The sequence below is a fragment of the Mesorhizobium sp. B264B1B genome, from assembly GCF_020165765.1.
GTDB lineage: Bacteria > Pseudomonadota > Alphaproteobacteria > Rhizobiales > Rhizobiaceae > Mesorhizobium.
In genome coordinates, this window is the sequence record NZ_JAIUIS010000006.1 from 227760 (window position 1) to 285430 (window position 57671).

Here is a 57671-nt window from a genome sequence, read left to right on the forward strand (position 1 = left end):
TCCTGTCGATCGTCGCCACCTCGGCGGCCCTGACCCTGTCGGGCGTGCCCTTCATGGGCCCGATCGGCGGCGCCCGCGTCGGCTACATCAACGGCGAATACGTGCTCAACCCGCATGTCGACGAGATGCAGGAATCCAAGCTCGACCTGATCGTCGCCGGCACCGCCGACGCCGTACTGATGGTCGAGTCCGAAGCCAAGGAGCTCGGCGAAGACCTGATGCTCGGCGCGGTCATGTTCGGCCATCGCGGTTTCCAGCCGGTGATCGACGCGATCATCAAGCTGGCCGAAGTCGCCGCCAAGGACCCGCGCGACTTCACCGCGCCGGACTATTCCGCTCTCGAAGCCGAGATGCTGAAGATCGTCGGCGACGAGCTTCGCGACGCCTACAAGATCACCGACAAGCAGAAGCGCTATGCCGCCGTCGACGCCGTCAAGGCCAAGGTCAAGGCGGCCTTCGCTCCGGCCGAAGGCGAAGAGCCGAAATATTCCTCCGAGCAGATCGGCAGCGTGTTCAAGGAGCTCCAGGCCAAGGTCGTGCGCTGGAACATTCTCGACACCGGTTCGCGCATTGACGGCCGTGACCTGAAGACCGTGCGCAAGATCGTGTCCGAGGTCGGCGTCCTGCCGCGCACCCACGGTTCGGCGCTGTTCACCCGCGGCGAGACCCAGGCGCTGGTCGTCGCCACGCTGGGCACCGGCGAGGACGAGCAGTATGTCGATTCGCTGACCGGCATGTACAAGGAGAAGTTCCTCCTCCACTACAACTTCCCTCCCTATTCCGTCGGCGAGACCGGCCGCATGGGCTCGCCCGGCCGCCGCGAGATCGGCCACGGCAAGCTCGCCTGGCGCGCCATCCGCCCGATGCTGCCGACCGCCGACCAGTTCCCCTACACGCTGCGCGTCGTCTCGGAGATCACCGAGTCCAACGGCTCATCGTCGATGGCAACCGTCTGCGGCACCTCGCTGGCGCTGATGGACGCCGGCGTGCCGCTGGCCAAGCCGGTCGCCGGTATCGCCATGGGCCTGATCAAGGAAGGTGAGCGCTTCGCCGTGCTCTCCGACATCCTGGGCGACGAGGATCACCTCGGCGACATGGATTTCAAGGTCGCCGGCACCGCCAACGGTATCACCTCCTTGCAGATGGATATCAAGATCGAGGGCATCACCGAGGAGATCATGAAGATCGCTCTCGACCAGGCCAAGGACGGTCGCCAGCATATTCTCGGCGAAATGGGCCACGCGCTGTCCGGCGCGCGCGCCGAGCTCGGCGAGTTCGCACCGCGCATCGAGGTCATGCACATCCCGACCGACAAGATCCGCGACGTGATCGGTTCCGGTGGCAAGGTCATCCGCGAGATCGTCGAGAAGACCGGCGCCAAGATCAACATCGAGGATGACGGCACGGTCAAGATCGCTTCGGCGAACGCCAAGGAGATCGAGGCGGCGAAGAAGTGGATCCACACCATCGTCGCCGAGCCGGAAGTCGGCGAAATCTACGAAGGCACGGTCGTCAAGACCGCCGACTTCGGCGCTTTCGTCAACTTCTTCGGCCCGCGTGACGGCCTCGTCCACATCTCGCAGCTTGCCAACGACCGGGTCGCCAAGACTTCGGACGTCGTCAAGGAAGGCGACAAGGTTTGGGTCAAGCTGATGGGCTTCGATGAGCGCGGCAAGGTCCGCCTGTCGATGAAGGTCGTCGACCAGACCACCGGCAAGGAAATCGTTCGCGACAAGAAGGCTGAGAGCGAAGAAAACGCCGCCTGAACGGCCTGACCGAAAAATCGAAGCGGGCGCGGCTCATGTCGCCCCCGCTTTCGTTTATGGAGCAAAGGCATGTCTGCCGAACCGCTGAAGACACTTTTCCATCCATTCGAGGCCGAGGCGGTCGCTTTGCCAGGCAAGGGCGAACGGGTGCTTTTTCTAGGGGCCGAATCCGGCTTGCGGACACCGCAGGACTTCGACGCCGAGCTGCACGTGGTGCAAGGCTTTCGGCCGCATTTTCGCGCGCTGCAAGCCGCGGGCTTCACTGTCACCCCGCAAACGCAGGGCGATGGCTTTGACGCCGCGCTGGTGCTCGCGGGCCGCCATCGCGGCCAGAACGAGCTGCGCATCGCGGATGCGCTGGAGCGCGTCGCTGAGGGCGGATTGATCGTCATTGCCGGCGGCAAGGATGATGGCATCGCCAGCCTGCGCAAGCGCATGGACGAGCTTGTGCCGCTCGAAGGCCATCTGCCCAAATATCACGGCATCGCCTTCTGGCTTCGCCGGCCGGCCGGGACGGAGACGGCAGCAGCGCTGCGTGCCGCCAATCCCGCCGGGCTGGTCGACGGCCGCTTCAGCACGGCGCCCGGCATGTTTTCCTTCGATCGTGTCGATGCCGGTTCGAAGTTGCTGGCGGACCATCTTCCGGCCGACCTGCGCGGCCATGTCGCCGATTTCTGCGCCGGCTGGGGCTATCTGGCGGCGGAGATGGAAGCGCGTTCGCCCGGCATCTCGGCACTTGATCTCTATGAGGCGGATTTCGCTTCTCTCGAAGCCGCCAAAGCCAATCTTGCCACGGCCAGCCAGTCGGTCGCGAAAGGTTTCTTTTGGACGGACCTGCAGGGGGAGCCGGTCGAGCGTCGCTACGACGCGGTCGTCATGAACCCGCCTTTTCATCGCAGCCGCGCGGCCGAACCGGAGATCGGCGCCGGCCTGATCCGGGCAGCGGCAAAGGCGCTGAAGCCGGGAGCGCGGCTGTACATGGTGGCGAACCGCCAGCTGCCCTACGAGCCGGTACTGGCCGCCGCCTTCTCCAGCCATGCCGAGCTCGCCCGTGACGGCATGTTCAAGGTTCTTTCCGCGCGTCGCTGACACGCAACGGCGTGACACTCAGTGCAGATTGGCGACGCGCCTCGAATCCTCGATGACATGTCCCTCGCCGGCCATGACCGCAAGCGGCGCCGGCCGGCCGAACAGATAACCTTGCACCACCTCGCAACCGGCTGCCCTGAGCAGTGTCGCCTGGTCCTCTGTCTCGACACCCTCGGCAATGATACTGACGCCGAGTGCTCGCGAGAGGCCGACAATGGTCGATACGACGGCGCCGGAGCTCGAATCCGTATCGATGCGGCTGACGAAGGAGCGGTCGATCTTCAGCTTGTCGAATGAAAAATCGATCAGGTAGCTGAGATTGGAATAGCCGGTGCCGAAATCGTCGACGGCAACCGAGATGCCCATATCGGCAAGCTCTTTCAGGATGGCGGCGGCGCGGTCGCGGTCCTGCATCATGGCCGTCTCGGTGACTTCCAGCTCCAGCCGCGAGGGCTTGATGCCGGTGGTCCGCATCGTGTCGCGCACGAGGCCGATGAAGTCCTTGGTCATGAACTGGACCGGCGAGATGTTGACGGCGACGAAGCAGTCGTCGGGTAAATGGCGGGCGTCGCTGCATGCCTTGCGCAGAACCCATTCGCCGATCGGATTGATCATGCCGGTTTCCTCGGCGATCTGGATGAACTCCAGAGGTGGGATCATGCCGCGTTCTGGATGGTTCCAGCGGATCAGCGCTTCATAGCCGACGATGCGGCCGCTCGGCAGGTCCAGCTGCGGCTGATAGTGAAGGTCGAAATCACCGCGCTCGAATGCGATGTGCAGCTCGGATTCGACCCATTGGCGATGATCGGCGACCCGCCCCATCTCGGTATCGAAGACCGACCAGTTGCCGACTCCCCTGGCGCGCGCATTTTGCAGCGCCAGGTTGGAGCGGCGCAGGATGAGGACCGGGTCGACGCCGTCCTTGGGCATCGCCACGATGCCCACCGACAGGCTCACCGATTGCTGGTGGCTGCTGAGCTCATAGGGCTCCATCATCTCGTCGATGAGCCTCTCCACCATAGCTTCCATCGTTCCCTGAATCTGATGATCGGGAAGCAGCACCGCGAACTCGCCGGCGCCGATGCGCCCGATCTGCACGCGCTCGGGCACGCAGGCCTGCAGCCGCTTGGTGAAGGCGCGGATCAGTTCGTCGCCCTGGCTGTAGCCGATCGCGTCGTTGATCTGCTTGAACCGGTCGATGTCGATGTCGATGAGGAACATCGGGGCCCCGGTGCGGCTCGTCGCGCAGGCTGCCTCGGCGATCTTGCCGACCATCGCCGGACGCGCCAGCAATCCGGTCAGCTTGTCGAACTGGGTTTCGTTGAAGACAAAATCAGCCGATTCGTCGACGCCGGCGAAGAAAGACATCGCGGCTCCCGCCGCCGCCAGCGCGCAAAGGGCAGCCATGATCGCCACCATCACATCCGCCGGCATGCCGGCAAAGCCGTCGCCAAGCGCGTGCTTCAGGCCCCAGATGCCGAGGATGAAACTGCCAATGCCCGAACTGGCTATGGTGATCAGCCGGAACACCGGTGTGCGGTTCGGGTTGCTGACGGCAGGCATTGAAAGTCCCCAAATTGCGGGACTTTGTAGCGGATAGGCCCTTAAAATGAGTTTCCGCGAATGCATCCAATTTTATTGGAAGGGAATTATTTCTTCACAGGAGAAAAGACTATTTCGCGAAATGGCCTATTCGCTCGCGCGATCCGTCTGCTTCAGCTCCTCGAGCGTCGGCATGGAAACGATATGATAGCCGGAATCGACATAGTGGATTTCGCCGGTGACGCCGGAAGCGAGGTCGGACAGGAGGTAGAGTGCCGAGCCGCCGACCTCGTCGATGGTCACGGTGCGGCGCAGCGGAGAATTGCGCTGCTGGTAGGAGAACATGTGGCGCGCATCGGAAATCCCGGCGCCGGCAAGCGTTCGCACCGGTCCGGCCGATATGCCGTTCACCCTGATGCCGCGCGGGCCGTAATCGTTGGCGAGATAGCGCACGCTGGCCTCGAGGCCGGCCTTGGCGACGCCCATGACGTTATAGTTCGGCATGACGCGCACCGAACCGGCATAGGTCAGGGTGATCATCGATCCGCCATCCTGCATCAGGGCCGCGGCGTGGCGCGCGACCTCGGTGAAGGAGTAGCAGGAGATGACCATGGTGCGGACGAAATTGTCGCGGCTGGTGTCGGCGTAGAGGCCCTTGAGCTCATTCTTGTCTGAAAAGCCGATGGCATGGACCACGAAATCGAGCCCGCCCCAGGCCTTGCCCAAGGTCTCGAAGGTGGCGCGGACCGAGGCGCTGTCCTCGACGTCGCAGGGAACCACCAGCGCCGCGCCGAGCTTGTCGGCGAGCGGCTTGACCCGGCGGCCGAAGGCGTCACCCTGGTAGGTGAAGGCAAGTTCGGCCCCATGTTCGGACAGTTTCCGGGCTATGCCCCAGGCGATCGAATGATCGTTGGCGACGCCCATGACAAGCCCGCGCTTGCCCTTCATCAATCCGTCCATGATCGCCAATCCTCGTGGAAAAAACGTGGCCTTATGCGGAATAGCGCTGGAAAACCAGCGTTGCGTTGGTGCCACCAAAGCCGAAGGAATTGGACAAAACGGTGTCGATCCTGGCGTTGTCGATGCGCTTCCGCACCACCGGCATGCCCTCGAATTCGGGGTCGAGAGTCTCGATATGGGCGCTTTCGCCGATGAAACCGCCTTGCATCATCAGGATCGAATAGATGGATTCCTGCACGCCGGCCGCGCCCAGCGAATGGCCCGTCAGCGATTTGGTCGAGGTGATGAAGGGCATCTTCTCGCCGAACACCTCGCGGATCGCGCCCATTTCGCGGGAATCCCCCACCGGCGTCGAGGTGCCATGGGTGTTGATGTAGTCGACCGGGGTCGTGACGGTCGCCAGCGCCTGCCGCATGCAGCGGACCGCGCCTTCGCCCGAGGGCGCAACCATGTCGAAGCCGTCCGAGGTGGCGCCGTAGCCGACGATCTCTGCATAGATCTTGGCGCCGCGCGCCTTGGCATGCTCCAGTTCCTCGAGCACCAGCACGCCGGCGCCGCCGGCGATGACGAAGCCGTCGCGATCGAGGTCATAGGCGCGGGAAGCGGCAGATGCCCTGTCATTGTACTTCGACGACATGGCGCCCATGGCATCGAACAGGTCCGACATCGTCCAGTCGAGATCTTCGTGGCCGCCGGCGAACACCATGTCCTGCTTGCCCCACTGGATCAGTTCGTAGCCATTGCCGATGCAATGCGCCGAGGTCGAACAGGCCGACGAGATCGAATAGTTGACGCCGTGGATCTTGAACCAGGTGGCCAGCGTCGCCGACGCGGTCGACGACATCGCCTTCGGCACCGCAAATGGGCCGATGCGCTTGGGGCTGCCATTCTTGAGCGTGGTTTCGGCCGCCTCGACGATGGTGCGGGTGGAAGGCCCGCCCGAGCCCATGACGATGCCGGTGCGCTCACTGGTGATGTCGCTCTCGCCAAGGCCGGCATCGGCGATCGCCTGGTCCATGGCGACATGGTTCCAGGCCGCTCCCTGGCTCAGGAAGCGCATTGCGCGGCGATCGATCATGGCGCTGGGATCGAGCGTCGGCGCGCCCCAGACCTGGCAGCGGAAGCCGTGCTCGGCGAAGGAGTCGGAGAAGCTGATGCCGGATTTGGCGTCATGCAGCGAGGCTTGCACCTCGTTGGCATTGTTGCCGATCGACGACACGATGCCGAGGCCTGTGACTACGACACGTCTCATTCGCAACTCCTTCCAGGAATGCTGGCCACGAGGTCGGCCAGGGCGACGGTCAAGCGACCGCCGACTGCTTGGACAGACCGACTTTCAGGTCCGTTGCCGCGTATATGGGTTCGCCGTCCGCCTTTAGCCAACCATCGGCGATGCCCAGCACCAGCCGGCCACGCATCACACGTTTGAATTCCACGCCATACTCGACCTTTTTAACCGAGGGCGTGACCATTCCCTTGAACTTGACCTCGCCGGTCGACAGCGCCATGCCTTTGCCGGGTTCGCCCAGCCAACCGAGATAGAAACCCGTCAGCTGCCACAGGGCATCGAGGCCCAGGCATCCAGGCATGATGGGATTGCCGATGAAATGGCAGGCAAAGAACCACAGGTCCGGCTTGATGTCGAATTCGGCGCGGATGAAGCCCTTGTCGAAAGCCCCGCCCGTTTCGCTGATCTCGGTGATGCGGTCAAACATCAGCATCGGCGGGTAAGGCAACTGGGCATTGCCCGGTCCGAACAGCTCGCCGCGGGCGCAGGCCAGCAATTCTTCGTAGTCGTAGCTGGATTTCGAACCCGCCATCAATCTCGTTCCCATATGTCCCGGGCGCTGGCGCGCCCTTGTCGTTGGTGTCCTAACACAATCTGTTTCAGGCCGGAAACCGGCGTTTGCGCTTAACCCGCCAGTCTTGCCGGGTCAATGCGCGCTATTGATCGCATCCGGACGACAGAATATATGTCGAAAGGGGTCCGGTTTCGGCAGACATCCATTTTTTTGCCATTCTGGACGTGTCTTGAGGCGGAACTGTGAGCTTGGACGACCAGATGGACCGGGGCTGCCGGAAGGAAAATGTCGCTGTGGACAAGCGGGTTCGTGAAGCCGGCCTGAGGCCGACACGGCAGCGCATTGCGCTTGCCGACCTGCTTTTCGCCAAGGGCGACCGCCATCTGTCGGCCGAGGAACTGCACGAGGAGGCCGTCGCCGCCGGCGTGCCGGTGTCGCTGGCCACCGTCTACAACGCCCTTCACCAATTCACCCAGGCGGGACTCCTGCGCATTCTGGCTGTCGAGGGCGCCAAAACCTATTTCGACACCAACACCTCCGATCATCACCATTTCTATATCGAAGGCGAAAACCGGATTTTCGACATCGCCAATGGTCCGGTCACCGTCACCAACCTACCGGAACCACCCGAGGGGATGGAGATCGCCAATGTCGACATCGTGGTGAGGCTGCGCCCCAAACGCGCCGAATGACCGAGGGCCAAGCACGTATGCACGGCCGGGCACGCATGAACGGCCAGGCACGTATGAACGGCCGGGAATGAAACCCCTCGATCTGGCTGTCCGACTGGAATGGGCCGCTGTCGCGGTGTCCGCTATCGTCTTTTATGCACTCGCCGGTGCGTCCTGGTGGTTGTTCGCCTTGTTGATCCTGGCGCCTGATCTGTCCATGTTCGGCTATCTCGCCGGGCCGCGCGTCGGCACCGCCTGCTACAATGCCTTCCACATCTTGGTCCCACCGGTGTTTTTGGTGCTTGCCGGCAGCCTGTTCGGCAATGCAGCCGCTATAGCGGTTGCATTGATCTGGATCGCCCACATCGCTATCGATCGCGCGCTGGGTTACGGCTTGAAGCTGTCGAGCAGCTTTCAGGATACCCATCTCGGCCGCATCGGCCGCTAAACGGTCCGGCCTGCGGTTCAAACGAATCGGGCAAGGCCAAAAATCAGTCCTTGACCCGCTCGCCGGGATAGGCGCCCCAGACGACGGATTGGGCGAGCCAGCCGGTATGGCCATCGAGCGTCATTTCGCACCACTGGCCGTCGCAGGATTTGATCGTGCCCATGACGCCCGGCTCGACGATCGCCACCACGCTGGCGTCCTTTTCGGGGCTCCTGAGGAGATTGATCTGGGCGCCCTTGCCGCGCTGCCACGGCGCCACGATCGCCGTGCGCCGGCCCGAAAGCAGCGACTGGTTGATCCAACCTTCCGAACCGTCGGCGTCGCGCACGCGGCGCCATGTGTCGAACTCCTGGATGATCTCCATCGGCAGGCCGGCCTTCAGATACATCCAGTCGACCGAGTAGTTGGCGCCCGGCCCGACACGCGAATTGACGCGGCCGGATTTCAGGCTGACGAATCGTGGCAGCGGCAGGCCGCTCGGCCCGAGCGTGACGACGCTCTGGGCGGGAGCCGCTGCACCTTGCGCGCACAGTTGGGGTGAATAGAGCAGAGCGCCGAGAAATGCTGCGCTGAGGGTCAGGCGAAGCGACGCGAAACCAGACACTTTCGTTCCTTTCGGCGCTGGCCTGCCGGCCCCGGCGCCCCTTTTTCTTTGTCTTCGGCGGCACCGCTTGGTACATGGGTAAATCGGCTACCGCGACCGGCTTCCAGTTTCGCCGGTCTTGGTTAAAGAGGTCTCAACGAGGGAAGCAATGGCAGGCAAAAAGAAGCCTCTCGTGGTCATCACGCGAAAACTGCCCGACCCTGTCGAGACCCGCATGCGCGAGCTGTTCGACGCAAGGCTGAATGTCGAGGACAGGCCGATGACGCAGCCGGAACTGGTCGCGGCGGTCAAGGAGGCCGACGTGCTGGTGCCGACGGTGACCGACCGCATCGACGCGGCATTGATCGCCCAGGCCGGCGAAAACCTCAAGCTGATCGCCAATTTCGGCAATGGCGTCGACAAGATCGACGTGGCGGCCGCGGCCAAGAAAGGCATCACCGTAACCAACACGCCCAACGTGCTGACCGAGGATACGGCCGACATGACGATGGCGCTGATGCTGGCGGTGCCGCGCCGGCTGGCGGAGGGCGCCAATGTACTCACCGGCGACAAGAAATGGGCCGGCTGGTCGCCGACATGGATGCTTGGCCGGCGCATCTGGGGCAAACGGCTCGGCATTGTCGGCATGGGGCGTATCGGCACCGCCGTTGCCAGGCGTGCCAAGGCTTTCGGCCTCTCCATCCACTATCACAACCGCCATCGCGTGCTGCAGGCGGTCGAGGACGGGCTGGAGGCGACCTATTGGGAAAGCCTCGATCAGATGCTGGCCCGCATGGACATCATCTCGGTCAACTGCCCCTCGACGCCGGCGACCTTCCATCTGCTTTCGGCGCGGCGGCTGGCGCTGCTCCAGCCCACCGCCTATATCGTCAACACCGCGCGCGGTGACATCATCGACGAGGAGGCGCTGGTCAAGCTGATTCAGGATGGCAGGATCGCCGGCGCCGGACTCGACGTCTACGAGCACGAGCCCGCATTGAACGGAAAACTGCTCAAGCTCGCGACCAAGGGCAAGGTCGTGCTTTTGCCGCATATGGGGTCGGCGACGCTCGAGGGCCGCATCGACATGGGCGAGAAGGTGATCATCAACATCCGCGCCTTCGTCGACGGCCACCGCCCGCCGGATCGCGTGCTGCCGCTCAGGACCTGAGCGGCTTCGCAACATAATGTAAGTGGAAACTTACGAAACAGTCTTGCGCATGGTGACCGAAGTCGGTCGCGCATAACCTTCATGCGCCGTTCTCACGGTCTCGCGAAAACCGAGCCGGGCAAAGGCTGCCTGGTTCCCAGCCAGCTCGATTCGCGTCTGCAGCTCGATTGCGGCCTTGCCGCGGCTGCGGGCAAAATCCTGGACGGCTTGCATCAACAACCTGCCGATGCCCTGGCCCTGACAGTCCGGCGTGACGGCGAGCTTGCCGACATAGAGGTGGTCGGTTCGTTCCAGGGCGAAGATGCAGCCGACGATCCTGTTGCCGCTGAGCGCCAGCATGCCGGTCTCGCGGCGGGCTTTGTCGCGCAAGGTTTCCGCGGTGAGCAGGTGCGCCGAGGACGGCGGGTCGATGATGCCGTCCATGAAGGCGAAAGCGCGCAGGATCAGGGCGAGCACTTCGTTCCAGCGGTCGAAATCGGCCGGAATCCGGGTGATGACGATATTGGCAGTGCGCGTCAACGTCAGTTTCGTCTCTTGTAGCGGATGGTCTCGAAACGCGCGGCCAGCGCGTCATAGAGCAGCAGTCGTCCGATCAGCGGCTCGCCAATGCCGGTGATCAGCTTGATGGCTTCCATCGCCTGCAACGTGCCGATGACCCCAGTCAGCACGCCAAGCACCCCGGCCTCGGCACAGGACGGCACCAGACCCGGCGGTGGGGCCTCCGGGAAGAGGTCGCGGTAGCCGGGGTTGGAGGTGCCGTCCCTATCGGCTTGGAACGGCATCAGCACGGTCACGGAGCCATCGAAACGGCCCACGGCGGCGTGCACCAGCGGTTTTCCCTCCGCCGCGCAGGCATCGGCCACGACATAGCGCGTCTCGAAATTGTCGGACCCGTCGACGACCACGTCGTAACGGGCGACGAGGGCTTGGGCATTGTCCGCGGTCAGGCGCAATGTGTGGATTTCGACAGCGGTGTTGGGATTGATGCGGGCGATTGCCGCCTTGGCGCTGTGGGTTTTCAGCATGCCGACAGTGTTCGTGCCGTGAATCACCTGCCGCTGCAGGTTGGAGAGCGAAACCGTGTCGTCGTCGATCACGCCGAGCGTGCCGACGCCGGCTGCGGCAAGATATTCAAGCACTGGTGCGCCCAATCCGCCGGCGCCGATGACCAGCACCCGCGCTCGCTTCAGGCGCTGCTGGCCGGCGCCGCCAATTTCGGGCAGCACGATGTGGCGGGCATAGCGTTCGAGTTCTTCGTCGGTGAGGGCGGTGGCGATCATGGCTCGATCATATAGCGGGAGAAAAACCTTGTCAGGTGCTCACACAGCCATCGGCGCGACCGTGCCGTGATCCACGATCAGGAACTGCGCCCGGCCCGCCAGGCTGGAAAACAGCGCCGCATCGGTTCCCGTCATGAAAGCCTGGCAGTTCAATTCCTCCAGGATCGAGAACAGCGCCGCACGCCGGCCACCATCGAGATGTGCCGCGATCTCGTCGAGCAGCAGGATTGGCGTCAAGCCGGACATCTCGCCGGTCAATCTGGCATGTGACAGGACAATGCCGACAAGCAACGCTTTCTGTTCGCCGGTCGAACACAGCGCCGCCGGCATCGCCTTGGGTCGGTGCCGGACCACGAGATCGGAGCGGTGCGGGCCCTCGAGCGTGCGCCCGGCGGCGCGGTCGCGGTCGCGGCCCCCGGCGAGCGTGCGGCGGAACCGCTCCTCGACGTCGACAGCCGGCATGGTGGCGATCTCGGCTTCCAGATCGCCCGACAGGCCGATATCGGCCTGCGGAAACGGGCCGCTGTCGGGCAGCCTGTCGATCATGGCGGCCAGAAGGCGCACCATTTCGGCGCGCGCCGCGGCGATCGCCACGCCTGTCTCGGCCATCTGCGTCTCGATCGCCTCGAACCAGCTCAAATCCCGCGAACCTTCCGTCAGCAACCGGTTCCGGCCGCGCATCGCCTTTTCATAGTCGAGGGCGCGCTGTCCGTGGCCAGGATCGATCGCCAGTACCAGCCGGTCGAGAAAGCGCCGGCGGTCCGCGGCCGGTCCGGTGAACAGAGCGTCCATGGACGGCGTCAGCCACACGACGCGCAGCCATTCCAGCATGTCCTCGGCCGATCGCGCCGTGGCGCCGTTGATGCGCACCCGCCTGCCGCCCTCGCCAAGACTGTCGCCACTCGAAATGCCCGTCCCTATCTCGACTTGGCCGTCAGGTCCGTCGAGCCGTGCGTGCAGCGCAAAGCCGCCATCACCGCCCTCACGCGCGACGTCCGCGTAAGGCGCACGGCGCAGGCCGCGGCCCGGCGTCAACAGGGAAATCGCTTCCAGCAGATTGGTTTTGCCGGCGCCATTGTCACCGGAAAACACCACCGCGCCCGGCTCAAGCTCGACCGACAGCGCCGCATAGTTGCGGAAATTGGTAAGTGTAAGCTTACTTATGTGGGTTTGTGCCGGCAACCGCTACTGCTCTACACCCGCATCGGCATCAGCACATAAAGCGCGGTTTCATCGGCCATGTCGTGGATCAGCGTTGGCGAACCGGCGTCGGCCAACATGAATCGGGCCTCTGAACCGGTCAATTGTGCGGCAACGTCGAGCAGGTACTTGGCGTTGAAGCCGATCTCGATCGGGTCGGCTGAATAGTCGGCGGCCAACTCCTCGGTGGCGCTGCCCGAATCCGGATTGTTGACCGCAAGCGTCACCTGGCCCTCACTGATCGAAAGCTTCACCGCGCGGCCGCGTTCGGAGGAGATGGTCGAGACGCGGTCGACGGCGGCCGCGAAGCTCTGGCGGTCGATGATCAGCTTCTTGTCGTTGCCGGTGGGAATGACCCGCTGATAATCGGGGAAGGTGCCGTCGATCAGCTTGGAAGTCAGGATGACGCTGCCGATGGTGAAGCGGATCTTGGTGTCCGACAGTTCGGTGGTGACCGCCACGTCGGGATCATCGACCAGCTTCTGCAATTCGCTGACCGTCTTGCGCGGTATGATGATGCCCGGCATGCCTTCGGAACCCGCCGGCGCGTCGATCTCGGCGCGCGCCAGGCGATGGCCGTCGGTCGCTACCGAGCGCAGCTTCAGCTTGCCGCCGACCTCATGTGTGTGAAGATAGATGCCGTTGAGATAATAGCGCGTCTCCTCAGTGGAGATGGCGAACTGGGTCTTCTCGATCAGCCCCTTGAGCGCGACCGAGTCGAGCCGGAAGATATGCGAGAAGGATCCGGCCGAAAGCTCGGGGAAGTCCGATTGCGGCAGGCATTGCAGTCGGAAGCTCGAGCGGCCGGAGGTCACCGTCATGGCGTTGCCGTCCTCGTCCGTCTTCAGCATCACCTCGGCACCGTCGGAAAGCTTGCGCACGATGTCGTAGAGCAGATGCGCCGGAACCGTCGTCGCGCCACCCCGCTCGACCTTGGCCGGCGTCGCTTCCGTCACCTCCAGGTCGAGGTCGGTGGCCTTCATTTCCAGGCTGGCGCCTTCGGCGCTGAGCAGCACGTTGGACAGGATCGGTATGGTGTTGCGCCGTTCGACCACGCGGTGGACGTGGTTGAGCGACTTCAGGAGATTTGACCGTTCCAGGATAACACGCATGACGAACCAGGCTCGCTTGAATGAATGAGCGGGTCTCCGGCTGGCGGCGTCCCGCGAAAGGTCTGAACAGGCTTCAGAATCTGCGTAAACTGACAGGAAAAAACCAGCAAACGCAAGCCCGCGCGACCGGTTCGGGCCGGCTACGCGGGCTTTCTGGGGATAAAGGCGGCGAAGCACGCCGCCAGGCGTTTTCGAACGGCTCAGGCCTGGTCGTTGATCAACCGTCTCAACAGTTCCAGTTCCTGCGCCAGCGTGTTGTCGCCGCCGGAAAGATCCTCGATCTTGCGCACTGCGTGCAGCACCGTTGTGTGGTCGCGGCCGCCGAAGCGCCGCCCGATCTCGGGCAGCGAGCGCGGCGTCATCACCTTGGACAGATACATGGCGACCTGCCTCGGCTTGACGATGGTGCGCGTGCGCCTGTTGGACAGCAACTCGGTCTTCGACACATTGTAGTGCCGCGCGACGATGCGCTGAATATCCTCGATACGGACCCGCTTCGGCTCGCCGGTGCGGTAGATATGGCCGAGGATCTCGTCGATGCGATCGATGGTGATCTGCGGCTCGAACGACTGGCGGAACAGGAGTTGATTGAAGGCGCCTTCCAGTTCGCGGCCGCTGCCGGTCACCGTGCGGGCGACGTGATTGAGGATCTCGTCGGAGATGTCGAGGGAAGCGTCGTCGTGCCTGGCGGTGGCGAGGCGCAGCTTGAGCATGCCCAGGCGCATGGCGAAATCGGGGGCCGACATTTCGAGCGCGACGCCGCCATTGAGGCGCGAGCGGACCCGCGGTTCGAGGGATTCCAGTTCCGACGGGGGCCGGTCGGCGGCGACGACGACCTGCTTGGCGCTGTCGAGCAGCATGTTGATCAGATGGCAGAATTCGTGCTGGATCGACTTGCCCTGCAGGAATTGCATGTCGTCGATGATGAGCAGGTCGATATCGCGAAGCTGTTCCTTGAGCGTCAAGGCATTGTTGTCGCGGATCGCGGTGGCGAAGCGCCACATGAAATATTCCGCCGTCAGGTAGACGACGCGCGATTTCGGGTTCTGCTTCAGCGATTCCGCGGCGATAGCCTGCAACAAATGGGTCTTGCCGAGGCCGACCGTCGCATGAAGGAAGAGCGGGTTGAAGCGCACCGCGCTCGACTGCGATTCCGCCACGGCCTTGGCCGCGGCGAAGGCCACCCGGTTCGACGGCCCTTCGATGAAAGAGGCGAACGTGTAACGCGGATCGAGCGGCGATCCCAGCACATTGTGGCGGAACTCGCTCTCGGCCGGCATGCCCGGGCGCGGCGCCGGAGCCCGCTCCAGCCTGCCGGGGCTTACGGTGCCGGCGGCCAGCGCCGTCTGCGTTTGTCGCGTCATCTTGCGCGCCGGCGCCAATTCCGGTTCGGCATGGCTGCGCCCCTGGCGGGTGGCTGTGCGCACGATGATCTCGATCTTGAGGATCTCCGGATCCTCGTGCTTCCAAAGCTCGCAGATAAGGTCGAGATAGTGGCCGTTGATCCACGAGCGCAGGAAGGCAGTGGGCACCGAAATGCGAACGATGCCCTTTGAAGCCTCCGCGACCTTCATGCGCCCGAACCAGCTCGAATAGACTTCGGTTCCCAAGCGCGCCTTCAACTGGGCCTTGACCCGGTCGAACTTCTGTTCCGCGTCGCTGGAAGCCGCCATCTCATCAGCTCCGATCAGATTTCCTGAAAATGGGATGTCATTGGTAAGCTCCCTTTCGACGCCGCTCTGCATGATCGAGTTCCTTGTCTCTGTACCTGTTTTTCCGCCGGGGATGCGCCTCCTGCATCCGTGTTCCAGCGACTGCGCTTTGCTGCGACGCCCGCTGCCGCCGCCGGCAGATGAACGTCGCCCATTATCCAGGGAACCGGTGCCGGCCCATGGAAGCCAGTCCGTGTTGGGTATGTCAGGGCAATGCAACACCGTCCGGCGAAAATCGCCGGCGCTGTCGACCTGCCATGTATAGTTACGCCAGTCCCCTACCGTATCGAAAAAGAGCAAACCAACCCTGTCCGCGGACTTGATCCGCGCCACAAACCCCGCCAATTTAAGCTGGCCCATTCAGGCTGGGTCAGGGCCACCCGGCCCATCCCTTTCGATGGACCGACATTACCGAAATCGCTGTGGATAGGGCAAGGCCACGTCTAACGGATTTTTAAGGAATCTGGTTAGGTCCGGCGCGCCGAAGCGCCATGCGGCAGCACTATACTTTGACAAAGCCATTGTGATTCAAACCCTTTTCCGGCGAATATGAAAAAGCCGGGCTGGCGCGAAATTTTGTGAAATAAATCGCTTGACAGCCAGTTGTTCTCCTGGCGCTTCGCCGCGCTGTGGACAACGTGTGGATGACTATCTGTAACTAGCTGGGAAATATTGATTATTTCTGCGGAGGGAGAATTTTTTAGCCGACACTTTTCAAGTATCTGGACCATCAGCCGGCACGCATATGCCGGCAAAGCATTTCGGACCGCAAACTCCGCTTTCGACGCCGTTTCCGAGTATTCTTTTTAAGTGCTTGCCGGCAAACGAAAAAACCCGGCACTATCGGCCGGGTTCTCAGAAGATCAGTCCGGAAAGGGACGTCAGGCCGACAGCACCTTGAGGCGCTGGGCCAGCCGTGAAACCTTGCGGGCCGCGGTGTTCTTGTGGATCACGCCCTTTGTCGCGGCACGCATCAATTCCGGCTCGGCGGCCTTGAACGCCGCCTGCGCGGCGGCCTTGTCGCCGGAGGCGAGCGCCTCCTCGACCTGGCGCACATAAGTGCGGACGCGCGAGCGGCGGTTTTTATTGATCGCCGCGCGGCGGACGATCTTGCGCGTTGCCTTTTTGGCCGAGGATGTATTGGCCATGATGCCTCTCTTCTGATCTGGTCGGCGCATGCGGCATGCCGCAGGGCACAAAAAACAAACGGGCAGCCACAGGGCCGCCTCGGTTGGTGCGGCTTATAGTTCAGCTTTCCCGGCGCGTCAACGCTGGCTGGCGTTCTTTTTGGCTGTCGTCGCGCCGGAGCATTTTTTCAGCCACGCCGAAGCATTTCGCGCCCCGGAGGTGCGCTGTCAGCGATTGGTGAAATTCGGCTTGCGCTTCTCGGCGAAGGCCGCCATGCCTTCCTTCTGGTCGTCGAGCGCAAACAGCGAATGGAACAGTCGACGTTCGAACCGCAGCCCCTCGGCGAGCGTCGTTTCATAGGCTCGGTTGACGGCTTCCTTTGCCATCATCACCGACGGCAGCGAAAAATCGGCGATCCTGGCCGCCGCCTTGACGGCCTCCTCGACAAGCTCGCCGGCAGGCACGACGCGCGAGACCAGCCCGGAACGCTCGGCCTCCGCGGCATCCATCATCCGCCCGGTCAGGCACATGTCCATCGCCTTCGACTTGCCGACGAACCGGGTCAGGCGTTGTGAGCCGCCCATGCCGGGAATGACGCCGAGCGTGATTTCGGGCTGGCCGAATTTTGCCGTGTCGGCGGCGATGATGAAGTCGCACATCATCGCCAGTTCGCAGCCGCCGCCCAGCGCATAGCCCGCCACCGCCGCGATGATCGGCTTGCGCGCCCGGGTCAATTCTTCCCAGCCGACGAAAAAGTCTTTGATGTAGGCATCGACGTAGGAAATCGACTGCATTTCCTTGATGTCGGCGCCTGCGGCGAAGGCCTTCTCGGAACCGGTGACGACCATCGCGCCGATGCCGTCATCTGCCCCGAACACGTTTACCGCGGCCACCAATTCCGCCATGACCTGGGAATTCAGCGCATTGAGCGCCTTCGGCCGGTTCAAGGTGATCAGCCCGACCTTGCCCCTGGTTTCAACGACGATCGTTTCATAGGCCATGGCTTCGGCTCCTCTTCCAGGCAATTGAAGATCGATCTAGCTCACCGCTGACAGGTCCGGCAATAGAAGGTCGAGCGGCCGCTCTGCGTGATGCGCTCGATATGGCCGCCGCAGCCAGGCTTGGAGCAGGGTTCGCCCTCCCGGTCATACACCGCGAAGGAGTGCTGGAAATAGCCCAGCGAACCGTCGGTCTGCATGTAGTCGCGCAGCGACGATCCGCCGGCCGCAATGGCATCTGCGATGACCGAGCGGACCGCCACGGCAAGCCCCCGGCTTTGCTCACCCGCTTTCTTGCCGGCTTTGGCTATCGTGCCCGCCTCGCGCAGCGGCGACAGCCCGGCGCGCCATAGCGCCTCCGAGACATAGATGTTGCCGAGCCCGGCTATCAGTCTCTGGTCGAGAAGAGCGGCCTTCAGCGGCGATTTCCGGCCCTTCAGCAGCGAGGCCAGCAGCACTCCATCAAGCGCATTGCCGGTGGGTTCGACGCCGAGCCCCGCCAGCATCGGATGGGTGTCCGGCGGCCCTTCGCAAAACAGCATGAAGCCGAAGCGGCGCGGATCATTGAAAACCACGCGCGAGCGGGTGCCGTCCCGAGAGGCGACATCGAAGATGACATGGTCGTGCGTCGAACTCTTCGACCGCTCGTGATGGAACACGCCGGGCATTTTGGCGGCGTCGGCCGTCTCGATGCGAAACGAGCCCGACATGCCGAGATGGCAGATCAGGGCGGGACCGCCTTCGAGATCGATCGTCAGATATTTGGCCCGGCGTCCGAGCGCCGTGATCGTCTTGCCGATCAGCCGCTCGGCGAATTTTTCGGGGAATGGAAAACGCAGGTCCGGCCGGCGTGCCTCGGCGCGGATGATGCGGGCACCCTCCAGAACCGGCTCCAGCCCGCGCCGGACCGTCTCGACCTCGGGCAATTCAGGCATGGCCGCCCATATCCGGGTAAAAGGAAGTGCCGTAGCGGCCGTGCGCCAACCCGAGATGTTCGGCCACGGTTTCACCAATGTCGCAGAATGTCGTTCTCAGCCCGATGTCGCCGCCCGTCAGACCCGGTCCGATGCCGATCACCGGAATCCGTTCGCGTGTGTGGTCGGTGCCGCGCCAGGTCGGGTCGTTGCCGTGGTCGGCCGTCAGGATCAGCAGATCGCCCTGTCGCAATCTCGCGAATGCTTCCAACAGTCGCCGGTCGAAGGCCTCGAGCGCGGCGGCATAACCTGCAACATCGCGGCGATGGCCGAACTCGGTGTCGAAATCGACGAAATTGGCGAAGACGAGATCGCCGTCGCGGGCCGCATCCATTGCATCAAGCGCCTGGTCGAACATGGCCATGTTGCCCGCGGCCCTGCGCACTTCCGAAATCCCCCGATGGGCAAAGATGTCGCCGATCTTGCCGACGGCGATGACACGGCTGCCACGCGCCGTCAGCCGGTCGAGCAATGTCGGCTCGGGTGGCGGCACGGCGTAGTCGTGTCGATTGTAGGTCCGCTCGAAAGTGGCTGCCGTCTCGCCGACGAACGGTCGGGCGATCACCCTTCCGATCCTCAACGGATCAACCAGGCGACGCACCACCTTGCAGAATTCGTAGAGCCGCTCCAGGCCGAAATGGACCTCGTGCGCGGCGACTTGCAGGACTGAGTCCACGGAGGTGTAGCAGATCGGCTTGCCCGTGCGGACGTGCTCCTCACCGAACCGTTCGATGATCTCGGTGCCAGGCGCGTGGCAGTTGCCGAGAATGCCCGGCACCTTGCCTTCGCGGATGATGGCCTCGGTCAGTTCGGAGGGAAAGGCCGGGACCGCGTCGGGAAAGTAGCCCCAGTCGAAACGCACCGGCAGGCCGGCTATCTCCCAATGGCCGGATGGCGTGTCCTTGCCGCTCGAAACCTCCTGGGCGGCACCGTGGAAGGCATTGGCGACGAGATCCGTCCCGAAAGAGGCAAAGCCCAGCCCCGTCGCGGTCTCGGCAGCCTTGCCAAGTCCGAGCGACGCCATGTTGGGAACAAACAACGGTCCCTGGCGAAGTCCTTCGCGATCGGCGCGGCCTTCCGCACAGGCCTCGGTGATATGGGCGAAGGTGTTGGCACCGGCATCGCCGTAGCGTTCGGCGTCGGCGGCGCCGCCTATGCCGAAGGAATCCAGGACGAAGAGGAAAGCACGCGCCATGAGAACATTGTTGCCGGTTTGAGCATCCAGACATAGGGTTCCACGGCGGCATTGGCAATTCGGAAACCAAACGGCAACCGCTCGGCGCGATAGTCCGGAACCAATTCACTGACGGATCGCAGGACCGGGTCTCCCATGAAAGCTGCCCTGAAGGCATGCGCCGCTCTCATGATCGCGCAAGGCGCGGTCTGGTCCGGCTCGGCGCGCGCCGACTGGCGTGACGATATCGGCACGTTTCGCATCGGCATCGTCGCCGAACCCGGCGCAGCCAACACCGTTCCAGGCCTGGCGCGGTTGACCGAGGCCTTTACCAACGCGCTGGGCATGAAGGTGGAGTTCGTCGTTGCCCGCGACTATGCCGCGCTGATCGATGCGCAGGCCAATGCCCGCATCGAATATGCCGTCTACTCGGCGACCGCCTATGCAACGGCGTCAAGACGCTGCGAGTGCGTCGAACCGCTTGTGGCACCGGTCGATTCCGATGGCGCGGTCGGCATCCGCGCCGTGCTGCTGACGAAGGATGGCAAGGTGCCCAGCCTGGCCGCGATGGAAACCCACCGGATCGCCATGCCGCCGGCGGACAGCATTGGTTCTCTTTTGCCATTGGCCGGACTGGCTGCCGAGCACGTCAAGATCGCAGAGGACGCATCGTTTCTGGTTCACGCCGGTTCCGCCTCGGCCGCGGAAGGAATGCTGGTCGATGGCCAGGCCGATGCCTTGTTCGGCTGGGCGACGGCGGCGGCCGACGGCGAGCCAAGACTATCGGGCACGCAGGCAAGGCTCGAAGCCGCCGGGCTTTCGGCGACCGCCCTTCAAGTCGCATGGACGTCGGGTTTGCTGAGATACGGTCCTCACGCGGTGCGTAGCGATCTCGACCCGGAAGCCAAGCGCCGGTTGGCGGTTTTCCTGACCAATCTCAAATCGACGACGCCCGACATCTACGACCTGCTGGAATCGAGGCATTCCGGCGGTTTCGCCACCGTGGTTCCCAAGGATTACGAGATGGCGCACGCCATCGTGCGTCTGGTGTCGGACGGTGGCGTGCGGCGATAGGGTCGTCAGCAGTCGCCGCAGGGGATCGTCAGGCTTCTGCGCGGACGCAGATAATAGGTCTCGCCCATCGATATGTTGTTGAAGACCGTCGTCAATCCGGCCGTCTGTGAGCTGTCTGCGGACCAGGTGATGATCGGTTTGTAACCAAGTTTGCTTTCGACACGAATGAGAAAGGTGCCTGCGACCCTGAGCGTTGCCGGAACCGTAGTGGTTGCGGGCAGGGCGGTGCCGATACTGTAAGCACCATTGACCACCTTGCGCGACCACACCACGTTCACCCTGGGCGGCGTGTCGGTTGTGACCTGTATTGCCGTGATGGTGATATCCGGCTTCGAGCGATTGTACGGCTGCAAGGTGGAGGTGCCGATCTTCATGATGGCATCCAGATCCGCCTTGACGATGGTCGGCTGCTGCGTGACCAGATCCGCGACCATGCTGCCGATGCGGCTGACCTTCTTGCTGGTCTCGATGGCCTGAGAGGCCTCCATTGTGATGAAATACATGATCAGCAGGATGGGGACGATCAGGGCGAACTCGACCGCCGCGATGCCGCGGCGATCGCGTATGAAACCGACCCACTTCCCCCAGCGTCCTGCCATTTCTGGATGTGCCCCCGCACGCATCATGCCCGTTGCCCTTTTCTTGGCTTTTGCTTCCGCCGCGAACTCAGTTGTCGAATGGCTCGTTCTGCCAGGTCACCGATGCAAAATGCAGTGTCTTGTTACCGCCCATCGACTGAGCCAGAAGATCGGTCATGACGGGCCATTTGTAGAAGACCCGCAGCATGTTCTTCGATTCTGCCAGGCCCGGCGTGGTCGCGAAGGGCTGCGAGTTGGCGCCTTGCATCAAGATGATCTCGCCATTCTCGATCTTGAAGCTGGCCGTGGCCGCGTCGGCGAACGTGGTATATGCGCGAAGGTCCACGTCCAGCTGATTTGGGCAATCCTGCGAGACGATGATCTTCAGTTTGTCGCAGATCATGGTCTTCAACTTGTCCCCGGCGACGTCGGCCGGTCTCAACTGCCCGGTGCGCAATTTGCGCGCGATGTCGTCGGTGATGTTGGCCATAACTTCCTGGCCGGCAAATGAGATGCAGCTTTCCAGGATGGCGAAGACAAGAACCGCGAACGGCAATGCGAGCAGCGCGAATTCCAGTGCCGTACTGCCGCGGCGGTCGCCGGCGAAGCGTGCGAAAAGCCGTGCCCGTCTTGCCTTGCGGTCGCTTGTCGAGACGAATTCGATGCTCATGCTCTGATCCTGCCCATCCCCAGACGGTCTCGGCAGGTGTACTAGTGCAAACCAGTTGAAGTCCGGTTTGAATGATCGTTAAAGTCGCCGCGGGCGCCTTAACCACCCGCTAACCTGGACCGCGTGCCTACCGGCTGACGCTCATCTCGGCTTCTGAGGATTTTTCGGCTTCGCTCTTGTAGGAGCTTTCGCAATAGGGCGTGCAGGACATGGTCTGAACTTCAGCGCGCCGGTAGATGCGCACCGACGAGGCCGCCTGCCGCACGACGGTGATCTGTTCATCGATGATCGGGCTGCCATCCTGGTCGAGGACGACGAGGTTGGTGACGCCGAAGCCCTTGCCAGTCAGCACGATCGTCGAGGCGTCCTGCACGGACGCGTCGGCGATTGCCGGGTTGCCGACCACGATCGTGTCGGCGGGGCGCGACAGTTTGACGATCTTGGCCTGGTTCATGGTGACCTCGATGCCGGTGTCGGCCCTGGCGGGCATGACAAAGCTCACGGCGGCAAGAAGCACGGCAATCAGGATCGACGATTTCGGCTCGGCCATTGACGCGCTCCAGGCGGGCGGACTGTTCAACGGAACATGAACGAGATTGGTGAACCAACGGTTAAGCAGGCCCGGGCGCCATATGCCGCGATCGTCATACGCGCCGCGGAGCTGTTTCTTTTGCGGCTGCTTGCCTGGGAATTGCGCCTCGGCCGGCGCTTAGCCCATAGTTAACCACGCAATATGTTCCAACCGGGAAAGGAATCGGTAAGGCTGTTTATTAAGTCGATCGAAAGAGCTTCTCCCTAGATTGGCAGCATCCGATCAACCATCACAGAAGTTGACGGAAGTGCTGTAACACGTGGAGTAGGAGCTCTCGAATGTCTAATCTCATTGCACGTTTCGTAAAGGACGAATCCGGCGCGACCGCTATCGAATATGGTCTGATCGCCGCCCTCATCGCGCTCGCCATCATCGTCGGCGCCGGCGCGCTTGGCAACGCCATCAACGCCAAGTTCGAAGCTATCGGAACGTCCCTGAACAACGTCCCGACGCCCTGAACGACGTCAAGTATATTGAGCGCTCGGATTGCGTTCTGGACAAGGGCCGCCACCTGGCGGCCCTTGTTCTATTCAATGTCTTTTTGCCCTGGGCCTCATCAATCGTTAATCGAACATGCTTAGATTGAGTGCGGCTTAATCCGATAATAGGCATAGCGCCGATGCTTGAAGCCCTGATCTTCGTCGTCTTCCCGTTCTGCATGCTGTTCGCCGCGATCTCCGACATGCTGTCGATGACGATCGCCAATCGCGTGCCGGTGCTGCTCGTCGTCGTCTTCGCGCTGGTTGCGCCGCTGACCGGCATGGAATGGGCGGCCTATGGCTGGCATTTCGCCGCCGGCGCGCTGGTTCTTGCCGCAACGTTCGGCCTCTTTGCAATGGGCGGCATGGGCGGCGGTGATGCCAAGCTGCTGGCCGCGACCGCCGTGTGGATGGGACTCAACATCCAGCTCGTCGAGTATCTCGTGGTCTCGACCTTCATAGGCGGCTTGCTGACGCTTGCCATTCTCGTCTACCGGAAGTCGCCGCTTGCGGTTTTTACCGGCCGCAATCCGTTCCTGCGTCACTTCGCGGACGAGACGACCGGGGTTCCCTACGGCATCGCGCTCGGTTTGGGCGGATTGCTGACCTACCCGGATTCGCCCCTGATGGTCTGGGCGCTGGCCAGGCTGGCGGCCTGACCTTACCGATCATTCCTTGGCTGTGTTGCGGCTGGCTCCGCGGAGCGGGGCTGGCTGTTTGTCCGTGGCTGCGCAATACAGCTAATTTATGTAAACCTTAAATTAATCACGATCGTAAGCATTACATTAACCTTGTTTTGACGATTGCCGCTGCAAAGTCCGGCCTGGCTAGGTGGTTTGCCAAGGCGAGGGTTCGGACAGATGCCAGCATCCCGATTGATTATTCTGAGCGTGGCGGTCGCCGCGGCGGGTGGTGCTGGCTATGTCGCGAAGAACATGGTCGCCGCGCCGCCACCGCAGATCGTCGAGTCCGGTCCAGCGGCTCCCGCCGTGGCATTGCAGGACGTGCTTGTCCTGTCGGGCGATGTCACCATGGGCAGCCAGCTCGAGAACAACATTGCCTGGCAATCCTGGCCGGCCGACGGCATCAACGCCAATTTCATCACCAAGGCCACTGCTCCCGACGCCCTGGAGAAACTGAAGGGGTCCATAGCCCGTGTGCCGATGTACGCGGGCGAGCCGGTGCGGCGTTCCAAGCTGATCGGCGAGGGGCAAAGCTTCATGTCGTCGATCCTGCCCTCCGGCATGCGGGCGGTCGCCACGACGATATCGGCCGACACCTCTGCCGGCGGCTTCATCCTTCCGAATGATTTCGTCGACGTCATTATGACCCGCCGGGCCGATGCCAACAGCGGCGGCTCCGGCTTCAACACCGAAACCATCCTCAAGAACATCCGCGTCCTGGCGATCGACCAGACCATCCAGGAGGACGAGGAAGGCAAGAAGACCAGGGTGGGCCAGACCGCCACGCTGGAACTGACGCCCAAGCAGGCGGAGATCATCACCGTCGCCCAGCAGATGGCGGATCGCCTGACGCTCGCGCTGCGCGCGATCACGGACACCCAGGAAAAGAATTTGGATGAGGCCGACTATCTCGTTTCCGGCAATGGCCGCAAGGGAACGGTCAGGCTGATCAAGTCGGGCGAAGTTTCCGAAGTGGGGGCAAGGAAATGAGGCTAAGCGGTAAACTGCCGGCGATCATGGCAGCGGCTTTCGGCCTGCTGCTCATTGGGACAAACGTGCAGAGCGTTGTCGAGGCCAAGAGTGCACAGGTTTCGGCTTCGGCGGCCACCCAGCGCGTCAAGCTCGGCCTCAACAAGTCGGTGGTCATCGACCTGCCGAGTGATGCCTACGACATTCTTGTCGCCAATCCGACCGTCGCCGATGCGGTGACCCGCACCGCGAGGCGCATCTACCTGTTCGGCAAGGCGGTTGGCGAGACCAACATCTTTGTGTTCGGGCCGAATGGCGAACAGATCGTCAGCCTCGATCTGGCCGTCGAACGCGACGTCGCAGGCCTGGAGGATTATATCAAGCGCTTCATCCCGACATCGTCCATCAAGGTCGAACTGCTGAACGACAACGTCGTCCTGACGGGAACCGTCGACACGCCGCTGGACGCCAAACGCGCCGTCGACCTGGCGACGATCTTCGTCTCGGGCGGTGAAGCGACGACGGGACAATATTCGCAGACCGCGGCCGGCGGCTCGGCCCAGAGTGGTGTCGACATCAACAATCCGGACCAGGAACGCCGCGTCTCGAAAATCGTCAATCTTTTGCAGATCATCGGCGACGACCAGGTCACGCTCAAGGTGACGGTCGCCGAAGTCAGCCGCTCCGTGATGAAGCAGCTTGGCGTCAACATGGTGGGCAGCGGCGGTAGCAACGGCATCAGCTATGACGCGATGAGCACCCCGGCATACGGGCTTGGGAAACCGCTCTCGCAATTCTCGGGAGCTTCGATCGGCACCTCGGCGCTTCAGGCGTATCTAAACGCAATGGAGCAAGGTGGCGTCATGAAGACGCTGGCGGAGCCGACCCTCACCGCCGTGTCGGGTGAGAAGGCAACATTCAGGGTCGGTGGCGAGTTCAATCTCATCACCAGCCGTACGAACAATGTTTCGGACGAGAACAAGACAGGGCAGGTCACATACACCAACGACAAACTTGAATACGGCATCGGCTTGGAGTTCCAACCGGTTGTGCTGTCGGCCGGTCGGATCAGCCTCAAGGTCCGGACGTCCGTGTCGGAGCCTACTGCCGAAGGCGCCACCACGCTGGAAGCTGCAGGCAGGTTGCCCGGAACCACGCTGTTGTCTATCCGCAAGAGACTTGCCGACACGACCGTCGAATTGCCGTCAGGTGGTTCGATGATGATCGCCGGCCTCGTCCGCGATGACGTCAGGCAGGCTGTCGCCGGCCTGCCCGGGCTGACAAAGATCCCGGTGCTCGGCACACTGTTCCGAAGCAGAGACTTCGTGCGCAACGAGACCGAACTGGTGATCATCATCACGCCCTATCTGGTGAAACCGGTGGCACGAAACGACCTCGCCAAACCTGACGACAATTTCAACGCCGCCAGCGATGGCGCCGGTATGTTCCTGGGCCGAGTCAATCGTGTCTACGGCACAATGCAGACGGACAAGCCCAGCGGCCGTTATCACGGCGTCGTCGGCTTCATCTACAAGTGAACGGGGAAGCGGACATGTCTCAGTCAGCATTGCAGGCAAGGACCATCGCCATGACCACGCGGTCCGGCCGTTCGGGAATTCTCCGGCGCGCCATTCCTGCCCTGGCGGTGGCGATGGCGGCATTGCTGGCCGGCTGCGCCCAGCGCGACAGTGTCACCGTCGGCGCCATTCCAGACGACTACCGCACCAACCATCCGATCGTGATCGCCGAGAAGAACCAAAAGATAGATCTACCTGTCGGTGCAGGTGACCGCGGCATGACCGGCTCGCAGCGCGATACGCTCCTGGGTTTCCTCGACGGCTATGACAAGAGTGCTGCCCCGACGCTGACGATCCAGGTTCCGAGCGGCTCGGCCAACGAGGTCGCCGCCGCCGCAGCAGCGCGCGATTTCGCCCGGCTCGCGATTGCCGCGGGCGTCAAGCGCAACCGGATCGTGGTCGTCTCCTATCAGGCTGCCTCGAGTGAGACATCCGCCCCGATCCGGGTCGCCTATATCGCCGTGAAGGCCCAGACCGACAAATGCGGACGATGGCCAGATGACCTGCTGGAGACGTCTGAGAACAAACACTATGCCGATTTCGGCTGCTCCTATCAAAACAATCTCGCCGCCCAGATGGCCAATCCGGCCGACCTGATCGGGCCGCGCAAGCAGACCACCATCGACGCGGAAAATCGTGGCGCGGTGATCGACGTCTACCGCAGCAGGGGTATTTCGGACGAGTTCCTCGGCAATTCTGAAGTGACATACTGAGCCGCGCCCTAAGGAAAAGAGAAGTCACGGAAAGATGACCATGAGCAATCTTGCCTATGACACCCCCGTGGACGGCGGTGAGACCTCGCCGCAGGACATCGCCGCGATGCAGGCGCTGCGGCCGGTTCCCCGCATCTCGATCCAGGCATTCTGCGAGACCGAGGGTGTCGCCAATCCGGTCGAGCGCGCCGGCGAGGACCGCCGCATGACCAAGGCCCATCTCAAGGTCCATATGGGCGGCGTCCCCACGGCCATCGAATTCTACCAGTCGGCGCCGACGCCGAACCTGATCCTGCTGGAGTCGCGCAGCGAACCCAAACAGCTGCTGGAACAGCTCGCGCAGCTCTCGGAATATTGCGACCCGTCTTCCAAAGTGGTGGTAATCGGCCACTACAACGATGTCGGCCTCTATCGCGAGCTCATCCGCTCCGGCATTTCCGAATATGTCATCGCGCCGGTGTCGATGGCCGACATCGTCAGCGTCATATCGTCGATCTTTGTCGATCCGGAAGCCGAGCCGCTCGGCCGCTCGATCGCCTTCGTCGGCGCCAAGGGTGGCGTCGGCTCTTCCACCATCGCCCATAACGTGGCTTGGGCGATGTCCTCCCTGTTCAAATCCGAGGTGGTCGTCGCAGACCTCGACCTCGCTTTCGGCACGGCCAACATCAATTTCGACCAGGATCCCGCGCAAGGCATCGCCGAAGCGGTGTTTTCGCCCGAGCGCATCGATGAAGTCTATCTCGACCGGCTGCTGACCCAGTGCGCCGAACACCTTTCGCTGCTCGCCGCGCCCTCGACGCTCGAACGCGTCTATGATTTCGATCCCGACGCCTTTACGCAGCTTGTCGACACCGCGCAGCGCACCGTGCCGCTCCTGGTGCTCGACGTTCCCCATGTCTGGACGGGTTGGACCAAGAACACCCTGATCAAGGCCGATGAAATCGTCATCACGGCGACGCCGGAACTGGCCAATTTGCGTAATACCAAGAATTTGGTCGACATGCTCAAACGGCTTCGTCCCAACGACTCGCCGCCCAAACTCATCATCAATCAGGCCGGCGTGCCCAAACGTCCGGAGATTTCCCCGTCCGATTTCGCCGAGCCGCTCGGCCTGGCCGCGATGGCGATCATCGGCTTTGACCCGCTGCTGTTCGGCAATGCCGCCAACAACGGACGTATGCTTGGTGAAATGGACGCCAAGAACCCGGTTGTCGCCACGATCAACGAAATTGCCCATGTGCTGACCGGTCGCAGCGAAATCCGGGTGAAGAAAAGAGCGGGTCTCGGAAATCTGCTCGGCAAGCTTTCGCGCAACAAGAAATGATGCTTCTTCAGTGGAATCGGTAGTCGATCATGTTTGGTAAGAGAGGCAGCGACGACGGCAACCGGTTCAAGCCGGAATTCCGCCAGCCGGCACCGGCGCCGACCGCGCCAGCCGTCGCGGATTCGGCCGATACGGCGGTTCTTGCGAGGCCGGCGGCCGCACCTGCGTCGAGCGCTCCTGTTGCACCGCCGGCCCGCCGCGCGGTCGAGGCGCCGCCGATAGCTCCGGAGCCGAAGCGGGCGGCGCGCGAAAAGAGCGAAACCTATTACGACACCAAGAGCCAGGTGTTCGCCGCCCTGATCGACACGATCGACCTGTCGCAACTCGCCAAGCTCGATCCCGAAAGCGCGCGCGAGGAAATCCGCGACATCGTCAACGACATCATCGCGATCAAGAATTTCGCGATGTCGATCGCCGAACAGGAAGAACTGCTCGAGGATATCTGCAACGACGTGCTTGGCTATGGGCCGCTCGAGCCATTGCTCGCCCGCGACGACATCGCCGACATCATGGTCAACGGCTCCAAGAACGTCTACATCGAAGTCAACGGCAAGGTCGAACAGACCGGCATTCGTTTTCGTGACAACCAGCAGCTTCTCAACATCTGCCAGCGCATCGTCAGCCAGGTCGGCCGCCGCGTCGATGAATCCAGCCCGATCTGCGATGCGCGTCTTCCCGACGGCTCCCGCGTCAACGTCATCGCGCCGCCGCTCGCCATCGACGGCACCGCGCTCACCATCCGCAAATTCAAGAAGGACAAGCTGACGCTCGATCAGCTGGTGAAGTTCGGCGCCATCTCGCCGCAAGGAGCCGAGGTTCTCAAGATCATCGGCCGTGTTCGCTGCAACATCGTCATCTCCGGCGGCACCGGCTCGGGCAAGACGACGCTGCTCAACTGCCTGACCAACTACATCGATCGCGAGGAACGCGTCATCACCTGCGAGGACTCGGCCGAACTGCAACTACAGCAGCCGCATGTTGTCCGTCTGGAAACCCGCCCGCCCAACCTCGAAGGGGAAGGCGAGGTGACGATGCGGGATCTGGTCAAGAACTGCCTGCGCATGCGGCCCGAGCGCATCATCGTCGGCGAAGTACGCGGACCCGAAGTGTTCGACCTTCTGCAGGCGATGAACACCGGCCATGACGGCTCGATGGGAACGATCCACTCGAACAGCCCGCGCGAATGCCTGAATCGTATCGAATCCATGATCGCAATGGGCGGTTTTTCGCTGCCGCAGAAGACCGTGCGCGAAATCGTCGTCGGCTCCATCGACGTGATTATCCAGGCGGCACGCCTGCGCGACGGGTCGCGCCGCATCACTCACATCACCGAGGTGATCGGAATGGAAGGCGACGTCATCATCACGCAGGACATCGTCCTCTACAACATCAAGGGCGAGGACGCGAATGGGCGGCTGCTGGGAGAGCATGTATCGACCGGCATCGGTCGCCCCCATTTCTGGGACCGCGCCCGTTACTATGGCGAGGAGCAGCGCCTCGCAATAGCGCTTGAGGCGATGGAGAAACGCGCTGACTGACGCTGCTGCAGGCGTAAGGGTTCTGATCGATGTTTGGAATTGACGGCACCGTATTGGCGTTTGTCGTGCTCGCCGGCTTCAGCGCCGGCGCGGTCGCCTATGCATTCCTGTTCACCCGGATCAGCAACGAAAAGCAGGCCGGTAAGCGGCTGGAAACGATCAAGACCGCGGAGACGGATCGCTCCGTCGTCAAGGCCTCGCGCGATCGCGTGGCGGAGGCGGCCAAAAGACGCAAGTCGGTCCAGGATTCCTTGAAGGAACTCGACGAGAAGCAGAAATCCAAGGACAGCGCGGTCAAGAAACCGCCGCTGAAGGCCCAACTGCGCCAAGCCGGCCTGAAGGTTTCCATCGAACGCTTCTATATCTATTCCGCCATTTGCGGCCTTGCCCTGACGATCATCGCCTTCGTGGTGGGGGCGCCGCTTTTTGTTTTGCCTGGCGTGCTGCTGGCCGGTGCGCTCGGCCTGCCGCGCTGGTTCGTCTCATTTCGCCGCGCGCGGCGGGTCAAGGCATTCCTCAACGAATTTCCCAACGCGCTCGACATCATCGTGCGCGCGGTCAAATCCGGCCTGCCGCTGAACGATGCGGTGCGCCTGATCGCCAATGAATCTCCCGAGCCCGTCAAGGCCGAGTTTCGCCGCATCGTCGATTCGCAGCAGATGGGCCTGTCGATCCCGGATGCCACCTTGCGCATGCCCGAAACCATGCCATGCACCGAGGCGAGCTTTTTCGGCATCGTCATTCAGATCCAGTCGCAGGCCGGCGGCAATCTCTCCGAGGCGCTGGGCAATCTTTCGCGCGTGCTTCGCGACCGCAAGAAGATGAAGGCCAAGGTCCAGGCGCTGTCGATGGAAGCCAAGGCGTCCGCCGCCATCATCGGCGCGCTGCCTTTCATCGTCGCGTTTCTCGTCTATCTCTCCAGCCCCAACTACCTGATGCCGCTGTTCACCACGAGCATCGGTAACCTGATCCTGGGGGTTTCGGCCGTCTGGATGTCGATCGGCATCTTCGTGATGCGCAAGATGATGAACTTCGAAGTCTAGGGCCGCGGCATGACCGAACAAGTCGTCAAATCACTGACGGATCCCGGCCTCCTGATCGCGCTGCTGGTCGGCATTGCCGTGTTCGCGACGGTCTTCACCTTGCTGCCGGCATTTGGCGGAAACCAGCTCAAGGCGCGCATGAAGTCGGTCGCGCTGGAACGCGACGAATTGCGCGCCAAGCAGCGCGCGCGGCTTGCAAGCGAGGCGGATCGCCGCCGCAAGGGCCTGCGCGAAGAACAGTCGATCGGCATGCGCAACATCGTCGACAGGCTCGACCTGCGGCGCGCCCTCGCCGACGAGGGTACTTTGCAGAAGCTCAAGGTTGCCGGCTTTCGTGGGCAGAACCCGCTGACGCGGTTCCTCTTCTTCCGCCTCGTGCTTCCGTTTGTCGGCTTCGCACTGGGCGTTATCTACATATTCGTGCTCGGAGGACTGCCGCAGCAGCCACTGTTCATCCGGCTGTTCGTCTGCGTCCTCGTTGCCTATGGCGGCTTCTACGCACCGGTCGTCTATGTCAACAACCGCGCCACCAAGCGCAAGCAATCGATCCAGATGGCATGGCCGGACGCGCTTGACCTGATGCTGATCTGCGTCGAGTCTGGCATGTCGGTGGAAGCGGCGTTGCGCAAGGTCGCCGACGAGATCGGCGCCCAATCGGTGGCCCTTGCGGAAGAATTCATCCTGACGAACGCCGAGCTCTCTTATCTGCAGGAGCGCAAGCAGGCCTATGAGAATCTCGCCAGCCGCACCGGCCTGGAATCCGTCAAGTCGGTGTCGCAGGCACTCGTCCAGGCCGAGCGTTACGGCACGCCTGTGGCGCATGCGTTGCGCGTGCTCGCGGGTGAAAGCCGGGACCAACGCATGAACGCTGCCGAGAAGAAGGCCGCCGCCTTGCCGCCCAAGCTCACCGTGCCGATGATCCTGTTTTTCCTGCCGGTGCTTTTCGCCATCATCCTCGGCCCTGCCGGCATCCAGGTCAGCCAGCGCGGCATCTTCGGCCAGGCGCACGAAACCAGCAGCCAGTAGGTGAATCTGACCGATCCAAAGAAAAACCGCGCGGCTGACGCAGCGCGGTTCTCTTATGCAGGGTTCGGTGGCCGCGTGCCGCTCAGTTGGTTGCGGCTTTCGCCTTGTCCTGGTCCTTGAGCTGGCTCCAGGCATTTTGCTGAGCCAGCATCTGCCTGAGATAAGCGACATTGGCCTGCGCCTGTTCGGGTGACAGCTCCTGCGAGGCGATCTTCTCGGCTTCGTCGAAGCGGCCCTGCAGGCCGACGACCAGCGCCAGGTTCTGGCGCACGCGGCTGTCGGCATTCGGCTGCTGTGCGGCCGAGCGCATATAGGTTTCGGCGGTGCGCAGGTCGCCTCCCAGCACATAGGACATGCCAAGGTTGGAAAGCACCGAAGGTTCGTTCGGCTTGAGCTCCAGCGCCTTGCGGTAGAGCTGGCGCGCGTCGTCCTTCTGGCCGAGTTGGTCGAGAATGGCCGCTTCCGCCGACACCAGCCTCCAGTCGGGATATTCCGGCGTCTGCGCCCGGCGCACGGCATCAAGCGCCGCCTCGAACTGGCCGTTGGCGGCCAGCGCCTTGCCGTAGGCGGCAAGCACGTCGCGATCCTTGGGATAGGCGATCGCCAGCTTGCGCATCACGGCAAGCGACTGGTCGGCATCGCCATCCATCTGCAGCGCCGCGGCGAAGTTGGTCGCTATCCGCTTATCGTTGGGATTCCTGGAATAGGACTGGCCAAGCGCTGCCGTCGCATTGTGCAATTCTCCCGCCGACATCGTCTCCAGCGGCTTGCCGCTGGTGCGTCCGATCGAGCCTGTGCTGATCTTGTCGGTTCCGCAGCCGGCAACGCCTGCGGCGAGGGCGAGCATGAAGGCCGTGGTGATGAGCCGCTTTCCGCTGGCGTTCATCGTGCGGTTCGTCGACATCGGCACCCTGGGCCTCCATTCGTGCGCGTGGCCATTGCGTGACCATCTTCCCTCTCGAAGAAATATTCTGTTAACCCTAACGGACAGTTAAGAAGCGCCGAATCGACGGACGTCGGCAGGAGAACATCGAATGTCAGTGGAACTGGTCGAGAACAAGCTGAACAACCCGCTTCCTGTCCATCTAGTGGCTAAGGACGGTCTGGAGACGGCCGGTCTGACGTCATCAGCCGTGGCGTGGGCCAAGGCCAACGGCTTCTCCGGCGAAGCGGGCAGGACGCTCATCGTGCCTGCGGAAAACGGCGCGCTCGGCGGTGCCTTGTTCGGCATTGGCGACGGCGAGGGCGCGCTGGCCGTCGGCGCGCTGGCGAAAAGCCTGGCGGAGGGCGACTGGCATTTCACCTCCGCGCCGGCCGAGCCGGAGCTGGCGGCGATCGCGCTGGCCCTCGGCGGCTATGTCTTTACCCGCTATGGCAAGAAACCGGGCAAGGCGCTGCGCTTCGAATTGCCGGCCGGCGTAGAGGCAAAACGCGTTCGCCGCATCGTCGAAGGCGTCTTCCTGACGCGCGATCTTGTCAACACGCCGACCAGCGACATGGGGCCGGACGAGCTGGAGAAGGCGGTTCGAGCCCTGGCCGAAATTCACAAGGCCGAGGTGTCGGTCATCAAGGGCGACGATCTCATCAAGCAGAATTTCCCGATGATCCATGCCGTCGGCCGGGCTTCGTCCAGCGCACCGCGTCTTATCGGCATGGGCTGGGGGCCAAGGAGCGCGCCGAAAGTGACGTTGGTCGGCAAGGGCGTCTGTTTCGACACTGGCGGCCTCGATATCAAGCCGTCGTCCGGCATGCTGTTGATGAAGAAGGACATGGGGGGCGCCGCCAATGTGCTGGGTCTGGCCTCGATGATCATGGCCTCCGGATTGAACGTGCGGCTGCGCGTGCTGATCCCGGCCGTCGAGAATTCGATCGCCGGCAACGCCTTCAGGCCTGGCGACGTGTTGGCGAGCCGCAAGGGCATGTCAGTCGAGATTGGCAACACCGATGCCGAGGGAAGACTGGTTCTGGGTGATGCGCTGGCGCTGGCCGACGAGGAGGAGCCGCAATTGCTTGTCGACATGGCGACGCTCACCGGGGCTGCTCGTGTCGCGCTAGGTCCGGACCTGCCGCCCTTCTACACCGGCGACGAGGCACTAGCCTCGGAACTGACGACAGCCTCGCTGGCGGTCGAGGATCCGCTGTGGCGCATGCCGCTGTGGCGGCCCTATGATGCGAAGCTATCGTCGAAGATCGCCGACATCAACAATGTCACCACGGATGGGTTCGCCGGTTCCATCACCGCGGCGCTGTTTCTCAAGCGCTTTGTCGAGAAGACGCCAAGCTGGGCGCATTTCGACATATTCGCCTGGAACCCCGCCGATCGTCCGCACGGACCTGCCGGCGGCGAGGCGCAAGGCATCCGGGCACTGGAGCGCGTCATCTCGAAGCGTTTTGGCTGAGGTGGCGGCGACTTTCAGGGCCGGCAGGTTGCCGAAACTGAAACGGAACCGAAACAATTTGCCGTCATTCTCGTGCGATGTCGATTTCGATGCGCCCGAGCCAGGCCTTGCGATTGTGGCAGCAAGTGATGCTGTCGCAGGTGCGCGACGACGCGCCCGACCTCACCATGCGCCAGACGGCTATCCTGTTCACCATCTATCTCGATCCGCCGCCGCACACGGTGCGCGGGCTGGCGGCCCGTCTCAACGTCACCAAGCCGGTCATCACCAGGGCGCTCGACACGATGGGCGCGCTCAAACTGGTGTCGCGCCATCGTGACGAGCTCGACAAGCGCAACGTGCTGATCAAGCGCACGGTCGAGGGCGCCCTCTTTGTCGAGCGCTTCGGCGATGGTATCATCGCCAAGGCACAAGAGCTGCCCATCTGACGACCAGCCGCTTCAATGGATGAACTGATTTGACCGCCAGGGATGCCCGCCTCCACGCCTTTCGGCCCGATCTTGCCGATGCGAGATTGAAAGGAGAGGTCGCTGCCGACCGCTTTGTCGCCGGCCGGCCGGCGCGGATTTCGATCCCAGTTGCCGATATCCGCAAGGCTCCGCGTCCAGACGCTGGTGTCAACACGCAAGCGCTATTCGGCGATGACGTGCTCGTTTTCGAGGACAGAGAGGGCTGGGCCTGGATCCAAGCCGAACGGGACGGTTATGTCGGCTATGTCGCCGACGCCATGTTGGGCGGGCGGGATCATGCGCTCACCCATATCGTCTCCGTGCCCCGAACTTTCCTCTATCCCGGCCCGGATCTGCGCCTTCCGATCGCGGGACAGCTGTCGATGGGGTCCACCGTCACGGTGACCGGGTCCGCCGAAACGCGCGGCACCCACTATGCCGTCCTGCCCTCCGGTGAGGCAATCATAGCGGGTCACCTGCGGCCGCTCAGTAATGTGGCCGCCGACTATGTTTCGGTGGCCGAGATGTTTCTCGGCACGCCCTATCTCTGGGGTGGTGTCTCCGGCTTCGGCATCGATTGCTCCGGCCTCGTGCAACTGGCGATGCGCATGGCCGGCGCCGATGTCCTGCGCGATTCCGACATGCAGGCGCAGAGCATCGGCGAGCCGCTGGATCCAGGCCCCGATTATTCCGGCCTGCGCCGCGGCGATCTCGTTTTCTGGAAAGGCCATGTCGCCATCATGACCGATGCCGAGACCATGATCCACGCCAACGGCCACACCATGTTGGTGTCGCGCGAAGGCCTGAAGGAAGCCGTCGCCCGCATCGGCTATCTCTACGGCGGGCCGACGGGGTTCCGGCGGCCCTAGCGCCAATCCTCCCTTCTCCCAGGGAGAGAAAAACTGCTCGATCACCTTTTGTTCCGATTGTTCTTGGCGTTAGCGCGCCGTCGCGCTAACTCTGACGCGTGACAGAGAAGCCGCGCCTTGCCGACCAGAATGCCGCCGTCATTCTGCCCGACCCATTCCTCAGATGGTTTGGCGAGAAGGGCTGGGCGCCGCGCGCGCACCAGATCGAATTGCTGGCGAGGGCTCAGGCAGGGCAGTCGGTACTGCTGATCGCACCGACCGGCGCCGGCAAGACGCTGGCCGGGTTCCTGCCTTCGCTGACCGAACTGGCCGTCAGGGCCAGGCGAAAACCGGGTCAGGCCCATCGCGGCATCCACACACTCTACATCTCGCCGCTGAAGGCGCTGGCTGTCGACATCGAGCGCAACCTTGGCAAGCCGGTGGAGGAGATCGGGCTCTCCCTCACCATCGAGACCCGCACCGGCGACACGCCGGCGCACAAACGCCAGCGGCAGAAGCTGGTGCCGCCCGACATCCTGCTCACCACGCCCGAGCAGCTTGCGCTGCTGATCGCGGCTCCCGATGCAAGGCGTTTCTTCGAAGACCTGCGCTATGTCGTGCTCGACGAGTTGCATTCGCTGGTGATTTCGAAGCGCGGTCATCTCCTAGCGCTTGGCCTGGCGCGGCTGCGCCAGTTCGTGCCCGAGGTTCAGACCATCGGACTTTCCGCCACGGTGGCCGAACCGGACGAATTGCGCCGCTGGCTGGTCGGCCAGAATCCACCCGGCGATATGGCCGAACTGATCGTCGTTACCGGCGGCGCAAAGCCCGAAATATCCATCCTTGACTCGGAAGAGCGCGTGCCCTGGGCCGGACATTCGGCCCGCTACGCGACGCCCGAGATCTACCGCGAGATCAAGCGCCACAAGACGACCCTGCTGTTCGTCAATACGCGCAGCCAGGCGGAGTTGCTGTTCCAGGAATTGTGGCGCGTCAACGAAGATACCTTGCCGATCGCCTTGCATCATGGGTCGCTCGATGTCGCGCAGCGGCGGCGGGTCGAGAAGGCGATGGGCGACAATGCGCTGCGCGCCATCGTCGCCACCTCGACGCTCGACCTCGGCATCGACTGGGGCGACGTCGACCTCGTCGTGCATGTCGGCGCACCCAAGGGAGCGAGCCGGCTGGCGCAGCGCATCGGCCGCGCCAACCACCGCATGGATGAACCGTCCAAAGCCGTCCTCATCCCGGCCAACCGCTTCGAGGTGCTCGAATGCCGGGCAGCGCTGGATGCCAACTACCTCGGCGCGCAGGATACGCCTCCACTGGTCGATGGCGGGCTCGACGTGCTGGCGCAACATGTCCTTGGCTGTGCTTGCGGCGCACCGTTCCGCGCGGACGATCTTTACGAGGAGGTGCGGTCGGCGGCCCCCTATGCCGGGCTGGGTCGGCCGACATTCGACCGCGTCGTCGATTTCGTCGCCACGGGTGGCTACGCCTTGAAGAGCTATGAGCGATACGCCCGCATCCGCCTCAACAAGGAGGGATTGTGGCGGGTATCCAATCCGCGCGTGGCCCAGCAATACAGGCTGAACGTCGGCACTATCATCGAGGTGCCGGCGCTCAACGTGCGTTATGTCCAGGCCGGCAGCAAGGGTTCCGTGTCGCGCGGCGGCAGGGTTTTAGGCAAGATCGAGGAGGCTTTCCTCGAGACGCTGACGCATGGCGACACCTTCATGTTCGCCGGCAAAGTTCTTCGCTTCGAAGGCATTCGCGAGAATGAGTGCTTCGTCTCGAACGCGCCCGGCAGCGATGCGAAGGTGCCTTACTATGGCGGCGGCAAGTTCCCGCTTTCGACCTATCTCGCCGAACAGGTCCGCGCCATGCTGGACGATCCGCAGCGGTGGAAGAAACTGCCCGAGCAGGTGGCCGACTGGCTGCGCTTCCAGGCCGACAAATCGGTGCTGCCCAAACGCGATGACCTGCTGATCGAGACCTTTCCGCGCGGCAACCGCCACTATCTGGTCGCCTACCCCTTCGAGGGCAGGCTGGCCCACCAGACGCTCGGCATGCTGCTTACCCGCCGTCTGGACAGGACGGGCGCCAGGCCGCTTGGCTTCGTCGCCACCGACTATGCCTTGGCCATTTGGTCGCTGGGCGACATGGGGGCGATGTTCAAGGCCGGAAAACCCTCGCTCGGCGCGCTTTTCGATGAGGACATGCTTGGCGACGATCTTGAGGCCTGGCTGGCAGACAGCTGGCTTCTCAAGCGCACTTTTCGCAATTGCGCGCTGATTTCAGGGCTGATCGAAAAGCGTCATCCCGGCAAGGAGAAGAGTGGCCGTCAGGTGACCGTCTCGACAGATCTTATTTATGACGTCCTGCGCAGCCATGAGCCGGATCACATATTGCTCCAGGCGACGCGCGCGGACGCGGCGGCGGGCCTGCTCGATGTCAGCAGACTTGCGGACATGCTCTCGCGCATTCAAGGTCGAATCATGCATAAGAACCTCGAACAGATATCGCCGCTCGCCGTGCCGATCATGCTCGAGATCGGCAAGATGCCGGTGCACGGCGAAGCCGATGAAACGCTGCTGATGGATGCGGCCACGCTGGTTGAGGAAGCCATGGGGCCGGAGGTGGCTGAGGAATGAATTTTTCGCTGGCGCGCGCATCGTTGATCGCCGACGCCGATCTGGTCGGCATCGCCGGCGAACGTGCGGTCTGCGATCCGCGCGGCGTGCTCTACTTTCCCGAGCTCAAGCTTCTGGCCGTTTCCGATCTGCATCTGGAAAAAGGCTCATCGCTGGCAAGGCGCGGCATGCTGCTCCCGCCCTATGACACCGGCGCGACCTTGCTGCGATTGCAGGCCGTCATCTCAGACTACCAGCCGGCAATCGTCATCAGCCTGGGCGATTCCTTCCATGATGGCGGCGGCGCCGAGCGCATGCATCGAAGTTTCCGCGAACGGCTGGAGGCGCTGATGGCGGGCCGCGACTGGTTCTGGGTGGCCGGCAACCATGACCCGGAGGCGCCGGCCGACCTGCCGGGCGATACGGTGCGCGAACTCGCCATCGGCTCGTTGCTGTTCCGGCACGAGCCGTCGAAGCTGCGCGTCGAGGGCGAGATATCGGGCCATCTCCATCCCTGCGCCCGCATCGTCCAGCAGGGCCGTTCAGTGCGGCGGCGCTGCTTCGCCGGCGATGGCGGCCGCATGATCATGCCCGCCTTCGGCGCCTATACCGGCTCACTCAACGTGCTCGACCGCGCCTATGCCGGCCTGTTCCGCCTGGAATCGCTGATGGCCTATATGCTCGGCACGGACCGCATCTTTGCGATTTCAGGCTCGATGCTGCGACCCGGCTGAAGCCGCTATTTCCCGTAGTAGAGAGTGACCGTGTGCTTCGCTTCGGCGAAGAACAGCCAACGTTCGACCAGCATGCCGACAAACTGTGCGACCGCGGCGAACACCGATGCGAGCGCCGCGAAAGGTGACGGCAAGGCGAAGGCCGTAATCAGCAGCAAGGCGGGCAGCGCGAAACCCAGGAGCTGGGTGATCCGCCGCAGCTTTGCGCTGTGCTTGCGCGCGATGCGAAAACCCATTTCCTTGAGCAAATAATTTTCCTCGGTATGCGGCCATTCCAGCGATCTAACCGTCCCCCCGGCAAGCCCGGTTGCGGTGTTGGCGTTGGTGGGGATTTCCAATTGGTCGTTGTACCGCCAGGTCGCAAGCTTCCAGGCCCAACCGAGCAGGGTCAGCAGTACGCAGGCTGCCAGAAGCATTTTGGAACCGACGGCAAAGCCTTGGCATAGCGCGGCCAGAAGCACACTGCCGCTCATCGCCGAGAAAATGAGATAGCCGGGCAAGGTGTAAGGGCTGTGCCACTGAGCGATGGGTTTCAGCGAGGCATAGATCATGCCGGTCATGCAGACGGTGATGACGGCGCCAATCGTTGCCAGAAGTCCGGCGGCGGCGACCCAGCCATCGGTGCGGCCAAGAATGACCCAGCCAATGCCGAACAGTCCCGCCGGGACGAACGTGGCGACCGAGGCGACGCCTTCGCGCGACAGCCAGGAACTGCGCCATTGCGAGAAGGCACGCCAGGCGCGTTCGGGGCGGCCGAGATGTCCGGTCGAGGACAACAGGCCGGCGGTGATCAGGCCGAGCGCCAGTCCCATGCCGATGATGCCCAGCCAGAAATCGGGTGCGATAACGCCAAGTGGCGCCAGCACGCCGAGCAGTGCCAGCAGGCCGTAGCCGGCGCCGGTGGCGGTGGTGAAGAAGACGACGGAGAAGGCTGGATGCATGGGGTTTAGTTCGAGAGCATGCGGTCGACCCAGCCGAGGAACCCACCCTCGGCCCTCACCGGCTCCAGGGTTGGCGCAGAAATCTTTGCGGCGCGTTCGGTATGCGCGCGCGGCGGCAGGTATTTGTTGGTCGGGCGGTAGCCGAGTTCCGGCATCAGGTCGACACCGCCACGCTCCTCAACCAGTTGCGACACCGCCGAGGCGGGGTCGCCGAGATCGCCGAAATGCCGTGCGCTGGTCGGACAGGCCGCGACGCAGGCCGGCACGCGGTCCTCCTCGGCCAGATTGTCATTGTAGATGCGGTCGACGCAGAGCGTGCATTTCTTCATTACGCCGACATCGGTGTCGAATTCGCGCGCGCCATAGGGGCAGGCCCAGCTGCATAGCTTGCAGCCGATGCACTTGTCCTCATCGACCAGCACGATGCCGTCCGAGGCTCGTTTGTAGGAGGCGCCGGTCGGACACACAGTGACGCAGGCCGGCGTCTCGCAATGCAGGCACGAGCGCGGGAAGTTCACCGTGCGGCCGCCCATCGCGGTGGTGTGCTCGTAGCTGTGCACGCGATTGAACCAGACGCCGTCGACATGGCCGCCATAGGGGTCGATGTCGGTCAGCGGCGCCATGTGGCCGCCGGTGTTCCATTCCTTGCAGGCGGTGACGCAGGCCTGACAACCGACGCAGGTGTCGAGGTCTATGACCAGGCCTAGTTTTTTGCCCGTGTGGGCGGGGACGCAGGTCATTTGGCGGCTTCCCTGTTCATGCGGAATTCGGCGCCAAAGCGAAGTGTGTCCGGCGATGGCTGGAATTGCGGCGGCTGGTGGAAACGCTCGAATTGCGGCTCGGTGAAACCGGCTTCCTCCGCCGCGCATTTGACGATGCGCACCTTGAGATCGAACCATGCCGCCTGGCCGGTCACCGGATCGGAATTCGAATACCGCCTGCCGTTGGTGTCTGCCGTGGTCTGGTCGCCGATGATGTGGTTGAGCAGGAAGCCGCGATTGCTCTCGGCGGCATCGTCCTTCAGCCCCCAGCTGCCGCGCCTTTTGCCGATGGCGTTCCAGGTCCAGACCGTGCTTTCGTTCACGCCCTCGACCAGCTTGATCTGTCCCTTGACCTTGCCATTGATGCTTTCGATCCACACCCAGTCGTCGTCGGCAAGGCCGAGACCTGCGGCGGTCCTCTCATGCACGAACAGCCGGTTTTGGCTGGTGATCTGCCTCAGCCACGCATTCTGCGAACCCCAGGAATGGTACATGTGCATCGGCCGCTGCGTCAGCGCATGCAACGGATATTTCTGCTGGTCGACGGCCGCTTCCTCGAACGGCACGTACCAGAAGGGTAGCGGGTCCATGTAGGTCTCGATGCGCTGGCGTTCGCTCTCGGGCGGCACGGCCCGACCATGGCCGCGCGCGGCAAGACGAAAGCGCTGCAAGGGTTCGGAATAGAGCTGGAAGACGACTGGTTCGGCCTTCGGGATGAAGCCCATCTGCACCGCGAAATCGAGATAGGACCGGTTGGCCATCTTGTAGTAGCGCTGGTCCTCAGCGAAATCGTGGTGCCAGAAGCCGCCATTGTCGATGTAGCGCTGCAACTGGTCCGGGTTTGGCTCGCCCTTGCCGGTCGAATTGCCGTCCTTGCCGCGCCAGCCGGCAAGCGGGCCGATACCGGGCGTGCGCTCGTGATTGACGATGTAGTCGGCATAGTCGGCATATTTGGCCGCCCCGTCTTCTCTGACGAAACCCGGCAGGCCGAGGCGCGCGCCGAGCTCGATCAGCACCGATTGGAACGGGCGCACGTCCCGGTCCGGCTCGACCACGGGATGGCGTATAGCATCGCCCGGTCCGTCGGCATGGCTGATCGGCCGGTCCAGCAGGCTGATGCAGTCGTGCCGTTCGAGATAGGTTGTGTCGGGCAGCACGAGGTCAGCGAACGGCACGGTCTCGGAATAATAGGCGTCGGAATAGATGATGAAAGGGATCTTGTAATTGCCCGCCTCGTCGCGGTCGGTCAGCATACGAATCGTCTCGACGGTGTTCATCGAGGAATTCCAGGCCATGTTCGACATGTACATCATCAGCGTGTCGATCTTGTATGGATCGCCGGCCCAGGCGTTACGGATGACGGTGTGCATCAAGCCGTGCGCAGCGAGCGGCGCCTCCCAGGAATAGGCCTTGTCTATGCGGATCGGCACCCCTGCCTCATCGACCAGAAGGTCGTCAGGCCCGCAGACGAAGCCGAGCGGAATGCCGTCCAGTGGCGTCATCGGCCGGACGTTCTTGCCGGCAGGCTTCGGTCCTGGCGGCGCGCAACGCGGATAAGGCGGTTTGAAGCGGAAGCCGCCCGGGACGTCCACCGTTCCGAGCAGCACCTGCAGCAGATGAATGGCTCGGCAAGAATGAAAACCGTTGGAATGGGCTGAGATGCCGCGCATCGCGTGCATCGACACGGGCCGTCCCCTAATCGTCTCGTGGCGGCGGCCGGCCCAGTCGGTCCACGCCACCGGCAGTTCGATCGTCTGCTCAAAGGCGACATGTGCGAGCTCGGCGGCGATCCTGCGGATCGTGCCGGCGGCAATGCCGCAGCGCTCCGCGACCGCATCGGGCGAATAGCTCTCATCGAGGTATCGATCGGCGATCAGCTGGAACGCCGGAACGCAGCGACGGCCGTCGATGGTGAAGCTGCCGGTCAGTGCCGGTTTGGCGCTGGCGTCGGTGGCGCGGACAGGCACCTTCGCCACTCTGTCCCAGGCGAGCAGGTTGCCGGCGCCATCGCGGACAAACAGCCCGTCATCGGCCGCACCCGGATCCTGGATGACGAGCACATGGGCGTTGGTGTAGCGCAGGAGATAGTCGAGATCCACGCGGCCTGCCTTCAAGAGCTGGTGGATGAGGGCAAACACGAATAGGCCGTCGGTGCCCGGCCGGATGCCGATCCAGTCGTCGGCGATGGCGTTGTAGCCAGTGCGGCATGGATTGATCGACACCACCTTGGCGCCGCGCGCCTTCAGCTTGCCGAGGCCGATCTTGATCGGGTTGGAATCATGGTCCTCGGCGACGCCGAAAAGCATGAAATACCGGGTATTGTCCCAGTCGGGTTCGCCGAACTCCCAGAACGAGCCGCCGATCGTATAAAGCCCGCCTGCGGCCATGTTCACCGAACAGAAACCGCCATGCGCGGCGAAGTTCGGCGTGCCGAACTGGCTTGCCCACCAGCCGGTCAGGGATTGCGATTGGTCGCGGCCGGTAAAGAAGGCGAGTTTCTTCGGGTCGCTGCGGCGGATGGACGAAAGCCGCTCCGCGGCGATCGTCAGCGCTTCTTCCCACTCGATCTCGCGGAATTCTCCCGAGCCGCGCGAGCCGGTGCGCAGCAGCGGCTTTTTCAGCCGGGCAGGGCTGTAATGCTGCATGATGCCGGAGCTGCCCTTACCGCAGATCACGCCGCGATTGACCGGATGATCCTTGTTGCCGTTGATGTAGCGGACCTTGCCGTCCTTGATGTGCACGTCGATGCCGCAGCGGCAGGCGCACATATAGCATGTGGTCTTGGCGATGCGGTCGGAGACGGCGGGCGAGGTGTCGACGCCATCGTTCTCGTCGGGTGCGTTCGTGTCGGCGAGCGGGCGTTGGGACGGGGCGGAATTCGCGCCGCGCGGAGATCCTTGGGTCATGATCCCCGAGCGCTTCTGCGGTTCGCGGCTTTGGCCCTGGTTTTCGGCCCGGGACCGCGCATGTAATGCTCTTCCGGATGATAGCGATCGCCGGCCAGCCGCCGCCGCAGGCCGCGGGTCCAGTGCGCGAACAGGGACTTGAACCGCCCGATCATTTCATTCTCTGTCAATCGGTAGCGAATTTTTTCTAACTTCGATGGAAAACTTAGAATAAAGCTATCAACCCGTCTAATCAGTTGTTCTTGTAAATTCGATCGATATTGGTTCTTAATGCCTTATGACACTTGACCAGTTGCGGATATTTGTCGCCGTCGCCGAGCGCGGCCACATGACCAAGGCGGCGGAGCTGCTGGGCATCTCCCAATCGGCCGCGTCGGCCGCCATCCGCGCGCTTGAGGAGCAGCATGGCGTCCATCTGTTCAACCGCGTCGGCCGCAACATCGAGCTTGCCCAGACCGGTCACCGGTTCCTGCCAGAAGCCAAGGCCGTACTGGAACGAGCCGCCGCCGCACGCAATGTGCTGGAACATGTCTCGCAGACGGTTGCCGGCAGCCTCTCCATCGCCGCCAGCCTGACGATCGCCAGCTATTGGCTGCCGCGCCGGCTGGCGTCCTTCCACGAAGCCTATCCTGCGGTCAGGCTGAGCGTCAGCATAGGCAACACCAGGCAGGTCGAAGCCAGCGTGCTGGATGGAACCGCCGATCTCGGCCTGGTCGAGGGGCGCACCGAGTCCGACATATTGCGCCGCGCCAAGGTCGATATCGACCGGTTGATGCTGGTGGTTGCCGCTTCTCATCCCGAGATCGCCGAAATCGCGCCGGGCCGCCCCGACATAAAAGGGCTGCGCTGGATCATCCGCGAGGGCGGTTCCGGCACGCGGGAGGTGCTGGAGGATCTGGCGCGCCGCGAAGGGATTTCGCTTGACGACCTGCAGATATTTCTGGTGCTGCCGAGCAACGAGGCGGTTCGCCAGGCGGTCGAGGCCGGTGCCGGCGCCACCATCATTTCGGAGCTCGTCGTCGGACGCGCCGTCGCCGAAGGCAGCCTGCGGTCCGTGCCGCTCGAACTGCCGAAACGCGACTTCGCCATGATTACACATCGCGACCGCCAGGCAAGCCTGGCCCAGATGGCGCTCAAGGCGCATTTGGGGGCCGACGAGAAGGCGTCCGCGCGTTCGTGAATTGTCCGGGTATCAGCCGAACTTGCGCTGCGCGTCCAGCGAAAGGCCAAGTCCGACCGAGCCGAACATATCGCCCTCGATGACCGAAGCCTGAGGCACCAGCGACAGGATTTTTTGTCTCGCCAGCGGGATCGCGGTGGATCCTCCGGTCAGGAACACGGCGGTGATGTCGGACGACTTGACCCCGGCGTCGCCGATGGTCTGGCCGACCGTGGCGGCAACGCGCTCGATGTCCCTGGCGATCGTGGCGTTCAGCGCCTTTCGGGTGATCTCGGCGGCGAACTGGACTTCCGGCAGCCTCACCTCGACATCGGCCGAGACCTTGTCGGTCAGCGCGATCTTGGCCCTTTCGACAAGAGCGGCCAGCGCGTGCCCATACCGGTGCTCGACGATATGGATGAAGCGGTCGACGAGATCGGCGCGCTCGGCCTCGTAGCGGATCTGACGCAGATGCGTCATCGCCTTGGCCGTGTAGACCAGGTTGATGCGTTGCCATGTGGCAAGATCGATGAAGTAGCTGGCCGGCAGGTTGCGCTTGCCGTCCTTGGTCGGGCTGAGATAGCCGAGTTCCGGCATCACATGCGCGATGCTGAGCAATCGGTCGAAGTCGGTGCCGCCGATATGGATGCCGCGGCTGGCCAGGATATCGTCCTTGCGGTCAAGCGAGCGGGCACGCTGCGGCGAGACCCTTACGATCGAGAAGTCCGACGTGCCGCCACCCATGTCGATGATCAGCGCCAGTTCCTCGCGCGTCACCTTCTGCTCGTAGTCGAGGGCCGCCGCGATCGGTTCGAACTGGAAGGCGATATGCTTGAAGCCTTGGGCGCGGGCGGCTCCTTCGAGCTCGCTTTGTGCCCTGGCATCGGCCTCGGCGTCGTCGTCGACGAACTGCACCGGCCGACCGAGCACCACGCTCTCGACGGCGCCGCCGGCATCGTCCTCCAGTCTTTTTCGCAGATGGCCGAGGAACAGGCCGACGATCTCCATGAAGCCGATCGACCGCGCCTTGATGCGCGTCTTTTCCTGCGCGAGCGCGCTGCCGAGCACGCTCTTCAGCGAGCGCATCAGCCGACCTTCGACGCTGTCGGTGTAATTGGCGATGGCGTGGCGGCCGAAACAGGTACGGTTGTCCTCGAAGTTGAAGAACACGGCGCTTGGCAGCGTGACCTCGCCGCCTTCCAGCGCGACGAGGTGCGGCTGGCCGCTCCTGACCACGCCGACGGTGGAGTTGGAAGTGCCAAAATCGATGCCGGCGAATGCTGGTCGCATCGCAGCCTCCTGTCATCTCTGCTAAGGCAGCGGTTCGGCGCCGTCTGTGAAGCGTGCGCTCTCTGTCGTCCGGGGTGATCGGACCGCTCTGCCGAATTGAATTGTGCGTGTTGCCCGGTAGACCGGGAGGTGGCGGTCTATAGCATGATCCGGGAAAGAAAAACCCCTTTGTAGCCGCTTTAGTCCTTGCGGAAGATCAACCTTCCGAGCCAGCCCGTCACCATGGCCAGCGATATGGCGAAGACGCCGTAGAGGAAGGAATAGTCGTGGGCGACACGGAAGATCGACTGTTCGAAACCGGATTTGCGGATCTCGAGCTGGGCCGAGCTCTCCTTGATGAACAGGCCGCTCTTGAACAGGAACGCGCGCGCCTTGTGGGTGCCGACCGGAACGTTCGGCGCCAGCCGCACCGTGGCGCGGAACAGGTTCTGTGACAGGAACTGCACGCCGCCGACATTCTCGCTGTAGAGGCCGGTTGCGGCCTTGCGTTCGCGCAACGCCGCGGTGAATTCCTCGATCGTGGCCGGGCTGTCGCCGGCATCGGCCGGCTGCATGTAGAGATTGGAGGCGCCGAGCGACAATTGCCTGTAGCTGTTCGGCTCGGTGATGTCCTGCAACGGCCGCGTCGTCGCCACCGAATAGGACACCGGCACGTTTTCGAAGGTCTCGGATTCCAGGTTGACCCAGACGCCGAGCACCCGGTCCTTGCGGCGCACCACCACCGGCTTGGGTGGGCCTTCGAGCACGACGATGATATCGTAGCGGCCTTGGCGCGCCACCAGCGGATCGGGATTTTCCAGCGAGCCGAAAATGGTCAGATCGGCGCCGGAAAAGCCGGCGGTGATCGAGACTTTGTCGGTGGAAAGGCCGATCTGGATGCTTTCGGTCGGCGGCGTCTGCGCCTTCGCGGGTGCGGCGGCGATCAATGACAGAAGAGCGGCGGTTGCGAGCGCTTTCAGGCCATTCATCAGTTGAAGCCCGCGCCGGACAGCGAATAAAGATTGGGCGGTGTGACGAAGAGGTCGATGGCAAGCCTTATCGCCACCGCCAGCACCAACATCGCCAGCAGCGCTCTCAACTGCTCGCCGCGCAGCCGCTGGCCGGCCTTGGCGCCATATTGCGCGCCGGCGACACCACCGGCCATCAAAAGAAAGGCCAGCATCACGTCGACCGTCTGGTTGGTGGTGGCGTGGACCAGAGTGGTGTAGGCCGAGGTAAAGATGATCTGGAACAGCGAGGTGCCGATGACGACGTTGGTCGGCACTTTCAGGAGATAGATCAGAGCCGGCACCATGATGAAGCCGCCGCCGACACCCATGATAGAAGACAGGAAGCCGATGGCCGCGCCCAGCCCAAGCACGGGGATGACGCTGACGAACAGCTTCGAGGCCCTGAACCGCATCTTCAGCGGCAGGCGGTGGATCCAGTTGTGCTGGCCGGATTTCTTCATCACCGGTGCCGCGCCGCTGCGCGTGGCGCGTAGCGCGTTGATGCTTTCGACCAGCATCAGCCCGCCGACGGTGCCCAGAAGCACGACATAGAGCAGCGAGATGAACAGGTCGAGCTGTCCCAGCCTGCGCAGGAAAGCGAAGACATAGATGCCGCCGGTGGAGCCGACGATGCCGCCGGCAAGCAGCACCCCGCCGAGCTTGAAGTCGAGCGTGCCGCGCTTCATATGCGACAGCGCGCCGGAGAAGGATGAGGCGATGACCTGGTTGGCGCCGGTCGCCACCGCGATTGCCGGTGGGATGTTGTAGAAGATCAGGAGCGGCGTGATGAGAAAACCGCCGCCGACGCCGAACATGCCCGACAGAAAGCCCACCGCAGCGCCCATGGCCAGCAGCACGAAGACGTTGACGGAAATTTCCGCAATCGGGAGATAGATGCCCACCCGTCGGTCTCGATCAGTTTGCCAGTCGGCGAATACCGCCGTTGCGGATAGTATCGCACCGAAAAGCCAATTTTTCCTTGCGCCGAAGCGGCGGCAGGGTCAAACCCCGCCGCCGCGCCGAAACAAAAAACATCTCAAGCAGTTAACAGGCAAATGTGTGGCAGGGGCGTCGCGGATACGACGCTCCTGCCGCTATTTGCGCGCCAGCAACGCCTTGACCAGCTTTTCGTCGACCGCACCGGTCGCGGGCAGCTTGTTGTCAGTCTGGAACGCGACGATCGCATTCTTGGTCTTCGCGCCCATGACGCCGTCGGCGCCGCCGGCGTCGTAGCCGTTCTTGTTGAGGATAAGTTGGATATTCTTGACCGCCTTCTTCATATCGATGCTGGCCGTGGTCTGCGGTGTGCCATCTTGCCAGGATTCGGGAATGTCGGCCGAATTGGCGGCCTGATCGAGCGGCTTGGCCTTCCACAATTCGGTGGCGGCGCGGGCGCGCTCGAGTTGCTCGGGACGCAGCGCGTTGGCGATCTCGTCGCGCTTGGCGGCAGCGTCCTTGTCGCCGGTCTTGGCGACGAGCGCGAACCATTTGTAGGACTCCTCCAGGTTCTGCTTCATGCCGACGCCCTTAGCGGCGAGGATGCCGAGATTGAACTGGCTGTCCTTCACGCCGAGATCGGCGGCCTCCTGGAACCAGTGCGCGGCCGATTCATTGTCGGTCACGCCGTCCGCGGCCATGGCGAACAGCACTGCCAGATTGTGCATTGCGCTGGCGTTGCCCTGCTCGGCGGCGAGCTGGTACCAGGTCTTCGACTTCTTGATGTCGCGCGGGACGCCGATGCCCTTCTCGTAGAAATTGCCGATGCGATACTCGGCCGGAGCGAAGCCGAGTTCCGCGGACTTTTCATACCATTTGGCCGCGGCCGCCATGTCTTCCTTGACGCCGCGCGCCTCGGAATAGCGCGAGCCGATCTCGAACAGCGCCTTGGCGTCGCCGGTGGCTGCGGCGTCGCGCAGGGCGACCGTGCCTGCATCGGCGGGAATGTCGAATTTGGCCGGGGCCGCGGGAGCGCCGGCGGGCACGACGGCGCCGGTGCTGTCATTGGCCATGGCCGGTGCAGCCACTGTCGGTTGGATACCGCTGTCCGTCGTTTGCGTTCCGCCGGCAGCAGCGGAAGGTGCCGGAGAAGAAGGAGCCGCTGCGACGGGACCGGCGGAAGTGGGTTCTGCCGAAGCCATCGCGTCGGAAGCGGCCGCGCCGGCAGGCAGAATGGGAGCCATCGCCGCCGGAGCCGGTTCCGCCGTCGGGCCGGCGTTCGTCGGCCCATCGCCGTCCGACGGCATGGCGAGCGCGGTCTGCGCCACCATGTCGTCCTTCACCGCCGGAGCGGAGGGCTCGGCCTGCCTGACCTCATGGGCCGGTTCGCTGTTCGCTGCCGCCAACTGGGTTTCCGGCTTGGGCGGGCTCGCGGCGTCGACGGATGCGGTTTGCAGCGGCTGCGAGGCAACGGCCGGCGCGTCATTGCTTGCCACCTGGGCGGGATCGGCGAGGAACGCCTTGCCAAGCTGCAAGCCGGCAAGCGCCAGCATGATCGCGGCGGCCGCCATCAAAATCGGCTTGCGCCGCGCCTTGAGCAGGTCGCCGATCCTGAGCGCCTTCACCGGTCCCTTCATCGTCGACTGGCGCTTCAAGGCGTCGGCCTCGGCGGCGGCGGCCTGCGCCGCGCGGCGGGCAGCCGCGATGAAGTCCGATTTCGCGGCATCGCTGTCGCTGAGCTTTGCCGGTTGCCCGCGCTCGTCGCGCACGCGCTTCATGATGGCGTTGAGGTCGGGCGCGCCGGAGCCGGGCTCCAGTGGCCGGTTGGCCATTTTCGGGTCGAGCGGCTCGTCGAGATCGACGCTCGGGATTTCCGGGCCCGGCACCGAGCCCGCCAGCGGCGGAACGTCTGCTTCCTTCTTGCCCTTGAAGGCGCGCGCCAAGCCGCCCAGCATCGATTTGCGGCGGCCGGTCGGCTCGCCCTTCCCGGCGATCGGATCGGAACCAAGCGCGGCCATGGCGGCGGCGGCCGCCGCCTCCGCGGGCGAGCGCGCACCCGGCCCGCGTGGCGAAGCGGGCTGGCTGCGCATGATCGCGGCGGCGCGGCCGTCGAGATCGGCCATGTTCCCTGTCAGCGGCATGGGCTCGTCGATATCCATCGACGGAGCGTCCACGGCCATCTTGCCGGCTCGCGCACGGCGCTTGCCGATCGCTTCGTCCGGGCGTGCATCCAGGAGCTCGCTCATCGCCTCGGACGGTTCGCCTGGCTCCAGCGAACCCAGCCTGTCGACGATCTTGAGCAGCGTGTCGTGGATGGCCTCGAACGTTCTCGAGTTACGCTCGTCGGAACGGCGTGTCAGCGTCTCGAGCGCCTTCAGGTCCTGGGCAAGGCCGGAAACCGCCGACGTGTCGGCGCCCGAGCCGGCCAGCGAGCGCACCGCGTTCTCGGCCGCCTCGCGCGCCGCGCCAAGGATGGAGTCGCGCGTTCCCGCCAGCGCCTTCTCGATTTCATTGAGGCGTGGGCTGATGTCCTCGAATTCCGGCAGCGGTGCGCTGGGCCTGGACAGGTGGGCGGACAGGTTGGCGACTTGCGCCTCCAGGCTGCGGATCAGCGCCGGATCGATGCCGGCCACTTGCGCGGCGGACGAGTCCAGGCGGCTCGAAATGTCTTCGAGCCGGCTTTCCAGGCCACGGATCGCGGCTTCGCCGGCGGGGTCGGGAATGCGTGTTTCCATGCGCTTGGCGAGGGCCGTGAAGCGGGCATCGATGGCTTCCATGATGCCGGCGCCGTCGACTTGCGGCATGCGCTGGTCGAGCCGGTCGGCGACCTCGTCCAGTCGGCGCTCAAGGTCGCGAAACAGCATGTTGCCCTGTTCGATGGCGTCGCCCTGGCGGCGTTCCATCATCGACGACAGCACGTCAAAGCGCTGTTCAAGCCCGTGGAAGATATAGTCGGCGTCGGGCATGACGGGCGCCCGGTCGATCTTGTCGGCGATGAGCGCGATCTGCTTGGCCAGCCGTTCCATCGCCTGCTCGGGCAGGGCGGCGCGGCCGGCGAGTTCGTCGACCCGGCTCGACAGCGTGTTCAGCCGGTCGACGACGGCGTTGCCGGGGTGGTCCTGCGCCACTTCCTCGATCTGCCGGGCGAGCGAATCGATCCGCTTCTCGATGCGCTCGAAGGCTTCATGGTCGGGCGAATTGGCCTGTGCCGCGACGGTTGAGGCGACGATGGCGCGGGAGATCTCGTCCAGCCGCTCATCGATCATGGCCAGCGTGCTGCCGCCGCGATTGTCCTGCTGGCTGGCGAAATGATCCACGGCGCTGGCCAGCGTGCGGACCTTTTCCTCCAGCGAGCGCAGGGATAGCGATTCCGGCAGGTTGTTGACGGCATTGCTGATCTGCTCCAGCCGATCGGTCAGGCCCGAAATGGCGGGGTCCTGTGAGCGGTTGCGCTGGTCGGCGTCGACGCGGTCCTCGAAGGCCGTCCAGCGCCGATCGAAATCGTCCCAGCGGCGGTCGACCTTCTGCACGCTCTCCTCGCGCGCCAGCGTGTCGAGCGCGGCTTTGACCTGTTCGAGTTCGAGCCGCAGCATGTTGACGCTTCTGTCGTCGCTTTTTTCCGACAGCGTCTTGATGGCGCCGGAAAGCCGTTCGAATTCGAGGCCAAGTTCGGCGCTGCCCTTGCCCGAAGCGCCTGACTTGGCGTTTGCCAGCAGTGCGCGATCGATGTCCTTGCGCAGCGCCTCGAATTCGCTCTGCAGCCCGGCAGTCATCTGGTGGCGCAATTCCTCGCGCATGCCGCGCAGCTCGCCGGCGATCTTGCCGACCATGGCAACGCTGTCTTCCTGGCCGCGGATGCGGTCGATATCGCGGGCAAGGTTCTGGTAGTCCTGGCCGTGGGCCGGCGCCGGCATCGGAGCCTGCGGATGCGGCGCGGGCTGCGGATCCTGGTACCAGCGCGGCTGAGCCGAAGGCTGTGCTGCGGGATAGCGCGGTTCGGCGCCATAGTGGCGGGGATCGGGACGTGCCATCGTGTCCTCGCGCGTCCTCTCCAGGCGCTGTTCCAGCGTCTCCAGCGAGCGGTTCAACTGCTCGAGCGTGGTCTGAGGCCTGCGCTGCCTGCCGGCGTTGAGTGTATCGAGGTAGGACCGCTTGCTGTTCATCGGTGCGTCCGTCTTTCAGATTGGCCGGTTTGCGACCAGCTCCCCAAATCCTCGCCGGAACGAAGGCGGCCGCACCACGGTGGAAGACAAGCTTCCCGGGGTTCACCCGCGCTCCGAAAAACCGTGAAAAATTCGATACAGGATAAACACGGGTAGCCGACATGCGCACAATTCGCCCAACGTGGTAAACAACGCGTTAACCAAGCTTAAGAAGTTGCGACGAAGTTCGCGGTGAACCGGCCGCTGCGGCATAAAGCGCCGCCCGCACAACGCCCTTGCGTCATGAGAGGGCTATCGGTATAGAATTGACGTAAACGTAAAAGGCGCATCAAGCGTGCTGTTTGCGATTTGTTTGTCGAAACCACGGCTGGAAGCACGCCCCCGCTTTCAGTCAGGCATCGCTTGGTCCGGGACCGCGACGCCACAGACGGGGAAAGCCAGTGACCATGAAGCTTATCTCGGCCGGCGAGACCGCGGCCAATACCAACACTATATCCGTTGACTCCGGCGAGGACCTCGTCCGCATCGGCGAAATGGCCAAGAAATACGGCGTGACGCTGCGCACGCTGCGTTTCTACGAAGACAAGGGCCTGCTCAACCCGCAGCGCGACGGTTCAACCCGCCTCTACACGCGCCGCGACAGGGTTCGGCTGAAACTGATCCTGCTCGGCCGCAAGGTCGGGTTCTCGTTGCGCGACGTCAAGCAGATGATGGATCTCTATGATCCCACCGGCTCCAACACCAAGCAGTTGCGGCTGGCATTGGACAAGTCGGAGAAGCAGCTTGCCCGCCTCCAGAAGCAGCGCACGCTCATCGATGACGCCATCAGCGAGTTGAGCACCTCCATGGCTGCCGTCCGGCAGATGCTGGTCGAGCGCTCGGCGCCGCAGGCGAGCGTCGCCGGCTGATTTGGGCCGCCGCCTTGCGGCGCAACATCCATGATCGAAAAAAGCCGTGTGGCGAGCGCCACGCGGCTTTTGTCATTGAGGGTTCCAACACATGTACTGCATCGCGTGCGGTTTGCTGCGGTGCAGGAGAAATTTTGTCGCATCGGCTGAATTGACGTTTACGCAAACGTCAATTTTTGTTATCTCCCGCTGAACACGGGTCCGCATGCCGCCTGACATGAATTCGGGGGTTTCGGATCAGGTCCGCAGGGTGGAGAAGAGCATGCCGATCTACAGGGCGCCGGTGCAGGATACACTGTTCGTGCTCAACGAGGTGCTGGGCTACCAGCGCTATTCCAATCTCCCCGGCTTTTCCGATGCAACGCCCGACGTGCTGGAGGCGATCCTCGCCGAGGGCGCCAAGCTCGCGGAAAATGTAATGCATCCGCTCAACCGTGTCGGCGACATGGAAGGCTGTGTGCGCCATGACGATGGCTCGGTGACGACGCCGAAGGGCTTCAAGGAAGCCTTCGATCAGTATCGCGAAGGCGGCTGGATGGGGCTGGCGGCGCCCGTCGAGTTCGGCGGCCAGGGCCTGCCCTATGCCGTGCATACCGCCGTGGCCGAGTATATGGTGTCGGCCAATATGTCGCTGATGATGTATCCGGGCCTGACGCAGGGCGCGATCGCGGCGATCATCACCCATGGCACCGACGAGCAGAAAGCCAAATGGCTGCCGAAGATGGTCGAGGGCGCCTGGACCGGCACCATGAACCTGACCGAGCCGCATTGCGGTACCGATCTGGGCCTGCTGCGCACCAAGGCCGTGCCGAATGGCGACGGCACTTACAAGATCTCGGGCCAGAAGATATTCATCTCGGCCGGCGAGCACGACATGGCGGACAACATCGTCCATTTGGTGCTGGCCCGCATCGAGGGGGCGCCCGAAGGGGTGAAGGGCATCTCGCTGTTCATCGTGCCGAAGCTCAAGCTCGATGCTTCTGGCAATCCCGATGAGAGGAACACCGTCTCCTGCGGTTCGATCGAGGAAAAGATGGGCATCCACGGCAATTCGACCTGCGTCATGAATTATGACGAGGCGCAAGGCACGCTGCTGGGCGAGGCCAATGGCGGTCTCAAGGCGATGTTCACGATGATGAACGAGGCGCGGCTCGGCGTCGGCCTGCAGGGGCTTTCGCTGTCCGAGATTGCCTACCAGAACGCCGTCGCCTACGCCAAGGACCGCTTGCAGGGCCGCTCGCTGTCGGGGCCGAAGGCGCCGGACAAGAAGGCCGATCCTATCATCGTCCATCCCGACATCCGCCGCAGCCTGATGACCATGAGAGCCTTCAACGAGGCCGGCCGCGCGCTGGCGCTGTGGACGGCGATCAAGTCGGACATCGCCCATCGCTCCGCCGACGACAAGGACCGCCAGGCGGCCGACGACTACACAGGGCTGATGACGCCGGTGGTGAAGGGCGTGCTCACCGACAAGGGCTTCGATCACGCCGTGATGGCGCAGCAGGTGTTCGGCGGCCATGGCTACATCGAAGAGCACGGCATGAGCCAGTTCGTGCGCGATGCCCGCATCGCCATGATCTATGAAGGCGCCAACGGCATCCAGGCGCTCGACCTCGTCGGCCGCAAGCTGGGTCTGAACGGCGGCCGCGCGGTGCAGGCGTTCTTCAAGGAAGTCGGCGAGTTCTGTGAAGAGAACCGCGCCGACGAGAAGATGGCCCCCTTCACCAAGGCATTGAAGAAGAGCCTCAACGATCTTCAGACGGCGACCATGTGGCTGCTGCAGAACGGCATGGCCAAGCCCGACAATGCCGGCGCCGCCTCCACCGACTACATGCATCTCTTCGGCCTCGTGGCGCTCGGCTATATGTGGGCGCGGATGGCCAGGGCCGCCCAAGGCAAGGCGGGCGCCAACGGCGCGTCGTCCTTCTACGACAACAAGCTGGTGACGGCGCGCTTCTTCATGGAGCGGATCATGCCGGAAACCGCGACGCGTCTCGCCCGCATCTCCAGTGGCGCCGATACGTTGATGGCACTGCCGGCGGAAGCGTTCTAGAAATGGTCCCTCTCCCTTGAGGGAGGGCGGCCCAAAGGGCCGGCAGGGGTCGCCGCGACAGTGCGCGGATCTCAATTTCGATGGCAGACCTTGGGAGGAAGATCATCGCATGACCAACCCAGCCGAAATCCTTGGCCTGCCGAAGCCCGCCTGGGCGGCGGACGAGGTCGGCATGCTCTACGACATGGCGCACCGCTTCATGTCCGAAGAGATCGCGCCGCGTTACGACGAGTTCGAGAAGAACGAAATGGTCGACCGCGAGAGCTGGCTGAAGGCCGGTGCCGCCGGCCTGCTCTGCGCCTCCATGCCGGAGGAATATGGCGGATCGGGCGGCACCTTCGCCCATGAGAGCGCCATCATCGAGGCCATCGGCCATGTCGGCGTCGACGGCTTCGGCATCGGCCTGCACAATTCGATCGTCGCCCCCTACATCCTCCACTACGGCTCGGAGGAGCAAAAGAAGAAATGGCTGCCGAAGCTCGCCACCGGCGAACTGATCGGCGCCATCGCCATGACGGAGCCCGGCGCCGGCTCCGACCTGCAAGGCGTCAAGACGCGGGCCGAGAGGGACGGCAACCAATACAAGATCAATGGCTCCAAGACCTTCATCACCAATGGCCAGCTTGCCAATCTCATCATCGTCGTCACCAAGACCGATCCGGACAAGGGCGCCAAGGGCACTTCGCTGATCGTCGTCGAGACCGACGAGGTCGATGGCTTCGAGCGCGGCCGCAACCTCGACAAGATCGGCTTGAAGGCCAATGACACGTCCGAACTGTTCTTCAACGATGCGCGTGTGCCGACCTCCAACCTGCTCGGCCACGAGGAGGGACAAGGCTTCATCCAGCTCATGCAGCAATTGCCGCAGGAGCGTTTGCAGATCGGCACCGGCGCGATTGCCATGGTCGAGCGCGCGCTGGCGCTGACCATCGAATACGTCAAGGAGCGCAAGGCGTTCGGCAAGGCGGTCATCGATTTCCAGAACACCCAGTTCAAGCTGGCCGAACTGAAGACCGAGGCCACGATCGGCCGCGTCTTCTACAATGATTGCGTGGCGCGCCACATCGATGGCGGTCTCGATCCGGTGACGGCGTCGATGGCCAAGTACTGGCTTTCCGACCTGCAGGGCAAAGTCGTCGACGAATGCCTTCAATTGCATGGCGGCTATGGCTACATGAATGAATATCCGATCGCCCGCATGTTCCGCGACGCCCGCGTCCAGCGCATCTATGGCGGCACCAACGAGATCATGAAATTGCTGATCGGCCGCTCGCTCTGAGCATCGATCGGCAAACCCAAGGAGCAGGAAAATGGCCGAAGCTTACGTCTATGACGCCGTTCGCACGCCGCGCGGCAGGGGCAAGAAGGATGGCTCGCTGCACGAAGTGCCGGCAGTGCGGCTCGCCGCCAGGACGCTGGAGGCGCTGCGCGACCGCAACGGGCTCGACACTGCAACTGTCGACGACATCATCTTCGGTTGTGTCGACCCGGTCGGCGAGGCGGGGTCGGTCATTCCGCGCGCCGCGGCCTTCGAGGCCGGCTACGCGACCTCGGCGCCCGGCATGCAGATCTCGCGCTTCTGCGCCTCCGGCCTCGACGCCATCAATTTCGGCGCCGCCAAGATAGCCCAGGGCGCCGATGAGATCGTCATTGCCGGCGGTGTCGAATCGATGTCGCGCGTCGGCATGGGCGCCTCGGGTGGCGCCTGGTTCATGGACCCTTCGGTCGGCCTGCCCGGCTGGTTCGTGCCGCAAGGTATTTCGGCCGACCTGATCGCCACAAAATACGGCTTCAGCCGGGATGATGTCGACGCCTACGCCGTCGAGAGCCAGAAGCGCGCGGCAAAATCCTGGGCCGATGGCCGCTTCAGGAATTCGGTGATCCCGATCAAGGACCAGAATGGTCTCACCATCCTCGACCATGACGAGCATATGCGCCCATCGACCGACATGCAGTCGCTGGCCTCGCTCAATCCCTCCTTCGTCATGCCCGGCGAAATGGGCGGCTTCGACGCCGTCGCGGTGCAGAAGCATCCGGAAGTGGAGGAGGTCAATCACGTCCACCATGCCGGCAATTCGTCGGGCATCGTCGATGGCGCGGCCGCCGTGCTGCTCGGTTCGAAGAAGGCCGGCAAGGCCATGGGCCTGAAACCGCGCGCGCGCATCCGCGCCTTCGCCAACATCGGCTCCGAGCCGGTGCTGATGTTGACCGGCCCCGTTGACGTCACCGAGAAGCTGTTGAAGCGCGCCAAGATGAAGCTGTCGGACATCGATCTGTTCGAGCTCAACGAGGCCTTCGCCTCCGTGGTGCTGCGCTACATGCAGGCCTTCGATATCGAGCACGACAGGATCAATGTCAATGGCGGCGCCATCGCCATGGGCCATCCGCTGGGCGCTACCGGCGCGATGATCTTCGGCACCGTGCTGGACGAGCTCGAGCGCCGCGATTTGAACACCGCGCTGGTGACGCTGTGCATCGGCGCCGGCATGGGCACCGCAACCATCATCGAACGCGTCTGACGGGGAGAGAAACGATGAGCTACACCAATTTCACCCTCGACATCGACGCCGACGGCATTGCGCTGGTCACCTGGAACATGCCGGACCGCTCGATGAACGTCTTCACC

Annotated in this window: 51 protein-coding genes (2 of these 51 cut by a window edge); 26 read left to right on the top strand and 25 right to left on the bottom strand. The window is 63.3% G+C overall.

The window, feature by feature from the left end; translation table 11 throughout:
- Positions 1-1766, top strand: partial view of a polyribonucleotide nucleotidyltransferase gene (pnp, locus tag LB547_RS14855; RefSeq protein ID WP_140564849.1) — the 3' portion only. 382 nt of this gene lie to the left of the window's left edge; 1766 of the gene's 2148 nt are visible here — the last part of the coding sequence; the start codon falls outside the window, past its left edge; the stop codon is at positions 1764-1766.
- 69 nt (positions 1767-1835) lie between these two features.
- Complete coding sequence (locus LB547_RS14860) at positions 1836-2855, top strand: class I SAM-dependent methyltransferase (RefSeq protein ID WP_140759460.1); 1020 nt, start codon at positions 1836-1838, stop codon at positions 2853-2855.
- 18 nt (positions 2856-2873) lie between these two features.
- On the opposite strand, the gene LB547_RS14865 is transcribed toward LB547_RS14860, so the two are convergent.
- The 4 genes from LB547_RS14865 to fabA all read right to left on the bottom strand — a co-directional run bounded on the left by LB547_RS14865 (position 2874) and on the right by fabA (position 7177).
- Positions 2874-4418 carry a putative bifunctional diguanylate cyclase/phosphodiesterase gene (locus LB547_RS14865; RefSeq protein ID WP_140759463.1) on the bottom strand — a complete coding sequence of 515 codons (1545 nt, stop codon included), beginning with the start codon at positions 4416-4418 and terminating at the stop codon, positions 2874-2876.
- 126 nt (positions 4419-4544) lie between these two features.
- Positions 4545-5357 carry an enoyl-ACP reductase FabI gene (gene fabI / locus LB547_RS14870; protein ID WP_140624823.1) on the bottom strand — a complete coding sequence of 271 codons (813 nt, stop codon included), beginning with the start codon at positions 5355-5357 and terminating at the stop codon, positions 4545-4547.
- A 31-nt stretch (positions 5358-5388) separates the two neighbouring features.
- The gene (gene fabB, locus LB547_RS14875) at positions 5389-6609 is read right to left on the bottom strand and encodes a beta-ketoacyl-ACP synthase I (RefSeq protein WP_140759466.1); all 1221 of its coding nucleotides are present in this window, start codon (positions 6607-6609) and stop codon (positions 5389-5391) included.
- Positions 6610-6658: 49 nt separating this feature from the next.
- Positions 6659-7177 carry a 3-hydroxyacyl-[acyl-carrier-protein] dehydratase FabA gene (gene fabA, locus LB547_RS14880; protein ID WP_140496768.1) on the bottom strand — a complete coding sequence of 173 codons (519 nt, stop codon included), beginning with the start codon at positions 7175-7177 and terminating at the stop codon, positions 6659-6661.
- A 242-nt stretch (positions 7178-7419) separates the two neighbouring features.
- Here fabA and irrA point away from each other — a divergent pair, with 242 nt between their 5' ends.
- Together irrA and LB547_RS14890 are read left to right on the top strand one after the other, a co-directional pair.
- Positions 7420-7851: an iron response transcriptional regulator IrrA gene (gene irrA, locus LB547_RS14885; protein WP_181165297.1), complete on the top strand. Its 432-nt coding sequence runs from the start codon at positions 7420-7422 to the stop codon at positions 7849-7851.
- A 67-nt stretch (positions 7852-7918) separates the two neighbouring features.
- Positions 7919-8278: a DUF4260 domain-containing protein gene (locus LB547_RS14890; protein WP_140557599.1), complete on the top strand. Its 360-nt coding sequence runs from the start codon at positions 7919-7921 to the stop codon at positions 8276-8278.
- Positions 8279-8321: 43 nt separating this feature from the next.
- Here the strand turns inward: LB547_RS14890 and LB547_RS14895 are convergent, their stop codons facing one another.
- On the bottom strand, positions 8322-8882 hold the full coding sequence (locus tag LB547_RS14895) for an SH3 domain-containing protein (RefSeq protein ID WP_140496762.1): 561 nt from the start codon (positions 8880-8882) through the stop codon (positions 8322-8324).
- A 148-nt stretch (positions 8883-9030) separates the two neighbouring features.
- On the opposite strand from LB547_RS14895, the gene LB547_RS14900 reads away from it, so the two are divergent.
- Complete coding sequence (locus tag LB547_RS14900) at positions 9031-10032, top strand: 2-hydroxyacid dehydrogenase (protein WP_140496760.1); 1002 nt, start codon at positions 9031-9033, stop codon at positions 10030-10032.
- Positions 10033-10062: 30 nt separating this feature from the next.
- Here the strand turns inward: LB547_RS14900 and LB547_RS14905 are convergent, their stop codons facing one another.
- The 9 genes from LB547_RS14905 to LB547_RS14945 form a co-directional block, all read right to left on the bottom strand.
- Positions 10063-10551, bottom strand: a complete 489-nt coding sequence (locus LB547_RS14905) for a GNAT family N-acetyltransferase (protein ID WP_140496757.1) — start codon at positions 10549-10551, stop codon at positions 10063-10065.
- Positions 10552-10553: 2 nt separating this feature from the next.
- Positions 10554-11312 (bottom strand): molybdopterin-synthase adenylyltransferase MoeB, encoded by a 759-nt coding sequence (locus tag LB547_RS14910; RefSeq protein WP_140496755.1) that lies wholly within the window; start codon positions 11310-11312, stop codon positions 10554-10556.
- Positions 11313-11351: 39 nt separating this feature from the next.
- Positions 11352-12494: a DNA replication/repair protein RecF gene (gene recF / locus LB547_RS14915; protein WP_140759469.1), complete on the bottom strand. Its 1143-nt coding sequence runs from the start codon at positions 12492-12494 to the stop codon at positions 11352-11354.
- Positions 12495-12505: 11 nt separating this feature from the next.
- A complete protein-coding gene (gene dnaN / locus LB547_RS14920) occupies positions 12506-13624 on the bottom strand; it encodes a DNA polymerase III subunit beta (protein WP_140496751.1) in 1119 nt (372 codons plus the stop codon).
- Between the two features lie 200 nt (positions 13625-13824).
- Positions 13825-15369, bottom strand: a complete 1545-nt coding sequence (dnaA, locus tag LB547_RS14925; protein ID WP_140496749.1) for a chromosomal replication initiator protein DnaA — start codon at positions 15367-15369, stop codon at positions 13825-13827.
- Positions 15370-16217: 848 nt separating this feature from the next.
- Positions 16218-16484 (bottom strand): 30S ribosomal protein S20, encoded by a 267-nt coding sequence (gene rpsT / locus LB547_RS14930; RefSeq protein WP_140496747.1) that lies wholly within the window; start codon positions 16482-16484, stop codon positions 16218-16220.
- A 207-nt stretch (positions 16485-16691) separates the two neighbouring features.
- Complete coding sequence (locus tag LB547_RS14935; RefSeq protein WP_140513192.1) at positions 16692-17465, bottom strand: enoyl-CoA hydratase; 774 nt, start codon at positions 17463-17465, stop codon at positions 16692-16694.
- 41 nt (positions 17466-17506) lie between these two features.
- Positions 17507-18397: a bifunctional DNA-formamidopyrimidine glycosylase/DNA-(apurinic or apyrimidinic site) lyase gene (gene mutM / locus LB547_RS14940; protein WP_140513194.1), complete on the bottom strand. Its 891-nt coding sequence runs from the start codon at positions 18395-18397 to the stop codon at positions 17507-17509.
- Positions 18390-19631 (bottom strand): phosphopentomutase, encoded by a 1242-nt coding sequence (locus LB547_RS14945; RefSeq protein WP_140513196.1) that lies wholly within the window; start codon positions 19629-19631, stop codon positions 18390-18392. The genes mutM and LB547_RS14945 overlap by 8 nt, the downstream gene beginning before the upstream one ends.
- 135 nt (positions 19632-19766) lie before the next feature.
- Between LB547_RS14945 and LB547_RS14950 the strand changes: the two genes are divergently transcribed.
- Positions 19767-20684: a phosphate/phosphite/phosphonate ABC transporter substrate-binding protein gene (locus tag LB547_RS14950; protein ID WP_140513198.1), complete on the top strand. Its 918-nt coding sequence runs from the start codon at positions 19767-19769 to the stop codon at positions 20682-20684.
- A gap of 5 nt (positions 20685-20689) precedes the next feature.
- Here the strand turns inward: LB547_RS14950 and LB547_RS14955 are convergent, their stop codons facing one another.
- From LB547_RS14955 to LB547_RS14965, 3 genes are all read right to left on the bottom strand, one after another.
- Positions 20690-21310, bottom strand: a complete 621-nt coding sequence (locus tag LB547_RS14955; protein ID WP_140513200.1) for a TadE/TadG family type IV pilus assembly protein — start codon at positions 21308-21310, stop codon at positions 20690-20692.
- 40 nt (positions 21311-21350) lie between these two features.
- Positions 21351-21932 carry a TadE/TadG family type IV pilus assembly protein gene (locus LB547_RS14960; protein ID WP_140513202.1) on the bottom strand — a complete coding sequence of 194 codons (582 nt, stop codon included), beginning with the start codon at positions 21930-21932 and terminating at the stop codon, positions 21351-21353.
- Positions 21933-22059: 127 nt separating this feature from the next.
- Positions 22060-22482: a pilus assembly protein N-terminal domain-containing protein gene (locus tag LB547_RS14965; protein ID WP_140496732.1), complete on the bottom strand. Its 423-nt coding sequence runs from the start codon at positions 22480-22482 to the stop codon at positions 22060-22062.
- Between the two features lie 320 nt (positions 22483-22802).
- Between LB547_RS14965 and LB547_RS14970 the strand changes: the two genes are divergently transcribed.
- From LB547_RS14970 to LB547_RS15010, 9 genes are all read left to right on the top strand, one after another.
- Complete coding sequence (locus tag LB547_RS14970) at positions 22803-22982, top strand: Flp family type IVb pilin (protein ID WP_140496730.1); 180 nt, start codon at positions 22803-22805, stop codon at positions 22980-22982.
- Positions 22983-23143: 161 nt separating this feature from the next.
- Positions 23144-23662, top strand: coding sequence for a prepilin peptidase (locus LB547_RS14975; RefSeq protein WP_140513204.1), 519 nt, complete (start codon positions 23144-23146; stop codon positions 23660-23662).
- A gap of 201 nt (positions 23663-23863) precedes the next feature.
- On the top strand, positions 23864-24676 hold the full coding sequence (gene cpaB / locus LB547_RS14980; protein ID WP_140513206.1) for a Flp pilus assembly protein CpaB: 813 nt from the start codon (positions 23864-23866) through the stop codon (positions 24674-24676).
- Positions 24673-26193, top strand: a complete 1521-nt coding sequence (locus tag LB547_RS14985) for a type II and III secretion system protein family protein (protein ID WP_140513208.1) — start codon at positions 24673-24675, stop codon at positions 26191-26193. The genes cpaB and LB547_RS14985 overlap by 4 nt, the downstream gene beginning before the upstream one ends.
- A 14-nt stretch (positions 26194-26207) precedes the next feature.
- A complete protein-coding gene (locus tag LB547_RS14990; protein WP_140513210.1) occupies positions 26208-26945 on the top strand; it encodes a CpaD family pilus assembly protein in 738 nt (245 codons plus the stop codon).
- A gap of 40 nt (positions 26946-26985) precedes the next feature.
- Positions 26986-28269 (top strand): CpaE family protein, encoded by a 1284-nt coding sequence (locus tag LB547_RS14995; protein ID WP_411970492.1) that lies wholly within the window; start codon positions 26986-26988, stop codon positions 28267-28269.
- Between the two features lie 29 nt (positions 28270-28298).
- Positions 28299-29807 (top strand): CpaF family protein, encoded by a 1509-nt coding sequence (locus tag LB547_RS15000; protein ID WP_140496710.1) that lies wholly within the window; start codon positions 28299-28301, stop codon positions 29805-29807.
- A 29-nt stretch (positions 29808-29836) separates the two neighbouring features.
- Positions 29837-30850 (top strand): type II secretion system F family protein, encoded by a 1014-nt coding sequence (locus LB547_RS15005; protein ID WP_140496708.1) that lies wholly within the window; start codon positions 29837-29839, stop codon positions 30848-30850.
- 9 nt (positions 30851-30859) lie between these two features.
- Positions 30860-31876 (top strand): type II secretion system F family protein, encoded by a 1017-nt coding sequence (locus tag LB547_RS15010; protein WP_140496706.1) that lies wholly within the window; start codon positions 30860-30862, stop codon positions 31874-31876.
- Between the two features lie 82 nt (positions 31877-31958).
- Here LB547_RS15010 and LB547_RS15015 read toward each other — a convergent pair whose 3' ends face one another.
- Positions 31959-32780: a tetratricopeptide repeat protein gene (locus LB547_RS15015; RefSeq protein WP_140496703.1), complete on the bottom strand. Its 822-nt coding sequence runs from the start codon at positions 32778-32780 to the stop codon at positions 31959-31961.
- Positions 32781-32910: 130 nt separating this feature from the next.
- On the opposite strand from LB547_RS15015, the gene LB547_RS15020 reads away from it, so the two are divergent.
- From LB547_RS15020 to pdeM, 5 genes are all read left to right on the top strand, one after another.
- On the top strand, positions 32911-34275 hold the full coding sequence (locus LB547_RS15020) for a leucyl aminopeptidase family protein (RefSeq protein ID WP_140759475.1): 1365 nt from the start codon (positions 32911-32913) through the stop codon (positions 34273-34275).
- 77 nt (positions 34276-34352) lie between these two features.
- The gene (locus tag LB547_RS15025) at positions 34353-34703 is read left to right on the top strand and encodes a MarR family winged helix-turn-helix transcriptional regulator (protein ID WP_140513216.1); all 351 of its coding nucleotides are present in this window, start codon (positions 34353-34355) and stop codon (positions 34701-34703) included.
- Positions 34704-34732: 29 nt separating this feature from the next.
- Positions 34733-35593, top strand: coding sequence for an NlpC/P60 family protein (locus LB547_RS15030; RefSeq protein WP_140496697.1), 861 nt, complete (start codon positions 34733-34735; stop codon positions 35591-35593).
- Between the two features lie 98 nt (positions 35594-35691).
- Complete coding sequence (locus LB547_RS15035) at positions 35692-38226, top strand: ligase-associated DNA damage response DEXH box helicase (protein WP_140759478.1); 2535 nt, start codon at positions 35692-35694, stop codon at positions 38224-38226.
- The gene (gene pdeM / locus LB547_RS15040) at positions 38223-38939 is read left to right on the top strand and encodes a ligase-associated DNA damage response endonuclease PdeM (protein WP_140496693.1); all 717 of its coding nucleotides are present in this window, start codon (positions 38223-38225) and stop codon (positions 38937-38939) included. Before LB547_RS15035 ends, pdeM begins: the two co-directional genes overlap by 4 nt.
- A gap of 5 nt (positions 38940-38944) precedes the next feature.
- On the opposite strand, the gene LB547_RS15045 is transcribed toward pdeM, so the two are convergent.
- The 3 genes from LB547_RS15045 to LB547_RS15055 are packed head-to-tail and all read right to left on the bottom strand — an operon-like array spanning position 38945 to position 43547.
- Positions 38945-39880 carry a dimethyl sulfoxide reductase anchor subunit family protein gene (locus LB547_RS15045; protein WP_140629765.1) on the bottom strand — a complete coding sequence of 312 codons (936 nt, stop codon included), beginning with the start codon at positions 39878-39880 and terminating at the stop codon, positions 38945-38947.
- A gap of 5 nt (positions 39881-39885) precedes the next feature.
- Positions 39886-40620 carry a 4Fe-4S dicluster domain-containing protein gene (locus tag LB547_RS15050; RefSeq protein ID WP_140496689.1) on the bottom strand — a complete coding sequence of 245 codons (735 nt, stop codon included), beginning with the start codon at positions 40618-40620 and terminating at the stop codon, positions 39886-39888.
- Positions 40617-43547, bottom strand: a complete 2931-nt coding sequence (locus LB547_RS15055; protein ID WP_140759481.1) for a molybdopterin oxidoreductase family protein — start codon at positions 43545-43547, stop codon at positions 40617-40619. Before LB547_RS15055 ends, LB547_RS15050 begins: the two co-directional genes overlap by 4 nt.
- Before the next feature lie 277 nt (positions 43548-43824).
- Between LB547_RS15055 and LB547_RS15060 the strand changes: the two genes are divergently transcribed.
- A complete protein-coding gene (locus tag LB547_RS15060; protein WP_140759484.1) occupies positions 43825-44727 on the top strand; it encodes a LysR family transcriptional regulator in 903 nt (300 codons plus the stop codon).
- A gap of 12 nt (positions 44728-44739) precedes the next feature.
- Here the strand turns inward: LB547_RS15060 and LB547_RS15065 are convergent, their stop codons facing one another.
- From LB547_RS15065 to LB547_RS15080, 4 genes are all read right to left on the bottom strand, one after another.
- Positions 44740-45996 (bottom strand): Hsp70 family protein, encoded by a 1257-nt coding sequence (locus LB547_RS15065; protein ID WP_140759487.1) that lies wholly within the window; start codon positions 45994-45996, stop codon positions 44740-44742.
- 179 nt (positions 45997-46175) lie between these two features.
- Positions 46176-46964, bottom strand: a complete 789-nt coding sequence (locus LB547_RS15070) for a TIGR02186 family protein (protein WP_140496681.1) — start codon at positions 46962-46964, stop codon at positions 46176-46178.
- Positions 46964-47887: a sulfite exporter TauE/SafE family protein gene (locus LB547_RS15075; RefSeq protein WP_140560874.1), complete on the bottom strand. Its 924-nt coding sequence runs from the start codon at positions 47885-47887 to the stop codon at positions 46964-46966. The genes LB547_RS15070 and LB547_RS15075 overlap by 1 nt, the downstream gene beginning before the upstream one ends.
- 192 nt (positions 47888-48079) lie before the next feature.
- Positions 48080-52084 carry a peptidoglycan-binding protein gene (locus tag LB547_RS15080; RefSeq protein ID WP_140759490.1) on the bottom strand — a complete coding sequence of 1335 codons (4005 nt, stop codon included), beginning with the start codon at positions 52082-52084 and terminating at the stop codon, positions 48080-48082.
- 446 nt (positions 52085-52530) lie between these two features.
- Between LB547_RS15080 and LB547_RS15085 the strand changes: the two genes are divergently transcribed.
- From LB547_RS15085 to LB547_RS15105, 5 genes are all read left to right on the top strand, one after another.
- Positions 52531-52992: a MerR family transcriptional regulator gene (locus LB547_RS15085; RefSeq protein ID WP_140497287.1), complete on the top strand. Its 462-nt coding sequence runs from the start codon at positions 52531-52533 to the stop codon at positions 52990-52992.
- A 262-nt stretch (positions 52993-53254) separates the two neighbouring features.
- Positions 53255-55045 carry an acyl-CoA dehydrogenase gene (locus LB547_RS15090; RefSeq protein ID WP_140557622.1) on the top strand — a complete coding sequence of 597 codons (1791 nt, stop codon included), beginning with the start codon at positions 53255-53257 and terminating at the stop codon, positions 55043-55045.
- A 109-nt stretch (positions 55046-55154) separates the two neighbouring features.
- Positions 55155-56324, top strand: coding sequence for an acyl-CoA dehydrogenase family protein (locus LB547_RS15095; RefSeq protein WP_140513232.1), 1170 nt, complete (start codon positions 55155-55157; stop codon positions 56322-56324).
- A 31-nt stretch (positions 56325-56355) separates the two neighbouring features.
- Positions 56356-57564, top strand: a complete 1209-nt coding sequence (locus LB547_RS15100; RefSeq protein WP_140523939.1) for an acetyl-CoA C-acetyltransferase — start codon at positions 56356-56358, stop codon at positions 57562-57564.
- A 14-nt stretch (positions 57565-57578) separates the two neighbouring features.
- Positions 57579-57671: the 5' end (the start) of a 3-hydroxyacyl-CoA dehydrogenase NAD-binding domain-containing protein gene (locus LB547_RS15105; protein WP_224655875.1), read on the top strand. The gene runs 2127 nt beyond the window's last position; the window shows 93 of its 2220 coding nt (coding positions 1-93); it begins with the start codon at positions 57579-57581; the stop codon falls past the right edge of the window.

Excerpts from the sequence above, each read along its gene's own strand:
- LB547_RS14860 (WP_140759460.1), top strand. The coding sequence starts at position 1,836 with ATGTCTGCCGAACCGCTGAAGACACTTTTCCATCCATTCGAGGCCGAG.
- LB547_RS14865 (WP_140759463.1), bottom strand. The coding sequence starts at position 4,418 with ATGCCTGCCGTCAGCAACCCGAACCGCACACCGGTGTTCCGGCTGATC.
- fabI (WP_140624823.1), bottom strand. The coding sequence starts at position 5,357 with ATGGACGGATTGATGAAGGGCAAGCGCGGGCTTGTCATGGGCGTCGCC.
- fabB (WP_140759466.1), bottom strand. The coding sequence starts at position 6,609 with ATGAGACGTGTCGTAGTCACAGGCCTCGGCATCGTGTCGTCGATCGGC.
- fabA (WP_140496768.1), bottom strand. The coding sequence starts at position 7,177 with ATGGCGGGTTCGAAATCCAGCTACGACTACGAAGAATTGCTGGCCTGC.
- irrA (WP_181165297.1), top strand. The coding sequence starts at position 7,420 with ATGGACCGGGGCTGCCGGAAGGAAAATGTCGCTGTGGACAAGCGGGTT.
- LB547_RS14890 (WP_140557599.1), top strand. The coding sequence starts at position 7,919 with ATGAAACCCCTCGATCTGGCTGTCCGACTGGAATGGGCCGCTGTCGCG.
- LB547_RS14900 (WP_140496760.1), top strand. The coding sequence starts at position 9,031 with ATGGCAGGCAAAAAGAAGCCTCTCGTGGTCATCACGCGAAAACTGCCC.
- LB547_RS14910 (WP_140496755.1), bottom strand. The coding sequence starts at position 11,312 with ATGATCGCCACCGCCCTCACCGACGAAGAACTCGAACGCTATGCCCGC.
- dnaN (WP_140496751.1), bottom strand. The coding sequence starts at position 13,624 with ATGCGTGTTATCCTGGAACGGTCAAATCTCCTGAAGTCGCTCAACCAC.
- dnaA (WP_140496749.1), bottom strand. The coding sequence starts at position 15,369 with ATGCAGAGCGGCGTCGAAAGGGAGCTTACCAATGACATCCCATTTTCA.
- rpsT (WP_140496747.1), bottom strand. The coding sequence starts at position 16,484 with ATGGCCAATACATCCTCGGCCAAAAAGGCAACGCGCAAGATCGTCCGC.
- LB547_RS14935 (WP_140513192.1), bottom strand. The coding sequence starts at position 17,465 with ATGGCCTATGAAACGATCGTCGTTGAAACCAGGGGCAAGGTCGGGCTG.
- mutM (WP_140513194.1), bottom strand. The coding sequence starts at position 18,397 with ATGCCTGAATTGCCCGAGGTCGAGACGGTCCGGCGCGGGCTGGAGCCG.
- LB547_RS14945 (WP_140513196.1), bottom strand. The coding sequence starts at position 19,631 with ATGGCGCGTGCTTTCCTCTTCGTCCTGGATTCCTTCGGCATAGGCGGC.
- LB547_RS14950 (WP_140513198.1), top strand. The coding sequence starts at position 19,767 with ATGAAAGCTGCCCTGAAGGCATGCGCCGCTCTCATGATCGCGCAAGGC.
- LB547_RS14955 (WP_140513200.1), bottom strand. The coding sequence starts at position 21,310 with ATGATGCGTGCGGGGGCACATCCAGAAATGGCAGGACGCTGGGGGAAG.
- LB547_RS14960 (WP_140513202.1), bottom strand. The coding sequence starts at position 21,932 with ATGAGCATCGAATTCGTCTCGACAAGCGACCGCAAGGCAAGACGGGCA.
- LB547_RS14965 (WP_140496732.1), bottom strand. The coding sequence starts at position 22,482 with ATGGCCGAGCCGAAATCGTCGATCCTGATTGCCGTGCTTCTTGCCGCC.
- LB547_RS14970 (WP_140496730.1), top strand. The coding sequence starts at position 22,803 with ATGTCTAATCTCATTGCACGTTTCGTAAAGGACGAATCCGGCGCGACC.
- LB547_RS14975 (WP_140513204.1), top strand. The coding sequence starts at position 23,144 with ATGCTTGAAGCCCTGATCTTCGTCGTCTTCCCGTTCTGCATGCTGTTC.
- cpaB (WP_140513206.1), top strand. The coding sequence starts at position 23,864 with ATGCCAGCATCCCGATTGATTATTCTGAGCGTGGCGGTCGCCGCGGCG.
- LB547_RS14985 (WP_140513208.1), top strand. The coding sequence starts at position 24,673 with ATGAGGCTAAGCGGTAAACTGCCGGCGATCATGGCAGCGGCTTTCGGC.
- LB547_RS14990 (WP_140513210.1), top strand. The coding sequence starts at position 26,208 with ATGTCTCAGTCAGCATTGCAGGCAAGGACCATCGCCATGACCACGCGG.
- LB547_RS14995 (WP_411970492.1), top strand. The coding sequence starts at position 26,986 with ATGAGCAATCTTGCCTATGACACCCCCGTGGACGGCGGTGAGACCTCG.
- LB547_RS15000 (WP_140496710.1), top strand. The coding sequence starts at position 28,299 with ATGTTTGGTAAGAGAGGCAGCGACGACGGCAACCGGTTCAAGCCGGAA.
- LB547_RS15005 (WP_140496708.1), top strand. The coding sequence starts at position 29,837 with ATGTTTGGAATTGACGGCACCGTATTGGCGTTTGTCGTGCTCGCCGGC.
- LB547_RS15010 (WP_140496706.1), top strand. The coding sequence starts at position 30,860 with ATGACCGAACAAGTCGTCAAATCACTGACGGATCCCGGCCTCCTGATC.
- LB547_RS15015 (WP_140496703.1), bottom strand. The coding sequence starts at position 32,780 with ATGTCGACGAACCGCACGATGAACGCCAGCGGAAAGCGGCTCATCACC.
- LB547_RS15020 (WP_140759475.1), top strand. The coding sequence starts at position 32,911 with ATGTCAGTGGAACTGGTCGAGAACAAGCTGAACAACCCGCTTCCTGTC.
- LB547_RS15025 (WP_140513216.1), top strand. The coding sequence starts at position 34,353 with ATGTCGATTTCGATGCGCCCGAGCCAGGCCTTGCGATTGTGGCAGCAA.
- pdeM (WP_140496693.1), top strand. The coding sequence starts at position 38,223 with ATGAATTTTTCGCTGGCGCGCGCATCGTTGATCGCCGACGCCGATCTG.
- LB547_RS15045 (WP_140629765.1), bottom strand. The coding sequence starts at position 39,880 with ATGCATCCAGCCTTCTCCGTCGTCTTCTTCACCACCGCCACCGGCGCC.
- LB547_RS15050 (WP_140496689.1), bottom strand. The coding sequence starts at position 40,620 with ATGACCTGCGTCCCCGCCCACACGGGCAAAAAACTAGGCCTGGTCATA.
- LB547_RS15055 (WP_140759481.1), bottom strand. The coding sequence starts at position 43,547 with ATGACCCAAGGATCTCCGCGCGGCGCGAATTCCGCCCCGTCCCAACGC.
- LB547_RS15060 (WP_140759484.1), top strand. The coding sequence starts at position 43,825 with ATGACACTTGACCAGTTGCGGATATTTGTCGCCGTCGCCGAGCGCGGC.
- LB547_RS15065 (WP_140759487.1), bottom strand. The coding sequence starts at position 45,996 with ATGCGACCAGCATTCGCCGGCATCGATTTTGGCACTTCCAACTCCACC.
- LB547_RS15070 (WP_140496681.1), bottom strand. The coding sequence starts at position 46,964 with ATGAATGGCCTGAAAGCGCTCGCAACCGCCGCTCTTCTGTCATTGATC.
- LB547_RS15080 (WP_140759490.1), bottom strand. The coding sequence starts at position 52,084 with ATGAACAGCAAGCGGTCCTACCTCGATACACTCAACGCCGGCAGGCAG.
- LB547_RS15085 (WP_140497287.1), top strand. The coding sequence starts at position 52,531 with ATGAAGCTTATCTCGGCCGGCGAGACCGCGGCCAATACCAACACTATA.
- LB547_RS15090 (WP_140557622.1), top strand. The coding sequence starts at position 53,255 with ATGCCGATCTACAGGGCGCCGGTGCAGGATACACTGTTCGTGCTCAAC.
- LB547_RS15095 (WP_140513232.1), top strand. The coding sequence starts at position 55,155 with ATGACCAACCCAGCCGAAATCCTTGGCCTGCCGAAGCCCGCCTGGGCG.
- LB547_RS15100 (WP_140523939.1), top strand. The coding sequence starts at position 56,356 with ATGGCCGAAGCTTACGTCTATGACGCCGTTCGCACGCCGCGCGGCAGG.